This window comes from Allocatelliglobosispora scoriae (assembly GCF_014204945.1).
Taxonomy (GTDB): domain Bacteria; phylum Actinomycetota; class Actinomycetes; order Mycobacteriales; family Micromonosporaceae; genus Allocatelliglobosispora; species Allocatelliglobosispora scoriae.
Genome location: NZ_JACHMN010000003.1, coordinates 2,294,456 through 2,351,680 on the forward strand (window position 1 = coordinate 2,294,456; position 57,225 = coordinate 2,351,680).

55 protein-coding genes (2 of these 55 only partly in view) are annotated in these 57,225 nt (G+C 71.6%); 41 read left to right on the forward strand and 14 right to left on the reverse strand.

Annotation, left to right across the window (positions count from 1 at the left end):
- On the reverse strand, positions 1-304 hold the 5' portion of the coding sequence (locus F4553_RS36485) for an EF-hand domain-containing protein (RefSeq protein ID WP_184845671.1). Its footprint begins 227 nt before the window's first position; 304 of the gene's 531 nt are visible here — the first part of the coding sequence; the start codon lies at positions 302-304; the stop codon falls past the left edge of the window.
- 145 nt (positions 305-449) lie between these two features.
- Between F4553_RS36485 and F4553_RS36490 the strand changes: the two genes are divergently transcribed.
- The 4 genes from F4553_RS36490 (at position 450) to F4553_RS36505 (ending at position 5,444) form a co-directional block, all read left to right on the forward strand.
- Positions 450-2,117, forward strand: a complete 1,668-nt coding sequence (locus F4553_RS36490; protein WP_184845673.1) for a C39 family peptidase — start codon at positions 450-452, stop codon at positions 2,115-2,117.
- Between the two features lie 50 nt (positions 2,118-2,167).
- Positions 2,168-2,905 carry an ATP-binding cassette domain-containing protein gene (locus F4553_RS36495; protein WP_184845675.1) on the forward strand — a complete coding sequence of 246 codons (738 nt, stop codon included), beginning with the start codon at positions 2,168-2,170 and terminating at the stop codon, positions 2,903-2,905.
- On the forward strand, positions 2,902-3,579 hold the full coding sequence (locus F4553_RS36500) for a hypothetical protein (RefSeq protein ID WP_184845677.1): 678 nt from the start codon (positions 2,902-2,904) through the stop codon (positions 3,577-3,579). Before F4553_RS36495 ends, F4553_RS36500 begins: the two co-directional genes overlap by 4 nt.
- 506 nt (positions 3,580-4,085) lie before the next feature.
- Positions 4,086-5,444: a hypothetical protein gene (locus F4553_RS36505; protein WP_184845679.1), complete on the forward strand. Its 1,359-nt coding sequence runs from the start codon at positions 4,086-4,088 to the stop codon at positions 5,442-5,444.
- Positions 5,445-5,630: 186 nt separating this feature from the next.
- Here the strand turns inward: F4553_RS36505 and F4553_RS36510 are convergent, their stop codons facing one another.
- Positions 5,631-6,476: a hypothetical protein gene (locus tag F4553_RS36510; protein WP_184845681.1), complete on the reverse strand. Its 846-nt coding sequence runs from the start codon at positions 6,474-6,476 to the stop codon at positions 5,631-5,633.
- Complete coding sequence (locus tag F4553_RS36515; protein WP_312875527.1) at positions 6,473-6,973, reverse strand: DUF456 domain-containing protein; 501 nt, start codon at positions 6,971-6,973, stop codon at positions 6,473-6,475. The genes F4553_RS36510 and F4553_RS36515 overlap by 4 nt, the downstream gene beginning before the upstream one ends.
- Before the next feature lie 162 nt (positions 6,974-7,135).
- Here F4553_RS36515 and F4553_RS36520 point away from each other — a divergent pair, with 162 nt between their 5' ends.
- Genes F4553_RS36520 through F4553_RS36535 form a run of 4 tightly spaced genes read left to right on the forward strand, consistent with a single transcriptional unit; the run spans position 7,136 to position 10,357 of the window.
- Complete coding sequence (locus tag F4553_RS36520) at positions 7,136-7,978, forward strand: tryptophan 2,3-dioxygenase (RefSeq protein WP_184845683.1); 843 nt, start codon at positions 7,136-7,138, stop codon at positions 7,976-7,978.
- Positions 7,971-9,224: a kynureninase gene (locus tag F4553_RS36525; protein ID WP_184845685.1), complete on the forward strand. Its 1,254-nt coding sequence runs from the start codon at positions 7,971-7,973 to the stop codon at positions 9,222-9,224. Before F4553_RS36520 ends, F4553_RS36525 begins: the two co-directional genes overlap by 8 nt.
- Positions 9,221-10,024, forward strand: coding sequence for an alpha/beta hydrolase family protein (locus tag F4553_RS36530; protein WP_221470622.1), 804 nt, complete (start codon positions 9,221-9,223; stop codon positions 10,022-10,024). Before F4553_RS36525 ends, F4553_RS36530 begins: the two co-directional genes overlap by 4 nt.
- A 30-nt stretch (positions 10,025-10,054) precedes the next feature.
- A complete protein-coding gene (locus tag F4553_RS36535) occupies positions 10,055-10,357 on the forward strand; it encodes a hypothetical protein (protein ID WP_184845687.1) in 303 nt (100 codons plus the stop codon).
- A 4-nt stretch (positions 10,358-10,361) separates the two neighbouring features.
- Here F4553_RS36535 and F4553_RS36540 read toward each other — a convergent pair whose 3' ends face one another.
- Positions 10,362-11,120 carry a helical backbone metal receptor gene (locus tag F4553_RS36540; RefSeq protein WP_184845689.1) on the reverse strand — a complete coding sequence of 253 codons (759 nt, stop codon included), beginning with the start codon at positions 11,118-11,120 and terminating at the stop codon, positions 10,362-10,364.
- Positions 11,121-11,126: 6 nt separating this feature from the next.
- Positions 11,127-11,873, reverse strand: coding sequence for an arginase family protein (locus tag F4553_RS36545; protein WP_184845691.1), 747 nt, complete (start codon positions 11,871-11,873; stop codon positions 11,127-11,129).
- Positions 11,874-12,029: 156 nt separating this feature from the next.
- Between F4553_RS36545 and F4553_RS36550 the strand changes: the two genes are divergently transcribed.
- From F4553_RS36550 to F4553_RS36575, 6 genes are all read left to right on the forward strand, one after another.
- On the forward strand, positions 12,030-12,545 hold the full coding sequence (locus tag F4553_RS36550) for a hypothetical protein (protein ID WP_184845693.1): 516 nt from the start codon (positions 12,030-12,032) through the stop codon (positions 12,543-12,545).
- 158 nt (positions 12,546-12,703) lie between these two features.
- Positions 12,704-14,164, forward strand: a complete 1,461-nt coding sequence (gadC, locus tag F4553_RS36555; RefSeq protein WP_184847389.1) for a glutamate/gamma-aminobutyrate antiporter GadC — start codon at positions 12,704-12,706, stop codon at positions 14,162-14,164.
- A gap of 13 nt (positions 14,165-14,177) precedes the next feature.
- Positions 14,178-14,621: a hypothetical protein gene (locus tag F4553_RS36560; protein WP_184845695.1), complete on the forward strand. Its 444-nt coding sequence runs from the start codon at positions 14,178-14,180 to the stop codon at positions 14,619-14,621.
- A gap of 127 nt (positions 14,622-14,748) precedes the next feature.
- Positions 14,749-16,404 (forward strand): dipeptidase, encoded by a 1,656-nt coding sequence (locus F4553_RS36565; protein WP_184845697.1) that lies wholly within the window; start codon positions 14,749-14,751, stop codon positions 16,402-16,404.
- Positions 16,401-17,519, forward strand: a complete 1,119-nt coding sequence (locus F4553_RS36570) for an aminopeptidase P family protein (protein ID WP_184845699.1) — start codon at positions 16,401-16,403, stop codon at positions 17,517-17,519. The genes F4553_RS36565 and F4553_RS36570 overlap by 4 nt, the downstream gene beginning before the upstream one ends.
- Before the next feature lie 95 nt (positions 17,520-17,614).
- The gene (locus F4553_RS36575; protein WP_312875528.1) at positions 17,615-19,090 is read left to right on the forward strand and encodes an MFS transporter; all 1,476 of its coding nucleotides are present in this window, start codon (positions 17,615-17,617) and stop codon (positions 19,088-19,090) included.
- 747 nt (positions 19,091-19,837) lie between these two features.
- Here F4553_RS36575 and F4553_RS36580 read toward each other — a convergent pair.
- Positions 19,838-20,986: a sensor histidine kinase gene (locus F4553_RS36580; protein WP_184845701.1), complete on the reverse strand. Its 1,149-nt coding sequence runs from the start codon at positions 20,984-20,986 to the stop codon at positions 19,838-19,840.
- Entirely contained in the window at positions 20,983-21,639 is a 657-nt protein-coding gene (locus tag F4553_RS36585; protein WP_184845703.1) for a response regulator transcription factor, read from the reverse strand. The genes F4553_RS36580 and F4553_RS36585 overlap by 4 nt, the downstream gene beginning before the upstream one ends.
- 86 nt (positions 21,640-21,725) lie before the next feature.
- On the opposite strand from F4553_RS36585, the gene F4553_RS36590 reads away from it, so the two are divergent.
- Complete coding sequence (locus F4553_RS36590; RefSeq protein WP_184845705.1) at positions 21,726-23,012, forward strand: alanine racemase; 1,287 nt, start codon at positions 21,726-21,728, stop codon at positions 23,010-23,012.
- A 2-nt stretch (positions 23,013-23,014) separates the two neighbouring features.
- A complete protein-coding gene (locus F4553_RS36595) occupies positions 23,015-24,022 on the forward strand; it encodes a D-alanine--D-alanine ligase family protein (RefSeq protein WP_184845707.1) in 1,008 nt (335 codons plus the stop codon).
- A 37-nt stretch (positions 24,023-24,059) separates the two neighbouring features.
- Here the strand turns inward: F4553_RS36595 and F4553_RS36600 are convergent, their stop codons facing one another.
- Positions 24,060-24,200, reverse strand: coding sequence for a hypothetical protein (locus tag F4553_RS36600; protein ID WP_184845709.1), 141 nt, complete (start codon positions 24,198-24,200; stop codon positions 24,060-24,062).
- A gap of 168 nt (positions 24,201-24,368) precedes the next feature.
- On the opposite strand from F4553_RS36600, the gene F4553_RS36605 reads away from it, so the two are divergent.
- The 10 genes from F4553_RS36605 (at position 24,369) to F4553_RS36650 (ending at position 32,024) form a co-directional block, all read left to right on the forward strand.
- Positions 24,369-24,698 (forward strand): hypothetical protein, encoded by a 330-nt coding sequence (locus F4553_RS36605; protein WP_184845711.1) that lies wholly within the window; start codon positions 24,369-24,371, stop codon positions 24,696-24,698.
- On the forward strand, positions 24,691-25,782 hold the full coding sequence (locus F4553_RS36610; RefSeq protein WP_184845713.1) for a CaiB/BaiF CoA transferase family protein: 1,092 nt from the start codon (positions 24,691-24,693) through the stop codon (positions 25,780-25,782). Before F4553_RS36605 ends, F4553_RS36610 begins: the two co-directional genes overlap by 8 nt.
- 41 nt (positions 25,783-25,823) lie before the next feature.
- Positions 25,824-26,411, forward strand: a complete 588-nt coding sequence (locus F4553_RS36615; RefSeq protein WP_184845715.1) for a TetR/AcrR family transcriptional regulator — start codon at positions 25,824-25,826, stop codon at positions 26,409-26,411.
- Entirely contained in the window at positions 26,408-28,027 is a 1,620-nt protein-coding gene (locus tag F4553_RS36620; RefSeq protein ID WP_184845717.1) for a CocE/NonD family hydrolase, read from the forward strand. The genes F4553_RS36615 and F4553_RS36620 overlap by 4 nt, the downstream gene beginning before the upstream one ends.
- A 300-nt stretch (positions 28,028-28,327) precedes the next feature.
- Complete coding sequence (locus F4553_RS36625) at positions 28,328-28,531, forward strand: cold-shock protein (protein WP_184845719.1); 204 nt, start codon at positions 28,328-28,330, stop codon at positions 28,529-28,531.
- Positions 28,532-28,646: 115 nt separating this feature from the next.
- Positions 28,647-29,267: a hypothetical protein gene (locus F4553_RS36630; RefSeq protein ID WP_184845721.1), complete on the forward strand. Its 621-nt coding sequence runs from the start codon at positions 28,647-28,649 to the stop codon at positions 29,265-29,267.
- Between the two features lie 175 nt (positions 29,268-29,442).
- Positions 29,443-29,823: a hypothetical protein gene (locus F4553_RS36635; protein ID WP_184845723.1), complete on the forward strand. Its 381-nt coding sequence runs from the start codon at positions 29,443-29,445 to the stop codon at positions 29,821-29,823.
- Positions 29,824-30,204: 381 nt separating this feature from the next.
- Complete coding sequence (locus tag F4553_RS36640) at positions 30,205-30,945, forward strand: hypothetical protein (RefSeq protein WP_184845725.1); 741 nt, start codon at positions 30,205-30,207, stop codon at positions 30,943-30,945.
- Between the two features lie 87 nt (positions 30,946-31,032).
- A complete protein-coding gene (locus tag F4553_RS36645; protein ID WP_184845727.1) occupies positions 31,033-31,572 on the forward strand; it encodes an RNA polymerase sigma factor in 540 nt (179 codons plus the stop codon).
- Entirely contained in the window at positions 31,569-32,024 is a 456-nt protein-coding gene (locus tag F4553_RS36650; RefSeq protein WP_184845729.1) for a hypothetical protein, read from the forward strand. The genes F4553_RS36645 and F4553_RS36650 overlap by 4 nt, the downstream gene beginning before the upstream one ends.
- On the opposite strand, the gene F4553_RS36655 is transcribed toward F4553_RS36650, so the two are convergent.
- The gene (locus F4553_RS36655; protein ID WP_184845731.1) at positions 32,005-33,303 is read right to left on the reverse strand and encodes a protein kinase domain-containing protein; all 1,299 of its coding nucleotides are present in this window, start codon (positions 33,301-33,303) and stop codon (positions 32,005-32,007) included. The genes F4553_RS36650 and F4553_RS36655 overlap by 20 nt on opposite strands.
- Positions 33,304-33,463: 160 nt before the next feature.
- On the opposite strand from F4553_RS36655, the gene F4553_RS36660 reads away from it, so the two are divergent.
- Entirely contained in the window at positions 33,464-34,120 is a 657-nt protein-coding gene (locus F4553_RS36660) for a PASTA domain-containing protein (RefSeq protein WP_184845733.1), read from the forward strand.
- A 34-nt stretch (positions 34,121-34,154) separates the two neighbouring features.
- Here F4553_RS36660 and F4553_RS36665 read toward each other — a convergent pair whose 3' ends face one another.
- Positions 34,155-34,931 (reverse strand): hypothetical protein, encoded by a 777-nt coding sequence (locus F4553_RS36665; RefSeq protein ID WP_184845735.1) that lies wholly within the window; start codon positions 34,929-34,931, stop codon positions 34,155-34,157.
- 63 nt (positions 34,932-34,994) lie between these two features.
- Positions 34,995-37,796, reverse strand: coding sequence for an AfsR/SARP family transcriptional regulator (locus F4553_RS36670; protein ID WP_184845737.1), 2,802 nt, complete (start codon positions 37,794-37,796; stop codon positions 34,995-34,997).
- Between the two features lie 234 nt (positions 37,797-38,030).
- Here F4553_RS36670 and F4553_RS36675 point away from each other — a divergent pair, with 234 nt between their 5' ends.
- Positions 38,031-38,591, forward strand: coding sequence for a hypothetical protein (locus tag F4553_RS36675; RefSeq protein WP_184845739.1), 561 nt, complete (start codon positions 38,031-38,033; stop codon positions 38,589-38,591).
- 241 nt (positions 38,592-38,832) lie between these two features.
- Here the strand turns inward: F4553_RS36675 and F4553_RS36680 are convergent, their stop codons facing one another.
- The gene (locus tag F4553_RS36680) at positions 38,833-39,480 is read right to left on the reverse strand and encodes a response regulator (protein WP_184845740.1); all 648 of its coding nucleotides are present in this window, start codon (positions 39,478-39,480) and stop codon (positions 38,833-38,835) included.
- A gap of 129 nt (positions 39,481-39,609) precedes the next feature.
- A complete protein-coding gene (locus tag F4553_RS42690; protein WP_184845742.1) occupies positions 39,610-40,806 on the reverse strand; it encodes a sensor histidine kinase in 1,197 nt (398 codons plus the stop codon).
- A gap of 131 nt (positions 40,807-40,937) precedes the next feature.
- Here F4553_RS42690 and F4553_RS36690 point away from each other — a divergent pair, with 131 nt between their 5' ends.
- The 13 genes from F4553_RS36690 to araA all read left to right on the forward strand — a co-directional run bounded on the left by F4553_RS36690 (position 40,938) and on the right by araA (position 56,695).
- Positions 40,938-41,693, forward strand: coding sequence for an ABC transporter ATP-binding protein (locus F4553_RS36690; protein ID WP_184845744.1), 756 nt, complete (start codon positions 40,938-40,940; stop codon positions 41,691-41,693).
- Positions 41,693-44,143, forward strand: coding sequence for an ABC transporter permease (locus F4553_RS36695; protein ID WP_184845746.1), 2,451 nt, complete (start codon positions 41,693-41,695; stop codon positions 44,141-44,143). Before F4553_RS36690 ends, F4553_RS36695 begins: the two co-directional genes overlap by 1 nt.
- Before the next feature lie 174 nt (positions 44,144-44,317).
- The gene (locus F4553_RS36700) at positions 44,318-44,827 is read left to right on the forward strand and encodes a SigE family RNA polymerase sigma factor (protein ID WP_184845748.1); all 510 of its coding nucleotides are present in this window, start codon (positions 44,318-44,320) and stop codon (positions 44,825-44,827) included.
- Entirely contained in the window at positions 44,824-45,921 is a 1,098-nt protein-coding gene (locus F4553_RS36705; protein WP_184845750.1) for a hypothetical protein, read from the forward strand. Before F4553_RS36700 ends, F4553_RS36705 begins: the two co-directional genes overlap by 4 nt.
- A gap of 151 nt (positions 45,922-46,072) precedes the next feature.
- Positions 46,073-46,720 (forward strand): tetratricopeptide repeat protein, encoded by a 648-nt coding sequence (locus tag F4553_RS36710; protein ID WP_312875529.1) that lies wholly within the window; start codon positions 46,073-46,075, stop codon positions 46,718-46,720.
- 227 nt (positions 46,721-46,947) lie between these two features.
- The gene (locus F4553_RS36715; RefSeq protein WP_312875530.1) at positions 46,948-48,003 is read left to right on the forward strand and encodes a LacI family DNA-binding transcriptional regulator; all 1,056 of its coding nucleotides are present in this window, start codon (positions 46,948-46,950) and stop codon (positions 48,001-48,003) included.
- Between the two features lie 38 nt (positions 48,004-48,041).
- The gene (gene araB, locus F4553_RS36720; RefSeq protein ID WP_184845752.1) at positions 48,042-49,802 is read left to right on the forward strand and encodes a ribulokinase; all 1,761 of its coding nucleotides are present in this window, start codon (positions 48,042-48,044) and stop codon (positions 49,800-49,802) included.
- The gene (locus F4553_RS36725; RefSeq protein ID WP_312875531.1) at positions 49,799-50,473 is read left to right on the forward strand and encodes an L-ribulose-5-phosphate 4-epimerase; all 675 of its coding nucleotides are present in this window, start codon (positions 49,799-49,801) and stop codon (positions 50,471-50,473) included. The genes araB and F4553_RS36725 overlap by 4 nt, the downstream gene beginning before the upstream one ends.
- A gap of 105 nt (positions 50,474-50,578) precedes the next feature.
- Positions 50,579-51,520, forward strand: coding sequence for an ABC transporter substrate-binding protein (locus F4553_RS36730; RefSeq protein WP_184847399.1), 942 nt, complete (start codon positions 50,579-50,581; stop codon positions 51,518-51,520).
- A gap of 64 nt (positions 51,521-51,584) precedes the next feature.
- Positions 51,585-53,105 (forward strand): sugar ABC transporter ATP-binding protein, encoded by a 1,521-nt coding sequence (locus tag F4553_RS36735; RefSeq protein WP_184845754.1) that lies wholly within the window; start codon positions 51,585-51,587, stop codon positions 53,103-53,105.
- Complete coding sequence (locus F4553_RS36740) at positions 53,102-54,169, forward strand: ABC transporter permease (protein ID WP_184845756.1); 1,068 nt, start codon at positions 53,102-53,104, stop codon at positions 54,167-54,169. Before F4553_RS36735 ends, F4553_RS36740 begins: the two co-directional genes overlap by 4 nt.
- Positions 54,166-55,152, forward strand: coding sequence for a galactofuranose ABC transporter, permease protein YjfF (gene yjfF / locus F4553_RS36745; protein ID WP_184845758.1), 987 nt, complete (start codon positions 54,166-54,168; stop codon positions 55,150-55,152). The genes F4553_RS36740 and yjfF overlap by 4 nt, the downstream gene beginning before the upstream one ends.
- Before the next feature lie 34 nt (positions 55,153-55,186).
- On the forward strand, positions 55,187-56,695 hold the full coding sequence (araA, locus tag F4553_RS36750) for an L-arabinose isomerase (RefSeq protein WP_184845760.1): 1,509 nt from the start codon (positions 55,187-55,189) through the stop codon (positions 56,693-56,695).
- A gap of 404 nt (positions 56,696-57,099) precedes the next feature.
- Here the strand turns inward: araA and F4553_RS36755 are convergent, their stop codons facing one another.
- Positions 57,100-57,225 carry the 3' end of a GNAT family N-acetyltransferase gene (locus tag F4553_RS36755; protein ID WP_312875532.1) on the reverse strand. It continues 444 nt past the right edge of the window, so the window shows 126 of its 570 coding nt (coding positions 445-570); its start codon lies off the right edge, out of view — the gene reads right to left on this strand; its stop codon occupies positions 57,100-57,102.

A 57,225-nucleotide genomic window follows, 5' to 3' on the forward strand; every position in this document is an offset into this window, starting at 1 on the left:
GCCGGACGATGGCCGTGAAGCCGAGCGAGTTGTTGAGCATGCGGCGCGACGCCCCGGCGATGAACTCGGTGCGGCTGATCCCGCCGTTGTGGTCCTCGTCGGTCTCCTGGGCGAGTCCGATGAAGAGCCGGTGCGCCCCGTCCAGCAGGTCGGTGGCCTTGGGCGAGTGGGCTGGGACGGCGTAGGTGTCGAGGATGCTCCGCGCCATCGCGGCGACATCGGCGGAGATGATCAGACCGTCCCGGTCGTGGTCGAAGGTGCTGAATCGATCGGACATCTTGGCCTGGTAGTCGTTGAGGCCCATTGCATAACTCCCGGTGAATAGCCCGATACCGGCAAACTCTACATTTGGGGTGACTCGCGCAGACTGAACATAGATGAACTTATATACTGGACATATACCGGGGCCTGGCGCAATGGGAGGAGCAAGCCAACCCGAGGAGGCTGAAATGTCATCCACCAGAGCACCCCTGCTGGCCGTACTGGCCGTGGGCGCCACCATCATGACCGGGCTGCCCGCCGCAGCCGCTCCGGCGGCCCCGGCACCCGTCGAGGCATCGGCGGTACGGACCGCGTCCGGCGGCTACGACATCGTCGTCAACGGCGTCACGCTCGCGGGCGTCGGCGTCAGCGACCCCGCCTACACCGTCTCGGTCACCCCGCACCCCGGCGGGCGCCGAGCCGCCGTCATCACCGACTTCGACGGCACCTCGGGTGCTGAGCTGCGCCTGGTCGGCCTCGACCTCGCCGCACCGAGGACCCTCCACACCGGACGGATCACCTCCGCGGCGTGGTCCGCCTCCGGGAGCCTCGCCCACGTCGCCGACGGGGTGCTGCGCGTGCAGGGGACCGCCACCGCGATCCGGCTGCCCGGAGTGACACCCCGGCTGCTCGGGTGGGCGGGGGAGCGTGCCCTCTACGCCGAAACCCACCCCGGTGCCGCGAACGAGTCCGGCTACGTCCCCAGCGCCGTCCGGGTCGACCTCGCCACCGGCGCGATCACCACCGTGCTCGCCAGCGACCCGGCCCGGTCGATCGTCTACCGGGACCTGCGGCTCGTCACCGTCGACGGGGTCCAGCGGCTCAGCTACGTGCTGGCGCAGCACGTGCACCCGTGCGGCGGCGCGGTCACGGCGATCGGCCTCGCCGACCTCACCGGCACGCAGGTGCTCGCCGTCGGGGCGACCGGCGACTCCTACCGGTCGGCGGTCTTCAGCCCCGACGGGCGCAGTGTCGCCGCCGAGCGGCAGGCCTGCGTCACGCCCGCCGAGAAGGCGTCCGGCCCGGAGACGGCGCTGGCGAGGGTGGGCGGCGTCAACGGCGTACACATCATCGATGTCTCGTCCGGCGCGAGCCGGCGGGTGGTCGCGGGGCTCGCGGTCAACTTCCCGCTGGCCGGGTGGAGCGGGACCAGCGTGCGGCTCGCGTCGACCCGCTTCGGCGACCGGCGCGTCGACGCCTCGGCCGCGACCCCGGCGGACGCGGCGGCACTCGACGCCGCGGTCGCCCCGCGGGCCTCCACCCAGGCGCGGATCAACCCGAACAAGTTCGTCCACCAGCTCTGGGACACCCGCGACGAGTTCAACGGCAACTCCGCCTGCGGCCCGACCAGCGCCGTGATGGACCTCGCCGGTTACCAGCTGCCCAACGAGTGGGGGATCCAGGTCAGCTCGCCGTCGTCGCACTGGTCGCGGTGGGGGCTCTACATCACCAACACCTTCAGCAACGCGGGCACCACCTTCAACCGCACCCAGCCCGACGCCTCCGGGCGCGGTGCCTGGACCGGCGCCTACGGCTGGATGGTGCGCGACTACCGGGTCGGCACCTACTGGAACGAGATGACCGACTTCCTGCAGCGCAACGGGGCCACCGTCCGGACCGGACTCTATGACGCCGCCTGGATCCGGGCCCGGATCAACGAGGGCTACATGGTCGTCACCAGCGGCATGTACGTCTACGGCCAGTACGGGCACATCGCCCTGATCACCGGCTACACCGACGACGGGCGCTTCTACGTCAACGACCCCTACGGCAACGGCACCGACGCCAGCTTCGACGGCCAGAACTCCGTCTACACGCTCGACTACATCCGGCCCAAGAACTACTGGGCCGCGTGAGACCACGGCAGGGGCGGCCGGATGCCGGTCGCCCCTGCCACAATCGCCCGATGCGCCTCGACGACATCTGGCTCCGCTACGCCCGCGGTGCCCCGTGGGTGCTGCAGGGCGTCACCGCCGCGATCGGCCCCGGCGAGACCGTCGTCGTCGCCGGGCGCAACGGTGCCGGGAAATCCACGCTGCTGCAGCTCATCGCCGGTGTCCTGCGCGCCGATCGCGGCCGGGTCACCGAGCGGCCCCGGGTCGTCGGCTGGGTGCCCGAACGCTTCCCGCTGGGGGTGCCGGGCACCGTGGCGGCGTACCTGTCGGCGATGGGTGCGATCCGCGGCCTCGCGGCCCCCGCGCGAGCCGCCGCCGTCGACGGCTGGGTGGAGCGGTTGGGGCTCGGCGCCTTCCGCGACACCCCGCTCGGCGACCTCTCCAAGGGCACCGCGCAGAAGGTCGGCCTGGCTCAGGCCCTGCTCACGCCGCCGGAACTGCTGATCCTCGACGAACCGTGGGAGGGGCTCGACGTCGCCACCCGCGACATCGTCCCCGAGATCGTCCTCGAGGTCGCCGCCGCCGGCGGAGCCGTGCTCATCAGCGACCACCGCGGCGAGACCGCCCGCCTGCCCGGCGCGACACAGTGGACGGTCATCGACGGCCGCGTCACCACGGCCGCGGCCGCAGACCAGCCGCGCTACGTCATCGAGATCGAGGCCGCGGGCGACGAGGTCCCCGCCGTCGTCGCGCGCCTGCGGGCCGACGGGCTCACCATCGCGCGGGTACGCCAGGAGTCCACCCCGTGATCGCCCTGATCCGGATGCGGCTGACCGCCTTCGCCGCCACCGGCCGGATCATCGCGCCCCTGATCGCCGCCCTCATCGCCGTGGGCACCCTGCACGGCGGCGGGCAGACCGGCACCGGCGAGGCCTTCGGCACCACCGCGGTCGTGCTGTTCCCGCTGCTGGCGTGGCAGACGAAGGCACTGCTCGACACCGAACCCGACGTGCAGCGGCGCCTCGTGCTGGTGGCGATCGGCTCGCCGCTGCGCGAGATCTGGGCCGGTGCCGCCGCCGCGCTGATCGCCGGGCTGGGCACGCTGCTGCTCGGTTTCGCGGCACCCTTCGCGCTCAACGCGCTGTCGGCGGAGTCCTTCGCGACCGGGCTCGTCACCGGTGTCTGGGCGATGCTGCTGGTCCTGCCGCCGGCGGTGGCGCTCGGGGCGCTCGCGTCCCGGCCGATCACCCGGTCGGCGGGGATCGGGGTCGCGGTGCTGGTCGGCGGGTCGGTGCTCGCCATCGTGCTCAGCCTGCCGGTCTCCCCGGTGCCGTGGTTGGCGCCGCCGCTGGTCCGGCTGGGCCGCTACGCCGCCGACGCGGCTCCTGATGCCGGCGGGATGGCCCTGTTCACCATGCATGCGGTGCTCTGGACCGGGGTGGTCGGCGGGGTCTACGCGTACCGCCGCCTGAGCCAAGCCTGATCCGCGCTGAGCTTGACCTGTGTCGGGCCTGGCCTGTGCCGGGCCTGGCCTGTGCCGGGCCTGGCCTTCGCCGGGCCGGAGCGAGCCGCTTCCCGGACGCGCCGGGCCGGGCCGGTGTGTACTGCGCGGAGCTTTGCTCTGCTTACACCCACGCACCTGCGCCAAGCCTGACCTGTGCTGAGCTTGACCTTCGCCGAGCCTGGCCTGTGCTGTGCCTGGCCTGTGTCGGGCCGGAGCGAGCCGCTTCCCGGGCGCGCCGGGCCGGGCCGGTGTGAGTGTTCTGCGCGACGCTTTGCTCTGCTTACACCCACGCACCACCGACTAAATCCGGATTTTCCCGGTGATGCGCCGGTGTAAGCAGAGCAAAGCGTCGTCGCAACCACTCCGGCCCGCCCCGGTGTCCACAGTGGGTGCCGCGCGATCCGGACCGTGGGTCGCGGCGGGCGGGACGGGATGGGAGGATCACGGCCTCGAATCAAGGTGGAGCGCAACCGACAGGAGTCGCCGTGGTGGAGGTCCGCAACGAGGCCGCGCAGGACGATGCGCTGCACCGCTTCTTCTCGACCCAGGTCAGGCCGAAGGAACGGCTCGCGGCGGTGCGGAAGCTCGCGACCCAGCTGTGGCACCGGGGCAGGGACGCGGTCGACGGCGACGACGACGGCGCCGCGACGCTGCTGCAGTGGGTCGAGCACCTGCCGATCCGCGACGGTGCCGAGCTGCGCGCGCACTACGGCACCGACACCGAGGCGACGGCCGAGGCGCTCATCCGGGAGTCGGCGTCGCTCGCCGGCTGGCTCTGGACGGCTGCCGCCGTCGTGCCGGCACCGCCGCCGATCGTCCACACCGTCAAGGTCGCGCTGCACTCGCTGGTGGAGATCCGGCTGATCGGCGAGCTCTACTCGCTCTACGACGACCGCGGGACCCACCGCGACACGGCGTGGCTCCACACGATCCTGCACGCCTGGGCGGTCGGGCACCCCGTGGCGACCGGCCGGGTCTCGGTGATGAGCAGCCGCGACATCGCGGTGAAGCTGCGCCACTCCTATGTCGAGCTCGCCAGCGACCAGAGCCGCCTGTCCCGCGTGATCCACCGGGGCCGCGACGGCGCCGAACTCGTACGCCGGCTGGGCCGCCGCTTCCAGCGCCGGCTGCGGCTCGACCCCAGCGCCTGGCCGAAGCCGCCCGCGATCTCGGCGAAGGAGATCGTCACCGCCGCCGCCGTGGACGCCGTCCGCAAGAAGGTGGGCCTGAGCGCCGCCGCCGAGGCGCCGGGGACCCCGAAGGAGTACCTCGCCGAGGCGTGGGCGCAGCACGACCAGGCGCGGGCCGCCGCCGGTGCGGGGTCGGCCCCGTCCGCCCGGCTCGCCACCGCCCTCGACGCGCAGGAGCGGCACCTGCAGTCGTTCTCCGTGCAGCTCAAGGCCCCGCACATCCCGCAGCAGCGCCAGGGCGAACCGCCCGCGCCGACGACGGCGTACGCGCACATCCTGCGGGCCGATGAGGCGATCGACAGGCTGGAGGCGGTCGGCGCGCAGCCCAAGCGGCTCGGCGACTGGCCGTTGCCCGCACGCAACACCCTCGTCTACACGGTCGTCTCGGCGATCCTGGCGCTGCCGATGAGCTGGCTCGCCGCGAAGACCGCCGGTGCCGCCGACAGCCCGGTGGTGACACTGGCGCTGCTCGCTGCTTCGTTCTGCGGGGTGCCCGCGTTCGCCTACGGCATCGGGATGATCGCGATCGGCAAGCTCTTCCGACCGTGGCTCGGCGGGCAGGTGCCGCGTTCGCCGATCCTGGGGGCGTTCGTCAGCATCGTCGTACCCGCGGTGATCACGGCAGTCGTCGCTGCGCTGCTGCACTACCTCTGACGACCGTAGATCTTGTGCGTTTTCCGTCGCTAGAGCGACGGAAAACGCACAAGATCTACGGAAGACCCTGCGGCGCAGCCGCATGTAGGACCAACTCTTCAAGAGTTGCGACGATCTTGCCCGCGCCGCGCCGCCGCTTACCCAAGCGGGCCAAGCGGGCGGACGCGCCGTGCGGGCGGACGCGGGCTACGCGGGCTGGAGGGGCTTGGCGGGAGCGCGCCACAGGCCCCACAGGCACAGCAGCGCGGCCGCCGCGAGAGGCCCGCCGTCGCGGACCAGGCCGTCGAGGTCGAGCAGCAGCCAGCACAGCGCCAGGTGCAGCGCCAGCACCGCCACCGTCAGCAGCCCCAGCGCCCAGCGGGCCCACCGGTGCCCCCGCAGCAGGAAGATCGCGATCAGCACCATGAGGTTGCTCATGGTGAGCGCCGCGATGAACCACACGATCACCAGCGGCAGCGCACCGACCTCGCCGGAGAAGACGTTCCCGAGCGCGATCACGCTCGCCACGATCATCAGCGGGGCGTAGGTGAACGACGCCACCCGGGCCGTGAGCAGCCACCCCGGGATGGGCGGGCGGGTCGACTTCGCGGGCAGCCACTCGATGCCCTGCTTCGTGACGGTGATCCGGTTGGGTGGGCGGACCAGGTGCTCCTGCAGCGTCGCCGAGCGGTAGAGCAGCACGACTACGGTGAGGCAGAGGACCGTGACCAGCGCGAACCCTGCTATGCCCGGCAGCGCCGGGTAACCGGTGCGGGGCACGACGAGCCGGGCGACACCGAAGATGGTCGTGACGGCGAGGATCAGCCCCAGGGGTGCGGCGCTGCGTCGGCCCTTGCGTACGTGGTAGATGAGGATGAGGAAGCCGAGCGAGCGCAGCAGCGCCCACCCGGTCCGCACGAAGAGCGCCCAGCCGCCGCCGGGGGTCACCCACCAGTTGAGCGCCTCCACCGCCGCGGTCGCGATCGAGGTGGCGATCAGCAGGGCGGTGAGGAGGCGTACCGCCGGGGGTGTGGGTCGGCCCGGGACGGTCATGTCGCGAGCAGCCCGCCGACCCAGACCGCGGCGATCGCCAGGGCGGCCCCGAGCTCGATGAGCATCGAGACACCGGCGGCCTTGAGCGCGTGCTTCGTCGAGGTCCAGGAGGACTTGCCGTCACGCAGGCGCAGCAGTTCGGCGAGCCAGATGCCGAGGACGAAGCCGAGGATCAGGCCGACCACGGGCACCACGAAGAACCCGACGATGCCGACGACCCCGCCGATGAACAGGGAGAGGTTGGGAACGCCGTTCTGCTTGAGCTTCCGTCCGGGCCACAGGTATTTCGCGACCTCGCCGACGATCGCGATCAGCGTGGCGATGCCGAGGATCGCCCACCGGCCCCAGCCGGAGTCGGTGAAGATCGCCCAGACGAGCACGCCGATCCAGCAGAAGAGCAGGCCGGGCAGCGCCGGGACGATCACACCGAAGACGCCGATGACGATCAGCAACCCGGCCAGCGCCGTCATGGTCGTGCTCAGATCACCCAGGTCCACGCTCAATCTCTTTCCCTCGACGATCGCCGCCAAACGTCGGCACGGCTGGCGCGGAGTCTAATCCGGGTCAGATCACACCCGCGGGCCCCCGAACGGGCGGATGATCGACACGTGATGTGATGGGTCCAGGTTCAGAGCCGAACCACCCTGAGGAGTCGAGCCATGAGCAGCGATTTCGCCCACCCAGGCGAGGCAGAGGGGCTACCCGCCCTGGATTTTGCCGCGACGACGCCCTACGAGGACTACGTCCACGCGACGGTCCTGAGCAACCTGCAGGAGCCGCTCTCCGACGATCCGGGGGAGATGGCCTTCCTCGTCACCACCCAGGTGATGGAGCTGTGGTTCATCCTGCTGGTGCACGAGTGGAAGGTCGCCCGCGACGCGCTCGCCGCCGACGACCTGACCACGGCGATGGCCGCCATGGCCCGCAGCACCGTCTCCCACCAGGCGCTCAACGATTCCTGGAAGCCGATCGCCAACCTCACGCCGGTGCAGTTCAACGCCTATCGCACGGCGCTCGGCGAGGCGTCGGGGTTCCAGTCGGCCAATTACCGCCGGGTCGAGTTCCTCCTCGGCGACAAATCGGCGTCGCTGCTGCAGCCGCACCGGGGAGCGCCCGCGGCGCACGCCCAGCTCGTGGCGGAGATCGCCGAGCCCAGCCTCTATGACGAGGTGCTGCGCTACCTGAGCCGCCGGGGCTACGACGTCCCGGCCGAGGTGCTCGCGCGCGACCTGAGCGCGCGCTACGAGGCGAGCGCGGGGGTCGAGCAGGTCTGGCGCGAGATCTACGCGGGTCCCCAGGACGACCAGTTGGTACGCCTGGGCGAGGCGCTCACCGACATCGGCGAGCTGGTGTGGCGCTGGCGCAGTGATCACCTCCTCGCCACCCGGCGAGCGATGGGCGCGAAACCCGGCAGTGGCGGCTCGCCGGGCGTGGCGTGGTTGGAGAAGCGGGCGGCCCGGTCGGTCTTCCCCGAGCTGTGGACGGCGCGTAGCTATGTCTGATCTGTCTGACCTCACCACCGAAGCGGCGAGCCGCGACGCCGCCGACCCCCTGGCCCACCTGCGGGACCGGTTCGACCTGGACCCGGACGTCGTCTACCTCGACGGCAACTCCCTCGGCGCCCTCCCGCGCGGTGTCGCCGAGCGGGTCGCCGAGGTGATCACCAAGGAGTGGGGCCGGGACCTGATCCGCTCCTGGTTCGGCAACGGCTGGTGGACCGCGCCCGAGCGGGTCGGCGACAAGATCGCCCCGATCATCGGTGCCGCGCCCGGCCAGGTCGTCGTCGGCGACTCGACCAGCGTCAACCTCTTCAAGGCGCTCGTCGGGGCGGCCCGGCTGGCGCTGCCGGACGACGGGCCGCCGCCGGGAGGCGCCGAGGCGAGCACGGGCGGCGGGGCGTCGAACGCCCGGACCGAGCTGCTCGTCGACGACGAGACCTTCCCGACCGACGGCTACATCGCCTCGTCGGCGGCGGAGCTGACCGGCCTGGTCCTGCGCCGGGTGCCCGCTGCCGGGCTCGCGGCGGCGATCGGACCGCAGACGGCGGTCGTCCTGGCGAACCAGGTGGATTACCGCAGTGGCACGCTGCTCGACCTCGCCGAGCTGGCCCGGGCGGCCCGGGCGGCGGGCGCGGTCGTCGTGGCGGACCTCTGCCACAGCGCGGGCGCGCTGCCCGTCGGGGTCGACGCGCTCGGGATCGAGCTCGCCGTGGGCTGCTCCTACAAGTATCTCAACGGCGGGCCGGGCGCACCCGCCTACCTGTATGTGCGGGCTGACCTGCAGTCGCGCTTCCGGCAGCCGCTCTCGGGCTGGCACGGGCACGTCGAGCCGTTCGCGATGCGGACCGAGTTCGAGCGGGCGGGCGGCATCGTCGCCGGCCGGGTCGGCACGCCGGAGATCCTCTCGCTGGTCGCGCTCGACACGGCGCTCGACGCCTGGGCCGGGGTGGAGATCGAGGCGGTCCGGGCCAAGTCGATCGCGCTCACCGACTTCTTCCTGCGCTGCGTGGACGAGCTGGTCCCGGCCGGTGCCGTGGCCTGCGTGACGCCGGTCGAGGGGGCCCGGCGGGGCAGCCAGATCGCGCTCGCCTGCGCCGACGCGGAGCGGGTGATGGCCGAGCTGACCGAGCGCGGCATCATCGGCGACTTCCGCCCGCCGGACCTGCTGCGCTTCGGGTTCGCCCCGCTCTACCTGCGCTACGCCGACGCGCTGCGCGCGGCGACCGTGCTCGCCGAGGTGCTGGGGTGATCGTGCAGTCGGAGGAGGACGCCGCGTTCGCCCACGCTCCCGTGCCGCCGCAGGAGACGGTTCGCTACGGCCCGCATCAGGACCAGGTCGTGGACCTCTACCACGCCGGTGACTCGGGTGCCCCGATCGCGATCCTGCTGCACGGCGGCTTCTGGAAGCAGGAGTACGACCGCAGCCACCTCACCCCCTTCGCCGCCCACCTCGCCGACCGGGGCGTCACGGCGGCGCTCGCGGAATACCGCAGGGTCGGCGTCGACGGTGCCGGCGGCTGGCCGAGGACCTTCGACGACGTCGCGGCGGCCGTCGACACGGTCGTCGACCTCGCCGGGGACCGCCCCGTCGTCCTCTTCGGACACTCGGCGGGCGGGCACCTCGCCCTGTGGTCCGCGGCCCGGCACCAGCTCCCCGCCGACGCGCCCGGGCACCGGTCGGGTCCGCTGCCGCTGCGGCGCGTGGTCGCGCTGGCCCCGGTCGCGGATCTCGTCTCCCACCTGCGCCGGGTGCCCTCGCACGCGACGATCGTGGGCCTGCTCGGCGGGGTGCAGGACGGCGCGGCGAACCTCGCTTACGCCGACCCGCTGACGCTGCTGCGCGAGCACGGCTCGACGGGCCTCCCGACGGTCCTGTTGCACGGTGCCCTCGACCGGGAGGTGCCGCCGGAGCAGTCCGAGGTCTATGCCGCGGCCGACGACACGGTGCGGCTGCGGATCCTGCCCGGGATCGGCCACTACGCCCCGATCGACCCCGACACCGCGGCCTGCGAGCTGCTGGTGGCGGAGTTGCGCCAAACGGAGGTGTGATGCCGCAGGCCGATCGCGTAGCTTCATGCCGTGGCTGTCAATCCTGGTAAGGCTGTGCTCGGTCTCCTGCTGGGCCTCGGCGGGCACGCGCTCGCCTTCGCGGGCGGGTTCGTCGCGGCCCGGCTGACGACACCGTCACCCGGTGGCGGCTTCGAGGACCTCGCCAACGTCGTCGGCACCTTCATCCTGATCGAGGTGCTGCTGGTCTTCGCCGCTCTGGGAGTCGGCATCGGGCTGATGCGCCGGGGCCGGGTGGATCTGGGCGGCGGCATCATCGGCGGCTGGCTACTCGGCCTGGCGGCCCTCCTGGTCCTGGTGCAGGTCAACTCCTGACCCCTCACCGCGGTCGGGCGGCGCCGAGCTGATCGGTGAGCACGGTCCGGGCTTCGGCGAGGCTGGGGCCTCCCCAGGTGAGGTGGCGGCCGGAGACGAGCGCGCAGTCGATCCCGGGGAACGCCTCCGGCCCGTCGGCGGCGGTGAAGGCGTAGGGCTCGTCGGGCAGCACCACCAGCTCCGGGGCGAGCGCCAGGATCTCGTCGAGGGACGGCCGCGGATAGCGGTCGGTCCCGTCGAGGAGGTTGCGACAGCCGAGCCGCCGCAGCAGGTCGCCGGCGAAGGTGTCGCCGCCCAGCACCACCCAGGGCCGCCGCCAGACCGGCACCACCACGGTGATCTCCGGTGCCGGCGGCGGCTCCGCCCACGCGTCGCGTGCCCGGGCGAGCCACGGCGGCCGGTCCAGCCCGAGCGCGGTGAGCATCCGGTCCAGCGAGTCCAGGGCCGACGGCAGGTCCCGCGGGTAGGTCACCCAGACCGGCACCCCGGCCGCCTCGATCGCCTCGACGTCCTCGCGGCGGTTCTCCTCCATGTTGGCGAGGACCAGGTCCGGTCCCAGGTCGAGCAGCGCCCCCACGTCGGGGTATTTCGTGCCGCCGACCCGGGGCAGGCCGAGCTCGGCGGGGTGGGTGCAGTAGTCGGTGGCACCGGCGAGCAGCCCCGGCGCGGTCACGGCGACCGCCTCGGTGAGCGACGGGACCAGCGAGACCACCCGCCGCGCGGCGCGGGGCACCGCCACGTCACGGCCGAGGTCGTCGAGCATCGCCCGCTACGCCCCGAGCAGGTCGTCGGTGAAGGGACGCAGGATCTCGGCGCTGCGGTGGCCGGGGTACCAGGTGCAGGCGATGCCGACCGCCACGACCCGGCCCGTCGCCACGATCGCCGCCGCGGCACCCATCACCTCGGCGAGGCTCGGCCCGCCGGGCACCGGGAAGCGCAGCCCGGGCACATCGTCGGGGCTCGCCACGTCGAGGTCGAGGTGCAGGTAGATCGGGCCGTCGGGCAGCACTCCGGCCGCGATCTCGCTGACGGGCCGCACGGTGATCGCCGAGGACTCCAGGTACGCCGCCTCCGGCGGGTCGAGGTCGCGGGCGTCGACGAGCAGCACGTCGGTCTCGGGGACCGGGCGCAGGCCCAGACCGGTCGCGATGAGCTCGGGGCGGTAGCCGGTGAGGACCCGCAGCGGCATCCCGCCGATGTAGCCCGACGCGGTGGTCTCGACGGTCTGCACGTCGCCGTGCGCGTCGAACCAGACGATCGCGGGGGCGATCCCGGCGCGCTGGAGCCCGGCCACCACCCCGAGCGACGTGGTGCAGTCGCCGGAGTAGACCTCCGGGCGCCCGCCGCCCGCGACGATCGTGCCGACCGTCTCGGCGACGTGGTCATAGAGGACGGTCAGACGCTCCCAGATGGAGCCGTCCGGCAGCTCCGCGGTGACCACGGTGGAGGGTGCCGACGGGATGTCGAGCCCGGCCAGGTGCTCGTCGAGGTGGTAGGGGACAAGGATCCGATTCACCGTTCGACCGTATCCGTACAGCGCACGCGGCGGATCGATCGGGGTGGCGCGCCGGAGCGATACCTGTCGGATATCAGCCACAAAAATGTGCATATCGTGCAAATTTGCCATTCGTTGGGCTCTGCGTCAGGAACCGACCGTCCACGAGGGGATATCATGCCGCGTTTTCGATCATCCGCATTCGTCGCGGGGCTCTGCTCGGCGCTCGCGGTGCTCGTCGGCGGCCTGCTCGTCGGTGCGACCACGGGACGGGAACCGGCGCTGGCGAGGGCGGCCGAGCGGGGCGGCCCCGGCTACGGCTCCTCCTCCGGCCCGTCGCCGACGCCGTCGCGCACTCGGTCGCGTACCCCCTCGCCCGGATCTTCGATCCTGTCGCCGAGCGCGAGCGTGACCGCGTCGGTGACACCGCGCGGCACGGCCTCGCCGCTGCGCAAGTCCTCCGCGAGCGTCTCGACCAGCCCGCTCGCCGAGTTCCCGCCACCGCCACCGCCGAGGGTGAGCGGGTCGCCGGGGGAGGGGCTGGCGGATTCGGCGACGCCGAGCCCGGGCCCGGGCCTGCCCGCGACCGGGCGGCCGATCGCCGGGCTCGCCGTCACGGGCGGACTGATCGCGCTGGTCGGAGCGGGTCTGCTGATCGGTGCCCGACGGCTGCGCCGCCGAGCCGACCGCTGACCCGTCCCGTTGCGGCACGGCGTGGCCAGATCGCGATGCCACGCCGTGCTGCACAGCGTGGACTGAGGGGAAAGTGAGCATTTAGGAATATCACGGCATTTTGTCCGTTAGGTTGGCCGCAAGGGAGCCGATCTCACGGAGGTGCTCAGGTGAGCGCAATGGATGTCCCCGCCGACGGCGTCGGGAAACCCGCCGTCGCGGCGCAGGTCAGAGCACCGGCGTTGAACTACATCTCGTGGATCGCACTCGCGATGATGACGACGAGCTCCGTGGCGAGCCTGCGGGCAGCGCCATCGATGGCCGTCTACGGCCTAGCGTGCGTCTTCCTCTACCTGCTGCCCGCGCTCGTCTTCCTGCTGCCGACCTCGCTCGTCTCGGCGGAGCTGGCGTCGGGCTGGAAGGGCGGCGTCTACAACTGGGTCAGCCAGGGCCTCTCGCCGAAGATGGGGTTCCTCGCCGTCTGGTGCCAGTTCGCCATGACGATCTTCTATTATCCCAGCCTGCTGGCGTACGTCGCGAGCACGCTCGCCTATGTCTTCAACCCCAAGCTCGCCTCCAGTGGACTGTGGACGGCCCTGGTCATCATGGTCTGCTTCTGGACCGGCGTCTGGGTGTCGTCGCAGGGCACCAAGTCGGTCGCGGGGCTCGCCAGTGCCGGGTTGATCATCGGTACGCTCGTCCCCGGCGCCATCCTGCTGGTTCTCGGCGCGATCTTCCTCGGCCAGGGCAACACCTCGGCCGCGCCGATGGACGCCGCCCACCTCCTGCCGGCGTGGACCGGCATCGCCAGCCTGGTGCTGATCGTCAACAACTTCCTGTCCTATTCGGGCATGGAGATGAACGCCGTGCACGTGTCGTCGCTGAAGAACCCGGCCAAGGAGTTCCCGAGGGCGATGTTCCTGGCGATGGGGCTGGTGCTGGCGATCTTCATCCTGCCCGCGCTGGTGATCTCCTGGGTCGTGCCGTCGCAGGAGATCAGCCTCACCTCCGGCGTCATGCAGGCCTTCGACGCGGTCTTCAGCCAGTTCAACCTGAACTGGATGACCCCGATCCTCGGCATCATGCTCGTCGTGGCATCGCTCGGCGGCATGCTCACCTGGCTCGCCGGACCGTCGAAGGGACTGCTGCTCGTCTCCCGGGAGAACGGCTACCTGCCGCCCTTCCTGCAGAAGCTCAACAAGCACGGCATCCAGCAGAACATCCTCGTCGCGCAGGGCGCCGTCACCACGGTCATCGCGCTGCTCTACGCCTTCATCCCCGACGTCTCCAGCGCCTACTGGATCCTGTCGGTCATCACCACGCAGGTCTACCTCATCGTCTACCTGCTGATGTTCGTCTCGGCGGTGAAGCTGCGGCGGACCAAGCCCGACCACCCGCGCGGCTTCCGGGCACCGGCCCTGGTGCTGCTCTGCGTCGTCGGCTTCGTCGCCTCGATCGCGGCGCTGCTGATCGGATTCGTGCCGTCGTCTCAGTTCGGCGGGGGCAGCACCATCACCTATGTCGCGATCGTCGGCGGCGGGCTGCTCATCGTGGGCCTGCTGATCCCGTTCCTCTTCTACACGATGCGCAAGCCGTCCTGGAAGACCGCGGATCCCGCGACCACGCAAGCGATCGAGTGAGAGGGGCAGGCACATGTCGTCGACATTCTCCGATCCGCGCAAGCAGCGCATGGTGGCGTACGTGCTGCTCGGCGCCGTGACCCTGATCGCGATCGTCTCCGGGCTGGTGATCTTCAACGGGGCGAAGGCGACCAAGCAGGCCAACACCAAGGCGAGCGAGCTCGCGACCGAGCTGACGGCGGCCGGGCTGCCCGCGCCGGACCAGCAGCAGATCGCCCGGGCACTCGGCAGCGACGGCGGCGCCGCCTGCAGCGATCCGAGCAACTCGCTGAAGCGGGCGATGCTCTACGCCGGCATCACGAACGGCGCCGCGGGACCCGGGCAGCGCCCGGTCATCGGCGACTCGAAGATCGTCCAGGGGCAGCGCCTGATCATCAAGGTCTACTGCCCGGACCAGCTCGCCGACTTCGACAAGCTCGTCGCCGACCTCGATTTCGACGACGTGATCAACGACTGAATAACACCAACTCTTCAAGAGTTGCGGGGATCTTGGGCGCGGTTCGGCGCGGGGTTTGCGCACGGGTTGGCGCACGGTTTTAGGAGCAACTCTTGAAGAGTTGCGGGGATCTTGGGGGAGCAGCGGGATGAGTACGGGGTTGCGGGAGCGGGTGGCCGGGCTGATGCCGGGCGTCAAGGGCGAGCTGGCGGAGCTGGTGGCGATCACCTCGGTCGCCGACCCGAGGCAGTTCCCGGCGGCGGAGTGCGATCGGGCCGCCCAGTGGGTCCTCGACCGGTTCGCCGAGGTCGGCTTCACCGGGCTGCGGCTCGAGCCCACCGCCGACGGGAGCAAGGCCGTCTACGGCGAGCGGCCGGGACCGGCGGGCGCGCCGACGGTGCTGCTCTACGCCCACTACGACGTGCAGCCGCCGCTGGACGACGAGGCGTGGCGGACCCCGCCGTTCGAGCTCACCGAGGTCGACGGCCGGTGGTACGGCCGGGGCACCGCCGACTGCAAGGGCAACATCCTGATGCACCTCACGGCGTTGCGGGCGCTCGGCGATGACGTACCCGTCGGGCTGAAGCTCATCGTCGAGGGCTCGGAGGAGCAGGGCACCGGCGGCCTGGAGGACTTCGTCCCCAAGCACAGGGAGCTGCTCCAGGCCGATGCGATCCTCGTCTGCGACACCGGCAACGCCGCCGTCGGCGAACCCGCCGTCACGTCCAGCCTGCGCGGCCTCGCCAACGTGATCGTCACCGTCGAGGCACTCAGCTCGGAGATGCACTCCGGCATGTTCGGCGGCGCCGCACCCGACGCGCTCGCCGCCCTGATCCACATGCTCGCCACCCTGCGCGACGCCAAGGGCAACACCACGATCGACGGCCTGGACGGCACCGGGGTCTGGGAGGGCACCGAATACCCGCCCGACCGCTTCCGCAGCGACGCCAACGTGCTCGACGGCGTCGACCTGCTCGGCGACGGCCGGGTCTCGGACATGCTCTGGGCCCGCCCCGCCGCGACCGTGCTCGGCATCGACTGCCCGCCGGTCGTCGGCTCGGCCGCCGCGATCCAGCCGCACGCCAAGGCCCGGATCAACCTGCGGGTGCCGCCCGGCATGGACCCCGTCACGGCGCAGGACGCCCTGATCGCGCACCTGGAGGCCGCGGCGCCGTGGCACGTCAAGGTCACGGTGGAGCGTGAGTCGTCCGGCTCGCCGTTCGAGGCCCGCACCGGCGGCCCCGCCTACGCCGCACTCGACGAAGCGATGACCGAGGCCTACGGCAAGGGGTTCACGACGCTGGGGCAGGGCGGTTCGATTCCACTGTGCAACGTCTTCGCCGACGCCTACCCTGAGGCGGAGATCATCCTCATGGGAGTGGAGGAGCCGTTGACCCTCATGCACGCGCCCAACGAGAGCGTCGCGCCGAGCGAGATCGAGCACATGGCGCTCGCCGAGGCCCTCTTCCTGCAAAAATACGCCGAGGGCCGCAGGAGCTTCGCGGAGCGCGCCGCGGCGCCTGGACTGAGGAGCGCAGCGACGAGGGAAGGCGGCGCGCAGGGGCGCGCGGAGCGGAGCGACCCGGGGACTGAGAGCTTCGCGGAGCGCGCCGCGGTGCCTGGACTGAGGAGCGCAGCGACGAGGGAAGGCGGCGCGCAGGGGCGCGCGGAGCGGAGCGACCCGGGGACTGAGAGCTTCGCGGAGCGCGCCGCGGTGCCTGGACTGAGGAGCGCAGCGACGAGGGAAGGCGGCGCGCAGGGGCGCGCGGAGCGAAGCGACCCAGGAACAGGAACAGCAGCATGAGCCCGCGACCCTTCACCGCCGAGGACTACGTCGTCCGGATGGGGCGGGCCACCGAGCAGGCCGCCGAGGCCGGGCTCTCCGGGCTGCTCATCACGCCCGGTCCCGACCTGACCTACCTCTGCGGCTACCAGCCCACCGCCGTCACCGAGCGGCTGACGATGCTGGTGCTCGCCTCCGGGCGTACCCCCGCGATGATCGTGCCCAAGCTGGAGCGGCCGGAAGCCGAGGCCGCGAGCGGGACCACCGTGGAGCTCGTCGACTGGACCGACGGCCAGGACCCCTACGCGGTGACCGCGCCGCTGCTGGCGCCCGGCGGGCGCTACGGCATCTCCGACGGCGCGTGGGCGATGCACCTGCTCGGGCTGCAGCAGACCCTGCCGCAGACCCGCTACGCCGCGCTCACCCAGGCCCTGCCGATGCTGCGCGCGGTCAAGGACGACGACGAGCTGGAGCGGCTCGCCGCGGCCGGTGCGGCGGCCGACGCCGCCTACGGCGACATCCTGGGCGTGCGCTTCGCGGGCCGCCGCGAGACCGAGGTGGCGGCAGACCTTTCAAGACTTCTCCTGGGGTACGGGCACAGCCAGGTCGACTTCACCGTGGTCGGTTCCGGCCCCAACGGTGCGAATCCGCACCACGAGGCGGGCGAGCGGGTGATCGCCGAGGGTGACACGGTCGTGCTCGACTTCGGTGGCCTCAAGGACGGCTACGGCTCGGACACCACCCGCACCGTCTATGTCGGCGACACCCCGCCGGATGAGGTACGCAAGGTCCACGACCTGGTCCGCGCCGCGCAGCAGGCGGCGTTCGAGGCGGTCCGGCCGGGCGTGCAGTGCCAGGAGATCGACAGGGTGGCCCGGCAGGTGATCACCGACGGCGGGTACGGCGACTACTTCATCCACCGCGTCGGCCACGGGATCGGGCTCACCACGCACGAGCCGCCCTACATGGTCGCGGGGGAGACCCACACCATCGTGCCCGGGATGTGCTTCTCGATCGAGCCCGGCATCTATCTGCCGGGGCGCTTCGGCGTGCGGATCGAGGACATCGTCACCTGCACCGCCGACGGCGGCAAGCGCTTCAACAACACGCCGCACGAGCTGAAGACCGTCCACTGAAGTCTCCCCATTATGGGACAAATCCCCTAGTTGGAGAATCGCCGCACCCCTCGGTGAAGAATCAAAAGTCCTGGTCACAAGCCGAGGGGGACATCGTGGAGACAGCACTGCAGCCGGTGGAGGCCTATCCCCGGCGCTGGCTCGCGCTGGCGGTCATCGCGATCGCGCAGCTCATGGTCATTCTCGATGCGACCATCGTCAACATCGCCCTGCCGCAGGCCCAGGCCGAACTCGGCATCAGCGACCCGGACCGGCAGTGGGTCATCACGGCGTACACGTTGACCTTCGGCGGCTTCCTGCTGCTCGGCGGCCGGATCGCCGACTACTGGGGCCGCAAGCGCGCCTTCATCTGGGGCTCCGTCGGCTTCGCCGCCGCCTCCGCGCTCGGCGGTCTCGCCAACACCGGCGGCACGCTCTTCGCCGCCCGCGCGCTGCAGGGCCTCTTCGGCGCGCTGCTCATGCCGGCCAGCCTCGCCCTGCTCACCGTCGTCTTCACCGAGGTACGCGAGCGCGCCAAGGCCTTCGCCGTCTACGGCGCCATCGCCGGTGGCGGTGCCGCGATCGGTCTGTTCCTCGGCGGTGTCCTCACCGAGTACGCCAACTGGCGCTGGTGCCTGCTCGTCAACATCCCGATCGCGGCGATCGCCGTCGCCATGGCGATCCCGTGGGTGCCCGAGAGCAAGGCGAAGGGCAACACCAGGCTCGACGTCCCCGGCGCCGTCGTGGTCACCCTGGGCCTGGTATCGCTCGTCTACGGCTTCACCAAGGCGGCCACCGACGGCTGGAGCGCGGGCACCACCCTCGGCTTCATCGCCGCCGGCGTGGTCCTGCTGATCCTCTTCGTCGTCCTGCAGACCCGGGTCAGCAACCCGCTGCTGCCGATGCGGATCCTGCTCGACCGCAACCGGGGCGGTGCCTACATCGCGAGCCTGCTCACCGGTGTCGGCCTCTTCGGCGCGTTCCTCTTCCTCACCTTCTATTTCCAGCAGACCCTGGGATACAGCCCGCTCAAGGCAGGTCTCGCCTCGATGCCGGTGACCCTCGGCGTCTTCATCTCGGCCGGTGCCGCCAGCCAGCTCGTGCCGAAGATCGGGCCGAAACCGCTGATGGTGACCGGTGCGCTGCTCGCCACGGCGGCGATGCTGCTGCTCACCCAGATCGCCATCGACAGTACGTTCTGGCTGCACATCTTCCCGGCGGAGCTGCTGCTGGGCCTCGGTCTCGGCTCCATCTTCGTACCGCTGTCGAACCTGGCGCTGATCGGTGTCGGCACCCACGATGCCGGTGCGGCGAGCGCGACCCTCAACGCGACCCAGCAGATCGGTGGCTCACTCGGTACCGCACTGCTGAACACCTTCGCCACCACGGCCGCTGCCGCCTATGTCGCCGACCACATGTCGCCCACGGCGAATCCGAGGATGGTCGCGGGGGAGGCGGCGGTGCACGGTTACACGGTGGCGTTCTTCTGGGCGGCGGTGTTCCTGGCGATCGCGGCGGTGGTCATCATGGTGATGGTCAAGGCGCGTAGGGAGGACCTCCCCGACCAGTCCGCTCCAGCCCACGTGGGCTAGCGGTAGCGGGCGGCGGGCTAGCGGCGGCGGGCCTGGGGCCCCGGCTGCGGCTGCGGCTGCGGCTGCGGCTGCGGCTGCGGCAAGATCGTCGCAACTCTTGAAGAGTTGGTGTTATTCCGCGGCGGCGTGTGCATGATCGCGCTGTTTCCGGGAAGTTGGCCCCTCCGCGAGCGGGGGAAGGGATTGTTTCCCGGAAACAGCGCGATCAATCGTGCGTGGGCGCGTGGGCGCGTGGGCGCGTGGGCGCGTGGGATCGCGCAGAGCGCTTGGGATCGCGTAGAGCGAGGTGCGCTGACCAGCTAGTTTACCCTGGGCGCGCAGGGAGGATGTCCAGGTACCAGTGGGCGTCGGGCGCCTAGGTTGCTGGGGTGCCGGGTCCCCCTGGGTGCCGGGGTGCTGGGGTGCCGGGTGCCGGGTGCTTGCCGCTGGCTGCCGCCGCCTGCCGCCGCCTGTCAGCGTTTTGCAGCAAAGCGTGGTCTCGCAGCTCGGAATAGCCACGTTTTGCAGCAAAGCGTGACGAGTATCTGCCGACGGCGCGCACGTCAACTGCACCCCTCGAAGATCGGGTCAACCCAGCCGCTCTAGGCACATCATGATCGCGCAAAAACCCGGAACCAAGCCCCTCCCCGCCTGCCGGAGGGGCCAACTTCCGGGAAACAGCGCGATCATGCATCGCGGCACCGCGCAATAACACCAACTCTTCAAGAGTTGCGACGATCTTGCCGCAGCCGCAGCCCCGCGCGGGGATTACCAGCGGATGGGGAGAGTCACCCGCACTGAGAGGCCGCCGCCTGGGTTCGGGGCGGCCACCGCGTCGCCGGAGTGGGCCTGGGCCACCGCGCGTACGATCGACAGCCCGAGGCCGTGGCCGCGAGCGGAACCTACCCGGTCGACCAGTCGGCGGAACGGCTCGAAGAGCACCGGCACCTCGTGCGCCCCGATCTCCGCCCCGGTGTTCGTCACCGTGATCTCCACGAAGCGCGGCCCGGTGAAGGTGGTCACGCCGACCCGCCCGGACGGCACGTTGTAGCGGACGGCGTTGTCGACGAGGTTGCGGATGAGCTGCTCCAGCAGGATCGCGTCGCCGGTCGTCGCCGCCGGACGCAGGTCGGCCGTGACCGTGATCGCGTGCTCGGCGGCGAGCGCGGCCGTCCCGCGCAGCGCCGATGCCGCGAGCTCCGCGACGTCGACCGGACGCCGTTCGGTGACCTGGTCGTCAGCGCGGGCCAGGGTGAGCAGCGCGTCGATGAGGCGTTCGTGGCGCTGGTTGACGGCGAGGAGGTTCTCGCCGAGGTTGCGTACCTCGACCGGGCTGCCGGGGCGGTTCATCGCCACTTCGACGAGGGTCCGGTTCAGCGCGATCGGGGTCTTCAGCTCGTGGGCGGCGTTGGCGATGAACCGCCCCTGCCCGGCGAAGGCCTCGTCGAGCCGGTCGAGCATGCTGTCGAACGAGTCGGCGAGGCTCTTGACCTCGCCCGGCGGCATGTCGAGGGCGATGCGCCGGTGCAGCGTACGCCCGGCGATCCGCTGTGCGGTCAACGTGATCCGGCTCAGCGGGCGCAGCAGACGTCCGGCGAGGAACCAGCCGGACGCGGTGGCGACGATCCAGACCACGAGGACGGTCATGCCGCCCTTGGCGATCAGGTTGAGCTGCATCGAGTCGATGATCTGCTGCTGGGTGACCTCGTCGCGGGGGAGTTGGTCGAGGACCGCCTCCTTGTCGCCGAAACCCGGAGAGGAGTATTTCTCCTGGTAGACCAGGTTCAGGCTGTACTCCATGCTGTTGCGGACCAGGATCATGCTGCCCGCGAGCACCGCGGCCGCGGCGAGCCCGAAGATCACGCTGAACGCGACGGTGAGCCGGATCCGCAGGTTCCCGCGCAGGCTGTGGTTCATGCGAGGCGGTACCCCACGCCGGTGATCGTCTCGATGAGCTGCGGCTCGCCGAGCTTGCGGCGCAGCCCGCTGATCGTGACGCGGACGATCGTGGTGAACGGGTCCATGTTCTCGTCCCAGACCTTCTCCAGCAGCGTCTCGGCGCTGACGACGGCACCCTCGGCGCGCAGCAGCTCCTCCAGCACGGCGAACTCCTTCTTCGACAACCCGACATAGCGGTCATCGCGGTAGGTCTCGCGGTGGTGCGGATCGAGGCGTACCCCCGAGCGGGTGAGGACCGGCGGCGTCGCCGGGCGCGACCTGCGCCCCAGCGCGCGGACCCGGGCCACCAGCTCGGCGAAGGCGAACGGCTTCGCCAGGTAGTCGTCGGCACCGAGGGTGAGCCCGGCCACCCGCTCGGCGACGGTGGTGGAGACGGTGAGCATCAGCACCCGCACGTCGGAGCCGGAGGCGACGACCTCGCGGCACACGTCGTCGCCGTGGACCCCGGGCAGGTCCCGGTCGAGCACGAGCACGTCGTAGTCGTTGACCGCAAGCCGCTCCAGCGCCGCCGCCCCGTCATAGGCGACGTCGACCGCGAACGTCTCCTGCCGCAGCCCCTCGGCGATGGCGTCGGCCATCAGCTCCTCGTCCTCGACCACCAGAATGCGCACGGGGCAAGTATGCACAGGTCGTGTGAGTTCTCCGTGAGCGTTCGCGCTCTCGATCACCTCACACCCGCCCTGGTGGAGTAACCCCGATGAGCACAGATCTGGCCGAGGCGGTCGTGGACCTCGCGGCCGTCCGGGGCAATCTCGCGACGATCGCGGCGGGTACGCCCGCCCGCATCCTGGCCGTCGTGAAGGCCGACGGCTTCGGCCACGGTGCCGTGCCGATCGCCCGGGCCGCGCTCGCCGCTGGCGCGGCCTGGCTCGGGGTGACCTCCGCCACGGAGGCCCTGGCCCTGCGTGCCGACGGGATCACCGCGCCGATTCTGAGCTGGCTGCACCGCCCCGACGCCGACGTCACCGCGCTGATCCTGGCGGACGTCGACATCTCGGTCTCCACCGTCGCCCACCTGCGCCGGGTCGCCGCCGACGCGGCCCGCTGCGGCCGGGTCGCCCATGTGCACCTCAAGGCCGACACGGGCCTGCACCGCAACGGCGCCACCAGCGACGACTGGCCGGAACTGCTCGCCTGGACCCGCAAGCACGAGCACGAGGGCACCCTCCGCTGCCGCGCGATCTGGTCCCACCTCGCCACCGCCGACCAGCCCCCCAAGACCACCCCAACTCTTGAAGACTTGGTGCTAAACGCCCCCGCCCCCACCGGCTCCGGGCCCATCGCCGCCGCACCCGGCTTCTCCGCATCCGACCCCGCCGCACCCAAGATCGACGCAACTCTTGAAGAGTTGTTGCTAAACGCGGCCGCGCCGGGCGATGCGGGCGCGCCGGGCAGCGCGGGCGTTGCTCGGCAGAGGGCGGCGTTCGTCGCCGCGGTGGCGGAGGCCCGGGCCGCCGGGCTGACGCCGGAGCTGGCGCACCTCGCCAACTCGGCGGCCGCGATGACCGCCCCGGACACCCACTTCGACCTGGTCCGGATCGGCATCGGGCTCTACGGCATCGAGCCGGTTCCCGGTCGCGTCACCGGGCTGCGTCCGGCGCTGACCGTGCGTACCAGCGTGATCAACATCAAGCGCGTGCCTGCCGGGTCGGGTGTCTCCTATGGGCCCGACCACGTCACGACCCGCCCGACCAGCCTGGCGCTGCTGCCGATCGGGTACGCCGACGGCCTGCCCCGCGCGGCCGAGGGCCGGGCGCAGGTCGTGATCGCCGGGCGCCGCTGCCCGATCGTCGGGCGCATCGCCATGGACCAGTGCGTCGTCGACGTCGGCGACCTGCCGGTCGGCCTCGGCGACACCGCGATCGTCCTCGGCACCGGCGGGCCGTCCGCCACCGAGTGGGCCGCCTGGGCCGGCACCAATCCGCACGAGATCCTGACGGGCATCGGCCCCCGGGTGACCCGCACCTATCTGCACGGGGAGTGAGCATGACGATTCGACTGGCGGTCATCTACGGCGGCCGCAGCGGCGAGCACGACGTGTCGCTGGCGTCCGCGACGAGCATCCTGACCCACCTGGACCGCTCCGTCTACGACGTGACCGAGGTGCTGATCACCCGGGGCGGTGAGTGGGTCGTCGGCGGCGAGCCGCTGGGCATGGGGAGCGCGCTGCGCCGCCTCGCCGAGCAGGACGTGGTCTTCCCGGCGCTGCACGGGCCCTACGGCGAGGACGGCACGATCCAGTCGGTGCTGGAGCTGATCGGGGTGCCCTACGTGGGCAGCGGGGTGCTGGCGAGCGCGGCCGGGATGGACAAGGAGTTCACGAAGAAGCTGCTCGTCGCGGCCGGTCTGCGGGTCGCGGCCGGTGTCGTGCTGCGCGGACCGCAGTCGACGGTGGCTCCCGCCGACCGGGAACTGCTGGGCCTGCCGGTCTTCGTCAAACCCGCCCGGGCGGGCTCCAGCCTCGGTGTCTCCAGAGTGGACGACTGGGCCGCGCTGCCCGATGCGCTGGCGTTGGCCCGCCGCAGTGACGGCAAGGTGCTGGTGGAGGCGGCGGTCCGCGGCCGGGAGGTCGACGTGGCGGTGCTGGAGCACCCGGACGGCCGGGTGACGGCCGGTCCGCCGCTGGAGATCCGGGTCTCGGGGCCGGATTTCTTCGACTACGACGCGAAGTACGCCGGGGGCGCGGTCTTCGACATCCCGGCCCGGCTCGATCCGGCCGTGACGGAGCTGCTGCGGGAGCGGGCGGTCCGGGCCTTCGGCGCGCTGGAATGCCGCGGGCTGCTGCGGGTCGACTTCTTCCTGCCGGCGGACGGTTCGGAGCCGGTCGTCAACGAGGTCAACACCTTCCCCGGCTTCACCGCCGCGTCGCAGTTCCCCCGGATGTGGGCGGAGGCGGGCCTGCCCTTCCCGCGCCTGCTGGACACGCTGATCGCGACTGCTCTGCCGACCCGGCAGGTGACGAGCGGAACCTACGCGACCGCACTCCGGTCCTAGCGCTGATAGTGCGGAGGCGGAGGGTGCCGACGGGCCGTCAGGGCGTGCCGGCCTTGTCGCTGAGGTCGACGACGAGGAGGTAGGCGGCGAAGACGCCGATGCAGCAGACCAGCAGGATCACCGCGCCGATGCCGAAGAAGAGTGCCACCTGGCGACGCGATGATCCATTTTCATCCATGAACTGGACTCTACGGTGGCCGTCAACGGCGGGCGGCGAAGGCGAGGGGCGTCATGCCGCGCCCCTCCCGTTCGCCACCGGCGTCCGCGCATCCTGCATCGTGCGCGGAAGGCCAGGTGAACGCATGTCCGCTTCCGAGATGTCAGTCCGTGTCGGTACGGTGACGCGGTGGGTCCTGACGTCCTGATGATGCACTTTCCGCCCGAGCTGGCCATGGATCGGCCACCGCCGGGCTGGCGACCGCGCCCGATCGGCACCGGTGCCGAGATCCGGGCGACCTTCGCGCGCACGCTGCCGGGCTGCCACTACCGCGACGGCGAGCTGCACTACTCGGGGGACGGCTTCACCATCAGCGCCTTCGTCGACGAGTTCGACGACCAGCCGGTTCTCGGCCTCACGATCGTGATCACCCGCGACGGCGGCGACCCGCTGCCGACCACCCTGGCGCTGACGGCCGCCCTGGACGCGGGCGCGACGATGAGCACGGCCCGTGGCTGACGGTCCGCTCGCCGGACTGATCGTCGCCGATTTCTCGCGGGTCCTCGCCGGTCCGCTCGCCGCGATGACGCTCGGCGATCTCGGCGCCGACGTGGTCAAGGTGGAGCGGCCGGGCACCGGTGACGACACCCGGTCCTGGGCGCCGCCGACGACGCCGGACGGCCGCTCCACCTACTTCCTCGCGGTCAACCGCAACAAGCGCGGCGTCGCGATCGACCTGGCGACCGAGGCCGGCCGGGCCCAGGCCCGCGAGCTGGCGCTGGGCGCGGACATCCTGGTGGAGAACTTCCCGCCCGGCACGATGGAGCGATTCGGGCTCGGCTACGACGATCTCCGCGACGCCCATCCCGGCCTGATCTACGCGAGCGTGACCGGCTTCGGCCGGGGCGCCGGGGCCGAGCTGCCGGGATACGACTTCCTCATCCAGGCGGTCGGCGGGCTGATGTCGATCACCGGCGATCCCGGCGGCGAGCCGATGAAGGTCGGTGTCGCGCTCGTCGACGTGCTCGCCGGGCAGCAGCTCACCAGCGGCATCCTCGCCGCCCTCCACGCCCGGACCCGCACCGGCCGCGGCCAGCGGGTCGACGTCAACCTCCTGTCGAGCCTGCTCGCGGGCCTCGTCAACCAGGCCTCGGCCTACCTCAACGCCGAGGTCGTGCCCGGGCGCCTCGGCAACGCCCATCCGAGCATCGCGCCCTATCAGACGCTGCGGTGCGCCGACCGGCCGCTCGCGCTCGCCGTCGGCAACGACGCCCAGTTCCACCGGCTCGCGGCCGTCGTCGGCCTCCCGGTGGGGGAGCGCTTCGCGACCAACCCCAGCCGGGTACGCCACCGCGAAGCCCTCGCCACCGCACTGGAGGAGCGTCTGGGCACCCGCCCGGCCGCCGAGTGGGTCGGGCTGCTGACCGGGGCGGGTGTCCCGTGCGGCCTCGTCGGCACCGTGGCGGAGGGGTTCGCGCTCGCCGAGGCGCTCGGGCTGGATCCGGTCGTCCGGCAGGAGGGAGCGGCCTCGGTGGCGAGCCCGATCGTCCTCTCCGAGACCCCGGTGACCTATCGCCTGCCGCCGCCGGAGCTGCCGGGGTGACGACTGGCGATTGATGTGTACGGTACGGTACCGTACACATCATGGTGACCCGGGGGACCGCACGCGAACAGGCCATCCTCACCGCGACGATCGAGCTGCTGCACTCCGGCGGCTACGCGGCGCTGACGATGGACGCCGTCGCGGCCACGGCACGGGCGAGCAAGACGACGATCTACCGGCGCTGGCGGGGCAAGCCCGACCTGGTCCGCGCCGCCGTCGAGGCCTACCGCGACGAGCACAGCCCGCCCCTGATCGACACCGGCACCCTGCGCGGCGATCTGCTCGCCCTGCTCAGCCGCGCCCGTGACAAGACGCAGGGCGAGTTCATGGCGCTCATGGGCGACCTGATGCAGGCGATGCGCCACGACCCCGAGCTGCGGGCCGCCCTGTGGGCCCGGCTCGTCGACGAACCGGGGCCCTTCGCCGTGATCGTGCCCCGCGCGGTCGCCCGGGGCGAGGCGGCCGCCCACGCCACCGGCGAGCTCGCCCACGAGGTCGCCGAGGCGCTCATCCTCCGGCAGGTCGCCCTCGGCGAGGAGTGGCGGGGCGAGGAGTTCCTGGTCCACGTCGTCGACGACATCCTGCTGCCGCTGCTCACCCACCCCCGCCCGACTGGAGACCCCCGATGACGGTGATGAGCACGCTGATGGCCCGGCAGTTCGGGCTGCCCCCGGCCGAGACGACCGACGTGCGGGTCCAGCGCGACCTCCGCGTACCCATGCCTGATGGTGTCGACCTGCTCGCGGACCGCTATTCTCCGCGCGGCCGCGACCGGGCGCCGCTCGTGCTGGCGCGCTCGCCCTATGGGCGGCGCGGCGTCTGGGGGATGCTCTTCGGCCGGCTCCTCGCCGAGCGCGGCTTCCAGGCGGTGGTGCAGAGCTGCCGGGGGACCTTCGGCTCGGGCGGCACCTTCGACCCCTTCGGCGACGAGCGCGCCGACGGTCTCGCCACCGTCGCCTGGCTGCGCGGGCAGGACTTCTATCCGGGGTCCTTCGCCACCGCCGGACCGAGCTACCTCGGCTTCACCCAGTGGGCGATCGCCGGGGTCGCCGGTGCCGAGCACCGTGGGATGGCGACGCAGGTCACCACGGCCGCGCTGCACCACATGATCTACGCGGGCGGCTCGATGTCGTGGGCCACGATGACGGCCTGGATGCAGGACATGGAGCGGCAGCAGGGGAGCTTCTCGCTGCTGCGGCGGATCGGGGGCAGGAAGCGGCTGGGCCGGGCGCTGCGGACCCTGCCGCTCACCGAGGCGGACCGGGTCGCTTCGGGCCACCGGGTGGAGTATTTCCAGCAGTGGCTGGCGCACCCGGGCATCGACGACGCCTACTGGCAGCCGCGGCAGTTCGCCGACGGGGTCGCCGCGGTCGACACCCCGGTGAGCATGGTCGGCGGCTGGCACGACTTCATGCTGCCCTGGCAGCTGCGCGACTACGCGGCGATGCGCGACGCGGGCAACCCGCCGCAGCTCACGATCGGGCCGTGGCAGCACGCCGACGAGCACTCGATCCGGGGCTGGATGGCCGACCTGTTCCCCTTCCTCGGCGCCGTGCTGACCGGCTCCGAACGGCGGGCCGCCCCGGTGCGGATCTTCGTCACCGGCGCCGAGGAGTGGCGTGAGGACGCGCAGTGGCCCCCGGCCGGGGCATCGGCGCTGTGGTACCTGCACCCCGGTGGGCTGCTCGCCACGGCGCCGCCGGTCGAGAGCGAGCCGGATCGGCACCCCTACGACCCGGCCGACCCCACCCCGTCGGTGGGCGGGCCGGTGGAGCCGGCGGCGCGCCCGCGCGTGGACAACCGCGAGCTGGAGGCGAGGGCCGACGTGCTCGTCTACACCAGTGAGCTGCTCGGCGAGCCCCTGGAGGTGATCGGCGTGCCGTCGGTGGAGCTCTTCGTGACGTCGACCGCCGCGGATGTCGACGTCTTCGCCCGGATCTGTGACGTGGCGCCCGACGGTACGTCGATCAATATCAGCGACGCGCTGTGCCGGGTCCGGCCGGGCCACGAGGGTCCGGTCGGTTTCGAGCTCTGGCCGGTGGCGCACCGGTTCGCGGCGGGCCACCGGCTGCGCCTGCAGGTGTCGGGCGGGGCGTTCCCGCGTTACCCGAGAAACCTTCCCGGAACCACCGGATCGGGTGAATCCTCCGGTTTCGCTGCCTCGGAACGCCAGATTCACCATGATCCGGCCCGGCCGTCCGTGCTTCGCCTGCCGATCCCGGATGGTGGCTCTGAGCTGGGGTGATGCTCGCCGGCTGGGCGTGGGCGCCCCGATCGCCGACGCCTCGGGTGCCCCGCGACACACGGGGGAGATCAGATAGGACGGGACAAGCCGGAGGGGGCGTGTTAGGCTAGCTCCGATGCACGTTTGGTTCCCAGATAACTTTGTAAGCGCCTTGTGGGATAATAGCCCAGGGCGCTGTTTGGTTTGGCCGAGTCTTCTCGGATCAGGGCAATCATCACGGCGACGCGGCTCAATTGGCCGCGGGGTTTCCCTTTCAGCCCGATAAAGAGCGGGCAGAAGTAATCCGTCAAGGAGAAGAAAATGGCCATCGGTACTGTCAAGTGGTTCAACGCGGAAAAGGGTTTCGGCTTCATCACGCCCGACGGCGGCGGCAACGACGTGTTCGCGCACTTCTCGGCGATCGCGACGAGCGGCTACCGCTCCCTCGAGGAGAACCAGCGGGTGGAGTTCGAGATCACCCAGGGCCAGAAAGGCCCGCAGGCGGAGAACATCCGTCCGCTCTGACCGCTCGGACCACTTCCTGAGCTGTAGCACCTAAGAACGGCCCGCGGATATCGCGGGCCGTTCTGCTGTGTGTCGGTCCTCTTGATACTCGGTCGAACCGGGCATACTGGCCGTTGTGAATATCCGTCGCATCGGAGCAGCGGCGTTGTCGCTCGGGGCGCTGCTGACGGTCGCCGTCACCAGCCTCGCCTTTCTGGACAATCACGGATACGTCTACCTGAAGTGGTTCGCCCACCCGTTCCTGGGCCTCGCCGTCGGGGTGGTCCTGCTCGCGCTCGCGGCCCGGGTCGCCTTCGAGCGGGGCATGCTGGTCCTCGGTGTCCAGTGGGTCGCCGCCGTGGTGGCGTCCCTCGCCCTCATCATGGGCGCCCGCTTCGCCAAGCTGGAGCAGCCCTTCGCCGCGACCCGCGGCCCCGTCGTCGCCTCCTCGGACCGCTTCCAGGTCGTGCAGTACAACGCGCCGACCCTCTTCGCCACCGACAGCGTCACCCTGCGACTGCGCAGCCGGGCCGGGATCGCCAGCCGCGAGGGCGCCGTCGACCTCGCCTGTTTCGCCGTCCCCGCACCGGGTGTCGCGTCGGCGTCGCTCTTCGAGAAGGCCGAGCTCAGCGGCCCGGACCGGCTGGAGGTGACGTCGCGGGACGGCAAGACCTGGATCATCACCTTCGATGCGGTGACGCTGGCGCCGTCGGCCAGATTGGACCGGTGCAGCGGCGCGCTGCCGCGGCGTCCATAGACTTGCAGAAATTTGTTTGATTATTGCGCATCGATGTCGTGTTCACTACGATCGCGATGCGCCCGACATCATCCACAGTCGATGCCGAGCGCCATTCGCCTGCTGCCGCCCCGATCGGGTGAGGGTGGGCGGACCTGGTCTTTCCCCACGGGATCATCGAATGGCGGATCATCGAATGAAGCTCAGAGTCCTCGTCGCAACCGTCGCGGCCCTCGCCGCGACCGTGCTCAGCCCGGCCTCGGCCCAGGCCGGTGGCGCGTCGACGCAGTCCTGCTACGGCTACAACTACGCGTTCACGATCAACAGCACGGTGATCCACGTCGTGGCGAACCCGGCGTGTCCGGGGATGGGCACCGCGTGGATGGTGCTGCAGCGGGCCAACGGCAACGGCGGCTGGGACTACCTCGACGACAGCAACGTGCAGTACCCGGAGACGATCGGCACGATCCACTACCTCTGCAACGGTACGGCGCTGAACACCTTCCAGGTCGGACCGCTCTTCACCGCCGGCGTCCCGGGATACACGTTCTACCAGTTCACCGACTACTGCGGCTGACGCACCTCCGCGCCGGCACGTTTGCGCCGGCACGTGGTGCGCCGGCACGTTGTGCAGCGAAGCGTGGCCATATCGCGGAGCGAGGCCACGCTTTGCTGCACGACGTGACCCGGCAAGATCGGCGCAACTCTTGAAGAGTTGGTGCTATCGGGGGGGCGCTCGCCCTCGCGCTTTCGCGGGCTTGATCGCGCTGTTTCCCGGAAACAAGGCGGTCGCGCGCACCCTGAGGGGCTTGTTTCCCGGAAACAGCGCGATCAAGCGGCGGGCGCCCGGCGCGCGAGGCGGGCCCGAGCGGGAGCGCGGGTACGGGTGGGGGCGAACAAATGTGTGGGACGGCGGGACTAACGGGGTGGAAGGTTTCGTCGACAGAGGAGTCCCGTCATGTCCACCCGTTCGTTCCGCACCACGCTCGCCGCCCTGGCCCTGGTCGCCACGGCGGCATGCGCACCTGATCAGAGTCCCCCCGACACCGCCGTAAGGCCAACGGTGGTGTCACCGGTCGACGCAGTGCCGATCACGGTCGCGGTGCCGTCGGCCGCGTCCCCCGCCACGCCGAAGCGCACGCCGAAGCCGTCGTCCGGTACCTGTCTGGGCGCTGTCGTCCACACTGTCGACGCGAGTGCGGACGCACCGCCGTGGCGGCCGGTCTGCATCGCCGTCGGCGGGGTCGTACGCGTCGAGTGGCTCGGCCCGGGCGAACTCACGGTCACCCCCGCCTCCCGTGCCTCCTGCGCCTACGCCGGGGGTGTCCACATGTGCCGCCTGATCGGCACCGGCCCGGCGAGATTCGGCACGGCCACCCGCCGGCTCGATGTCACCGTCGCCGCAGCGGCGTCCCCGCCGAAGCCGTCACCCGCCTGCGACCAGCCGGGAACGATCCGCACCCTGGACGCCGGTGACGGCGGCCCGCCGTGGCCCGCGGTCTGCATGCGGATCGGCTCGAAGCTGCGCGTGGAGCACCTCGGCCCGTGGGGGTTCGAGGCGGCCCCGGCCGGGATCATGTCCTGCTGGTACGAGGCGGCCGTCCGGGAGTGCACCTTCACCCGGCCGGGAACCGTCACGATCACGATCAGCCGGCCCGATGTCGAGCCCCGCCGGCTCATCATCGTCGCCATCAGCTGACCGGTCTGGACGGAGAAGAGGCCCGCCGCGAAAGGTGGCACCGACGCCGCACCCGGGTGAGGCGCATGCTCGAGGGATGGAGACACGGTGAGCACGGAGATCGACGACCTCGCCAGGGCCGCCGCCGGTGGTGACGCGGCGGCCCTGGACGACCTGCTGGTGCTGGTGCGCCCCGACGTGCTGCGGCTCTGCGCCCGGTTCCTGCCGCATCGGGAGGACGCCGAGGAGGCCTGCCAGGACACCCTGCTCGCCCTCGCCCGGGGGATCGGCGGCTTCGAGGGCCGCTCGTCGGTGCGGACCTGGCTGCACCGGCTCGCCGCGAATCGGGCCCGCTCGACATACCAGGCGCTGCGGCGGCGGGCCGATCGGGAGGCCGCGGTGCTGACGTTGCCGGACCGGGCGGACCCACGGCGTACCAGTGTGGTGGCCGGAACGAGGCTGGACCTGCTCGACGCGCTGGACCGGCTCGGGCCTGAGCTCGCCGAGGCGGTCGCGCTGCGCGACGTGCTCGGGCTGAGCTACCGTGAGATCGCCGCGCTGCAGGAGGTGCCGGAGGGGACGGTCAAGTCGCGGATCCACGACGCGCGGCGGCGGCTGCGCGAACGGCTCGACGGAGGTCTGCCGTGATCGGGTCGCGGGTGCTCGCCGTGCTGCTGGTGCTCGCGGTCGCCGGGTGCGGCTCCGACCTGGTGTCGCCGCTGCCCGTGGCGGCGCCCGGCCCGTCACCCTCCACTGTGGTGACACCCGGCCCGGCACCGTCGCCGAGCCCGTCGCGGCCCACGCCCACCAGGGCCAGACCGTCCCCGTCGGCGCGGTCGGCCTGCTGGGGCGCGATCCAGCATGACCTGGACCTGCGGACGACCGAGCTGGCGCTGGTGCGCTCGATGTGCTTCGCGGTCGGCGGGATCCTGCGGGTGCAGGGCATCGGCCCCGGCGAGCTGACGGTGGAGCCGGAGCGGCTCGTCTCCAGCAACTACGAGGCGGGGGTCGTCGACATCCGCTTCGTGCGGCCGGGCACGGTCACCGTGACGATTCCGCAGCAGGGCCGGCTGTATCCGATCACGGTGGTGGTCCGGTGATCCGGACTCCGGTGAGCAGCGCCTCGACGAAGCCCGGCCCCGCGTCGGTCGGCGGTGTGACCTGCACGTAGACGAGGCCCGAGCCGTCCGGAGCCTCCCCGGCGGCCTCGACGATCACCGGATGGCCGGTCGGGCACGACGTGTACCGGGCCACGGTCCACTCGATCTCCGCCAGGCGGCTGGTCCAGACCGGGTCGGCGACGCACCCGGGGTGCTGCCGCCGGGCGACGAAACCGGCCGGGTCGAGGTGCCGCCCGAGGACCACCCCCACGAAGGCACCCGGCCCGCCCTCGGGGGAGCGCCAGCGTCCCGCCGCGGGGGAGACGACCAGCGCCGGAGCGAGGGCGCCGTCGGGATCCGCCCAGCGGGCTCCGGTGCCGCGCCAGCCGTCCGGCAGCAGCACCGTGATCCGGCCCGACGGGTCGGCCGCGTAGCCCCGGTCCGTGCCGTCGGCCGCGCAGGCCCAGATCGCGGCCGCCGCCAGCGCCGCGCCGCCCGCTCGCGTCCACCGTCGCCGGGCCGCCGAGGGCACGGCGGTCGCCCGGTCCAGCGCCGCCGCGAACGCCGCGGCGTCCGGGTGGCGGTCGGCGGGGCGCCGCGAGGTCGCGGTCCGCAGCACGTCGAACACCGTGGCGGGTACGCCGGACCGCGCCCCCGCGGACAGCAGCCGCAGCCCGAGCCGTCCGAGACCGTAGACGTCGGTCCGGGTGTCCACGATGGAGAGCGGATCGTCCTGTTCCGGGGCCATGTAGCCGGGCGTACCGGCGCGGGCGGTCAGCCCCGATGCCGCCGCGAGAGCCTTGGCCAGGCCGAGATCGGCGATGACCACCTGCTCGGCTCCGCCCGGTCCGCTGCGGAAGAGCACGTTGCCGGGGGTGAGGTCGCGGTGCACGATGCCGTGCTCGTGCAGGACGGCGACCCCGGCGGCGATCTCCCGCAGCAGTCGCAGCCCCGGACCGGCGCGCATCGGCCCGGTGCCGAGCCGGTCCCGCAGGCTGCCGCCGTCGGCCCACGCCATCACCAGGTAGGGCCGCCCGTCGGGCAGCTCGTCGAGCGCGTGGACGCGGATGATCCGGTCGTGGTCGAGGTGCCACAGCAGCCGGGCCTCGTCGAGGAAGCGCTCGCGTACCCGCAGGTCGTGGCTCCAGTTCTCGGCGAGCACCTTGATCGCCACCCGCGCACCGAGGACGGGGTCGTGCCCCAGCCAGACCGTGGCGAAGGAGCCGGTGCCGAGCAGCCGCTCGATGCGGTAGGGCCCGACATGCGAGGGGAGGCTCACCGGTCCAGCATAGATGCCCCTCCATGAAATCACCCTAGGATGCTCTAGCGGTTGTGCTCCCTGCCACGCTTTGCAGCAGAGCGTGGTCATTTCCCGGTCCGAGGCCACGCTTTGCAGCAAAACGTGACGGGGGTGGCGGCCTGGTCAGTACGGTCGACGCATGAGGTGGATGGCGGTGGCGGTGGTGGCCGCGAGCAGCCTGGCGACGGGCTTTGCGGTGGGCGTACCCCCGCAGGAGCGGGCGGCGGCCGACTGCCTGGCGGTGTCGCAGGCCTTTCTCGGCAAGCTCGGGATCGCCGAGGCCGGCGCGGTGCGCGCGGAGACCGCGCCCACCGCGGCCGGGGTGGGGCGGTCCGGCACGGTGTGGTTCGTCGCGACCCGCTCCGGCGCGAGCTGGGTGACCGAGATCGACCCGACGGGTACGGGCACCGAAGGCCTGATCCTGCCCCTCAACGACCGTGCCCGCGCCACATCGGACCTGGGTACCGACGCGATCGCCGGTTCGGCGGCCTTCAACGGGCTCACCGAGTCGAGCCAGGGCGCCGTCGACGCGCGGACCTGCGCGGGCACCGCGACACCGACCGCCGCCCCGCCGAGCGCGGCCCGGCTGACCATGCCGGACGTGGTCGGGACGAACGCCGCGGCGGCCGAGGACCAGCTGCGCCGGTTGGGCTTCAAGCGGATCCGGTTCGGGTCGAGCGAGTCCCGTTACGGCGCGGTGATCGTCCCGGCCAACTGGACCGTCACGGCGCAGTCGTTGCAGCCCGGCCACCTCGCCGCCGCCGATGAGCTGATCGTGCTGACCTGCCGGAAGTGACCGGGCCGCCCCGGCCGCTTCCGACAGCGGAGAATCAGGCGGACGTGACGCCCTGGATCGCCTCCGGCTTGCCCAGCGAGCTCACCTTGACCTTGAAGATCCAGCCGCCGCCGGTGTTGGGGTAGATCTTGACGTAGGAATAGCCGTCGATCGTGTCGATGACCGCGTCGGTGTTGTAGTTGTCCGGCTTGGTGCGCGACCTGAAGAAGTCGACGACGTTGTTGCTGGCGAGCCGGTTCATCCGCTGGAGGTTGCCCTCCTGCCACGCGTAGAGGAAACCGCCGACGTAGCCGCTGGCGTCGATGCTCGGCTGCGTCCGGTAGAGCATCGCCTCGGTCGCCGCGGTGGGGTGGCCGAGCTGGTTGTTGTCGAGCTTGATCTGCGTCTCGTCGCCGTGGGCGTTGCGGAAGATGCAGATCGTGAAGCCGGTGTCCGGCGCCGGTTTGCAGCTGATGTAGGTCCAGGAGCTGTTGGGGTAGCCGCCGTCCCTGATCTGCTGCACCGTGGACTGGGTGGCGAGCTGGTCGATCCGGGTGTCGTTCTTGGACCCCCAGGCGGCGAGCAGGGCCTGCGCATAGCCCTTGGCGCTGCTCGGGTAGGTCGGCGCGCCGGATCCGCCGCTGGGGCTCGCGCTCGCCTGCGCCGAGGCGCTCGCGTCGGGAGCGGCGCTCGGCGACTCACCGCCGAGCTGGGTCTCGACCGTCGGGGAAGCGCTGGGTGACTGCTGCTTCTTGGCGCAGCCGGTGAGTGCGGTGGTCGCCAGCAGCAGTCCGATGAGGACAGAAGCGGAGGCGGAGCGCGGTGCCGTCATGGCGGCCAGGATAGACCGGACGGCCGCCGGTGAGTGTCGCCCACTTGCCACCGGTGGAAACACTCACGCCCTGCCCAGCTTGCGGCGGAGCTCGCCCGCCTCGCCGTCGGTGACGCCCAGGTCGTCGAAGATCTTGAGGGCGTCACGCCAGGACTCGACGGCCTCCCGCCGCTCGCCCGCCGACTCGTGGGCGTCGCCGAGGCGGACCAGGGTTTTCGCCTCGCCACTGCGGTCGCCGTCCTCGCGCCGCAGGTCGATGGCGCGCTGGAAGCACCGGGCGGCGTCGGCGTGCTCGCCGAGCTGGTGATGGGCGAAACCGATGCTGTCCCAGGCGTGGCTCTGGCCGTAGCGGTCGCCGATCTCCTCGTGGAGGGCGAGCGCCTGGCGGCAGTGGTCCAGCGCGGCGCGGTGGTCGCCGAGCTGGGTGTGGCACCAGCCGATGCCGTTGAGTGCGTTGGCCTGGCCGACCCGGTGTCCGGCGGCGCGGAACCACTGCAGGGCCTGGGTGTCGTGTGCCAGCGCCTGGGCGTAGTCGCCGCGCTGCTCGTAGAGCCAGGCCCGGCTGAAGTGCGCCCGGGCCCGCCCGGCGTCGTCGCCGAGCCGGGCGAAGATGTCGAAGGCGTGCTGGACGTGCTGGTGCGCCTCGTCGTAGCGCGAGTAGCGGGCGTTGGCGACGGCGAGGCAGTGGTGTGCCCGGGCCTGCCCCGGCAGGTCGCCGCTGATCGTGGCGCTCGCCAGGGCGGTGTGGTGGATCGCGACCATGTCGTTCCAGTGGCCCTGCCGGTCGAGGAAGTCGGCGATGGTCCAGGCGAGCTGGGAGACGTGGTCGTGCAGGCCGGCCGCGGCGGCCTGGTCGATCGCGGCGAGCACGGTCTCCATCTCCCGGCTGAACCAGCCCTTCGCGGCGATGTCGTCGGCGATCGTCTCCGGGGCGACCCAGGTGACCCCGCGTAGGTCGTCGGGGATGTCGATCGGGTTGCGGTGCGGGTTGAGCAGGACCGTCGCGCGGTGGCCGGTGAGGACGTAGTGGCCGAGCAGCCGCAGCAGCGCCTCGCGACGTTCGGTGGCCCGGTCGTGGGCGCCGGTCAGCTCGGCGGCGTAGGCGCGCAGCAGGTCGTGCTGGGTGAAGCGTCCCGGCGCGTGCTCGATGACGAGGTGGGCGCGGGTCAGCTCGGCAAGCAGCGGTCGGATCGCGGCGGAGGTCGTCTCGGTGAGGCTGGCGGCGGCGGCAGCGGAGATGTCCGGCCCGGTGTGCAGGCCCAGCAGGCGGAAGAGCCTGGCGGCGGGCGCGGTGAGGGTGCGGTAGGACCAGGAGAGCACGACGCGGATGTCGGTCGCCGGATCGCTGCCCGCGAGGGCGTCGAGTCCGCCGGGCGATTCGCGCAGCTCCGCGGCGAGCGCGGCGAGGGCGAAGCCGGTGTTGACGGTCGCGCGGGCGGCGATGATGCCCAGTGCCAGGGGCAGCCGGGCGCAGCGCTGGATGATCTCGTCGGTGGCGTCCGGTTCGGCGGCGACCCGGTCCGGGCCGAGCAGGCGGACGAGCAGCCGTCGGGCATCGTCGTGGCTCAGCACGTCGAGGGTGATCGGGCGGGCTCCCTCGGTCGTGATCAGCCCGGTGAGCTGCTGCCGGCTCGTCACCAGCACCATGCAGCCGGGCGCGCCGGGCAGCAGCGGCCGGACCTGGTCGGCGTCGCGGGCGTTGTCGAGCAGCATCAGCACCCGGCGACCGGCGAGCAGGCTGCGCAGCAGCGCGGACTGGGTCTCCACCCCCGGCGGGACCCGCTGCGGTGCGACGCCGAGGGCGTCGAGGAACCCGCGCATCGCTTCGGCCGTCGTCATCACGGCGCCGGTCGGGTCGAAACCCCGCAGGTTGACGTAGAGCTGGCCGTCGGGGAAACGCTGCCGCTGCCGGTGGGCCCAGTGGACGGCGAGCGTGGTCTTGCCGACCCCGGCGGTGCCGGAGAGGGTGGCGATCGCCATCGTCGCCGGGCTGCCGCCGTCGCCGCCGGCGAGCGCGTCGAGCTGCGCGATCTCGTGGTCGCGGCCGGTGAAGCCGCGCAGGTCCAGCGGAAGCTGCGCGGGCACGGCGGCGGCCGGTGCCGCGGGCGTCCTGGCCGGCGCCTCGACCTCCCCGCGCAGCAGCGCCCGGTGCAGGCTGCTCACCTCGTCGCCCGGCTCGACGCCGAGCCCGGTCACGAGCCGGGTCCGCAGCTCGGTGTAGCACTCCAGCGCCTCGGCGTGCCGGCCCGCGGCGTGCAGGGCGCGCATCAGCGCAGCCACGGGCGGTTCGGCGAGCGGGTTGTCGGCGACGAGGTCGGTGAGCATGTCCACACCGGACTGGGGCTCGCCGAGGCGGAGTTCGATCGCGGCGTACCGCAGCACGGCGTCGCTGCGCTGCTGGGTCCAGCCCTCGCGGACCCGGTCGGCCCAGTCGCCCGTGATGTCGGCGAGCGGGTTGCCCCGCCACAGGCGCAGGGCCCGCCGCAGCAGGGCGGCCCGCTGCTCGTCGTCGAGTTGCGGGGCCCGGGCCTGGGCGAGCAGGCTGCGGAACAGGTGCGTGTCGACCCGGTCGAGGTCGGTCTCCAGGACGTAGCCGCGGGAGCGGTGCAGCAGGGCGACCTCCCCGCCGCCGAGCTCGTCGCAGATCGTGCGCAGGTGCGAGATGTAGACGTAGAGCGCGTGCCGGGCCCGCTGCGGCGGTGCCGGTCCCCAGACCCGGTCGATGAGGGTGTCGAGCAGCACCGGGCGGCCGGCGTCGACGGCGAGCGCGGCGAGGACCGTGCGCTGGCGGGGAGGTCCGATGTCGATCAGGGTGTCGTCGTCGGTCCGGACTTCGACCGGCCCCAGCAGTTTGAACCGCACCATGCTCCCACCCGCACCGCTGCCTGCGGATTAAGAAATCGACAGGCTTTTGCGCCACCATCCGCGACAAGACTTCCCGGTAGAAGCTCACCCGTCAATGCCATCCGGGTGAGACGGTGGCCCGTGTGGAGTCAACGGGGGCGGGTCCACCATCGGCGATCCCGGCGGCGGCGTACACCCGCCGCCGGGCGTCGCCTCCGACTTCCCGTGCCGACCCTGAGTCGGGATGATGGCCTCATGAGGCGGGACGCGCACGTGTCGGACGAGAGCGGCATGGATCGGCCGGCACCGGAGCCGCCGCTGCACGACATCGTCGGCGCACACCCCACGCGGCGGCCCGGCGGGCTCGTGCTGCAGGTGGCCGCAGGCCTCGTGGCCCTGATCGTGCTCGCCCTGGGCGGCATCGCCGTCACCGCCCTCGCCTCCGATGACGAGCCGTCGGCCGACGCGTTCGCGGGGCACTGGCACAGCCCGCAGTGGGGCGAGCATTACGTGGTGGTCCGGGGCGGCACGATGAAGGTCGTCTACGACCATGCCGGTGGCGAAGCGGTCGGCGTGATCGATGGCGACACCTTCACGGGCTGGTGGTCCGAGGTGCCCGACCGCGAACCACCGGCCCACGCGGGTGAGGTCAGGTTCACCCTGACCGGCAGCGGCGGTGGGCGGGCACTCAGCGGGGAGTGGCGCTTCGGCGACGACGGCGAGTGGCACGACGACTGGACCGCGACCTGGGTCGACGGCGAGATCTCGGCGGACGCCGTCGTCAAGCTGGCCGGGGCCGGTGCGCTCACCCCGTGATGCCCGCCGGGTGTCGCCGCCGGTCGCGCTTCCACCACGCGACGGGTACGCCGCGAACAGCACGCCTGTCGGCCTGTTGCGGTTGACAGGGATTTCGAACCGGATGTCGACGGGTCAGGGACATGTCCCGGCGTGAACACACTCACATGGAGATTTCGCCGGCGGCTTCTTCCTCACGCCCGAGTCGGTCGCAGCGGTGGTGAGGCCGTCCGCCCGACCTCGCCGCTGACGAGGGTCGGAGTCAGGCGAGCCCGGCCTCGTGGACCAGGATCGCCGCCTGCACCCGGTTGCTCAGCTCCAGCTTCGCCAGCGCCCGGCTGACGTGCGCCTTCACCGTCGCCTCCGCCATCTCCAGCTCCCGCCCGATCTCGGCGTTGGACAGCCCCCGCCCCACGGCGCAGACCACCTCCAGCTCCCGCTCGGTCAGCGCCGCCAGCCGAGCCCGAGCACCCAGCCCCGGCGCGGGCGACTGCACGGCGAAAGCGCTGATCAGGCGCCGGGTCACGGTCGGGGAGAGCATCGCGTTCCCGGCGGCCACCACCCGCACCGCCTCGGCGAGGTCCCGCGGCGGCGTGTCCTTCAGCAGGAACCCCACCGCACCGGCCCGCAGCGCGGCGTGCACATATTCATCGATGTCGAACGTGGTCAGCATGATGATCTTCGGTGCGCCCGGATGGCGGGCCAGCTCCGAGGTGGCGCTGAGACCGTCGCGCTGCGGCATGCGTACATCCATGAGAATGACATCGGGCCGCAGCCGCGCCGCGGCCTGGACCGCCTCGTCGCCGTCGCGCGCCTCGCCCACGACGGCGAGGTCGCCCGCCGCCTCCAGGATCATCCGCAGCCCGGACCGCACCAGCGCCTCGTCGTCGACGAGCAGCACCCGGATCACGAACCGCCCCCCGTCATGTTGTGCAGCAAACCGTGGCCTCGCCCCGCCAAATAGCCACGCTGTGCTGCAAAACGTGGCGCAGGCCGGGCGAAACGCACCGTGGGCAGGGAGAGCGTGTCGGGAGAGCGGTCATGCGGGACCACCGGCGGGGAGCGTCGCCGTCAGGGTGAAGCCGCCGTCCAGGCGGGGGCGGGCCTCGATGCGGCCGCTGATCAGGGCGACCCGCTCGCGCAGGCCGATCAGACCGAGCCCGCTGCCGGGCAGGCGCTCCACCGGGGCGGGCGACGGGCCGTTCTCCACCGTCACCTCGACGGCGTCGGGCAGGTAGCGCAGGGTGACCGCGGCGTTGGCACCGCCGGTGTGCTTGACGACGTTGGTGAGCGCCTCCTGGACCACCCGGTAGGCGGTGCGCTGCACGGTCAGCGGCAGGGCCGGCGCCTCGCCGTGCTCGGTGTGGGTGACCGGCTGCCCGGCGGCCCGGACCTGGGCGACGAGCGCGGGCAGGTCGGAGAGGTCCGGCTGCGGGCGCAGCACCGCGTCGCCCTCGGGGGCGCGCAGCACGCCGAGCACCTGCCGCAGGTCGGCGAGCGCCTCCCGCCCGGTGGTGCGGATCAGCGCCGCCTCCTGGGCGAGCCGCTCGTCGGGCGCGCTCACCTCCAGGGCGCCTGCGTGCAGCACCATCAGCGAGACCCGGTGCGCGACCACGTCGTGCATCTCCCGCGCGATCCTGGCCCGCTCCTCGGCGCGGGCCCGATCGGCGCGGGCGGCCTGCTCGGCCTCGAGCCGCGCGGCCCGCTCGTGCAGCCCCGCGATGACCTGCCGCCGCGCGCCGACCCACAGGCCCAGCGCGTAGGGCATGCCGACCATCGCGGCGGCGCCGATCAACCCGATCACCACGCCGCCCCCGGCGTCGTCGGTGGAGATGTCGAAGCCCAACGCGGTGGGTACGACGACCAGCGCCCCCGCCACCGTCAGGTAGATCAGCGCCGGTGTCCGCCGTTTGATGGTGACCCCGGCGTAGTAGGAGGCGACGACGAGCATCGGATAGGCCGTGAAGGCGATCCAGGTGACGGCGGTGACCGCGATGACCTGCCACGGCCAACGGCGGGCGAATCCGGCGGAGAGCCCGCAGGCGACGCCGACCAGCCCGACGACGATCATGTCGGCGCCGCCGGGGCCGACACCGTAGGCGATGACCGTGACCGGCGGCACACCCGGCGAGAGGCAGGTGAAGAGCCCGGCGGTGATGCCCAGCGCCCAGGGCGCGAGCCAGCGGACGAACCGGGCGACCCGGTTCACCATCACCATGCCCAGCTGCTCCGCCACACGTCGAGGGTAATGCCCGGCCCCGACATCCCGCCTGCGCCGAAAGTCGTCGGGGCCTGCTACTTAGGTCGGGGGTGACGATCGACTCCTGCCGGATCTCAGCGGTCGCGATCCGGGCGAGGGTCCTTCGCATGACGATTTCCAGCGCGGCCGTCCGGGCCGCCGAGTTGACCAAGGTCTACGGGGATGGCGACGCCCGGGTGGTGGCGCTCGCCGGGGTGGACGTGGAGTTCGCCCGGGGCGAGCTGACCGCCATCATGGGGCCGTCCGGTTCCGGCAAGTCGACCCTGATGCACTGTGTGGCGGGGTTGGACAAGCCGACCGGCGGCCGGGCCTGGGTGGGCGATGTCGAGCTGACCGGCCTCGGCGACGACGACCTGACGATCCTGCGCCGGGACCGGATCGGCTTCGTCTTCCAGGCCTTCAACCTGCTGCCCACGCTCACGGCCTGGGAGAACATCACCCTCCCGCTCGACCTGGCCGGGAAGGCCGTGGACCGGTTCTTCGCCGACACGATCATCGGCGCGGTGGGCCTCGCCGACCGGCTGGGGCACCGGCCGAGCCAGCTCTCCGGCGGCCAGCAGCAGCGGGTCGCCTGCGCGCGGGCGCTCATCTCCAAGCCCGACGTGGTCTTCGCCGACGAGCCGACCGGGGCCCTGGACTCGCGCAGCTCCGCCGAGCTGCTCGCCTTCCTGCGGCGCAGCGTCGACGAGCTGGGCCAGACCGTGGTGATGGTCACCCACGACCCGACAGCGGCGTCGTACGCGGACCGGGTGCTCTTCCTCGCCGACGGCAGGCTCGTCGACGAACTGCGCTCGCCCAGCGCCGACCGGGTGCTGGACCGGATGAAGTCCCTGGAGACGGCGACCGCCGGGGTGGGTGCCTGATGCTGCGTGCAGTGCTGCGAGACATGCGGGCCCACCCGGGCCGGGTGGCGATGACGCTGGTCGCGATCGTGCTCGGGGTGGCGTTCGTGGTGGCGACGTGGATCGTCTCCGACTCGGCGGCGGCGACCGTCGGCGAGGGCAACTCCCGGGGCGACCTCGCCGTGCAGGTGACGGCGAAGGAGCACGGCGAAGGGCTGAAGCCGGCCGAGCTCGACCGGCTCGCCGCGCTGCCGGGGGTGGCCCGGGCGAGCGGAGTGGTGGTCGGCAGCACCGGCCTGGTCCAGTCCAACGGGAAGCTCGGCGACACCTACTTCCCGGAGCAGGGCGGCACGAGCTGGGACGGCAGCGAGCGGTTCACGCTCGTCACCGGCCGGGGACCGACGGCTGCGGGAGAGGTGGCGCTGGAGGAGGAGGCGGCGCAGAACGCCAAGCTCGGCACCGGTGACACCGCTCGGCTGCTGCGGGCCGACGGCAGCTCCGCGACGGCCACGGTGGTCGGGGTCTTCACCTACCGCAGGACCGCCGACGACTACACCCCGGCGGTCGCCTACGACCCGGCCACGGCGCTGCGCGAACTCGGCGGCGACTACGCCTGGATCGAACTCTTCGGCGCCGACCCGTCGGCGATCGCCGCCGCCGCCACGAACCCGGCGCTCGCGGTGCGCACCGGGGCCGAACTCGCGGCGCAGCGGCAGGGGGAGGCCGACAGCGAGGCGAAGGTGGTGCGGATGTTCCTGCTCGCCTTCGCCGGAGTGGCGGTGCTCGCCGGGATGTTCGTCATCGCCAACACGTTCACGATGCTCGTCGCGCAGCGCACCCGGCAGTTCGCGCTGCTGCGGGCCGTCGGTGCCCGGCGCCGGCAGGTACGCCGGGCCGTGCTCGCCGAAGCCGCCGTGCTGGGCCTCGTCGGCGCCACGATCGGCGCCGCGACCGGCCTGGGCCTCGCCTGGGTGGCGATGCGGCTGCTGCGGACGACGGGCGAGACGGTGATCTTCGCCGTCTCCCCGTTCGCGATCATCGTCGGCTACCTCGTCGGGGTGGTGGTGACCGTGGTCGCCGCGTACGGATCGGCTCGTCGGGGATCCGCCGTCGCCCCGATCGCGGCACTCGGCACCGATGCGGCGCTGCCGCGCCGGTCGCTGGTGGTGCGGACGGTCGCCGGCGCGGTGATCCTCGCCGGCGGGGTGGCGGCGGTGGCGGCGACATCGGGCCCGGAGCTCACCGACCCGAAACGGTTCGTCGGGATGAGCGGGGCGCTCGCGTCGTGGGCCGCGATCCTGCTGCTGGCGCCGCTGCTCGCCTCCGCCGTCCTGGTCCCGCTGTCCCGGCTGATCAGCCGACGGGGTTCGGCCGTGGCACGGCTCGCCGTACGCAACGCGATCCGGGATCCCCGGCGGACGGCGGCGACGGCATCGGCCCTGATGATCGGGCTGGCGCTGGTGACGGCGTTCGCCACGGTGGGTGCCTCGCTGACCACCTTCATCAACGGGGCCATCCGCGACGAGGTGCCGTCGAGCACGCTGATCGTGCAGTCGGCGCAGGGGTTCCTGAGCCTGCCGCCGAGCGTGGTCGGGCAGGTCGCCGCGGTGTCCGGTGTGGAGAGTCACGCCGCACCGGCACAGAGCTACGGCGAGATCGTGGCGCACGGTCGGCGTACCCCCGTGAATGTCACCGCCGTGGAGCGCGGCGCGCTGGGCCGGACCCTGACCCCCGAGATCGTCGCGGGGACCGCGGACCTCGCGGGCGGCGTGCTGCTGTCGGAGGACGACGCGAAGGAGCTCGGGATCGGGCTCGGCGACGAGGTCACCGTGGGGGACAAGGACCGCAGACCGGTGACCGCGAAGGTGACCGGGATCTATGCCCACAGCCAGTTCCTCGGCGGGGTCGTCATCGACAAGGCGGCCTATCCGGCGGCGGAGGGCGACTACATCGCGGCGGCGTTCGTGGCGGGCGCGGACCGGGCGGTGCTGGACAAGGCGTTCGCGGACCGGCCGGACGTGGTCGTGATCGACCGGGAGGAGCTGCTGCGGCAGTTCACCGAGCCGCTGGACCTGGCGCTCGGCATCGTCTACGCACTGCTCGGAGCCGCCGTGCTCATCGCGGTCTTCGGCGTCGTCAACACGCTGGCGCTGTCGGTGCTGGAGCGGACCAGGGAGATCGGCGTCTTCCGCGCGGTCGGCGCGACGAGGCGGTTGGTGCGGCGGTCGGTGCGGCTGGAGAGCATCGTCATCGCCGGGTACGGCGGCCTGCTGGGCGTGGGTGTCGGCGTGCTGCTCGGGGGAGTGATGCAGCACGTCATCATCGGTACGTCGATCTTCGGCATGACCGTGCCGCTGCCGGTGGTGGCGGGCGCCCTCGCCGGAATGGTCGTGGTGGGAGTCCTGGCGGCCCTGTGGCCCGCCCGCCGGGCAGCCCGCACCGACGTCCTCTCAGCGATCGCCACGGCGTGACGCGGTAACCCCCTAAATTCGCGTTGATCAAGGGAAGACTCGCCGCATTTCGGACACCCGGGATGGTGAGTCTTCCCTTGATCAACGCGAATTTATGGGGGTGGCGTGCAATGAGTTCGGGATTGGGGGGCGTCGTGAGGGGTGACGGGGATTGAACGGGTGGGAGGGGGCTGGGTGGAACGGGGCGACTTCGACGAGTTCGTGGTGCAGCGCTCGCAGCGGCTGCTGCGGACGGCCTACCTGCTGACCAGGGACTGGGCCGCGGCCGAGGACCTGCTGCAGGCGGCGCTGGTGAAGCTCTGGTTCGCCTGGAAACGGGTGGACCGCGATCCGGAGGCATACGCCCGGCGGATCATCGTGACGAGCTACATCTCGCTGCGGCGCAGGCTGTGGACGAGGGAGATCGTTCGGGGCGAGCTGCCCGAGCGGGCGGTGCCCGACGAGATGCACCGCCACGCCGAGCGGGACGCGCTGTGGCAGGCTCTGCGCCGCCTCGGCCCACGGCAGCGGGCGATCATCGTGCTCCGCTACTACGAGGACCTCTCCGACGCCCGGATCGCCGAGATGCTGGGCGTCGCCGTCACCACCGTCCGCAGCCAGGCCAGCCGAGCGCTCGCCGTGCTGCGGAAGGAGTCCGAACTGGATAACGCGCGAGAGCGCACGCTGAGCGGGGGCAGGAAATGAGCTATCCGACCATGGAGGACGATCTGCGGGAACTCCTCGCAGCGCAGGGCGGCACCGGACCGGCCGACACGGGGCGGCTCGGCACGGTGCGGCGGCGCGTCGCGCGACGCAGACGTGCCCGTTTCGCCACGGCGGGGCTGGCGGTGCTGGTGGTCGCGGTGGGCGTACCCCTCGGAGTGGTGTTGGCGGCGCGACCGGAGCGAGCCGCACCGGCGGCCGTCGCCGCGCCGACCGCGGCGGAGTTGCCGACCTATTCGACAGGTTTCCGCAAGCTGACCGAGCGGCGGGTGGACATCGCCACCACGACCTCGTTCGAGCTGACCTTCACCCCGCGGAGCTGGGCGTTCTCCCTCGCCGCCAACTGCCGGTCCACGGCGGTGGCGAGCCTGTCGGTCCGGGTGAAGGGCGCTGCGGCCGGGTCGACCGGTCCGGTCGGCCTCGGCTGCGGCCCCGGGACGGGCAACACGCTGGACCTGTCGCCACAGCGGACCGTCACGCCCGACGACCGGCGCGACGGCTGGCGCCACCACGGTGTCGCCCGGATCGACCGGCCGGTGACACTGATCGCCACCATCGGTCTCGGATCCGGCGAGACCACGGCACCACCGGGGCGCCTGCACGGCGGCGCGGTGCTCGCGGTCTACGAGGAGGTTCCGTTCGAGCAGTATCCGCTGCCCGCGCGCCCGGCCGTGCTGCCCGACCTCGACACGCTGACGCGTGGCCCGGACGGCATGGTCCACCCCGACAGGACGGTGGATCCCGGGCCGCCGTCGCAGCCGATCGGCACGCTCGACTCGCGGACGCTCAGCGGCCCGAACGGGACCTTCGCGCTCCAGGTGCCGCTGCCGTCGCGGCTGCGGTGCGTCGCCGACAGCGTCGCGCCGGGGGAGCTGCGGTTCGCGGTCGCGGGCCGACCGGGTCTCACCTCGACGTTCTGGGAGTGGCGGGGGACCTCCCTCGACGCCGTCGGCTCGGACGACCCAGCCGTGTTCGGACTGCACGCAGGCGACCCGGTGACCATCACGGTGACAGCCCTCCACTTCACCGACCCCGCGTGGCGCCTCCGTTGCTTCACCGTCGACGGTAACGGCTGACAATTTCGCGTTGATCAAGGGAAGACTCGCCGCATGTCGGACACCCCGGATGGTGAGTCTTCCCTTGATCAACGCGAATTTTGCGGGCCGGTCACCGGGCGGGCGGCTGTCGTAGGATGCGTTGGCGGTCGGGGCAACGGGGAGATGCGGGGTGAGTGTGGACGAGCGGCTTCTGCGGGCTCGGGAGCATTACGAGCTGGCCGTTTTCGGCGGGGACCGCGGCATGCTCGCTCGGGCCGACCATGAGTTGGACGGGGTTGAGGCCGACCTCGCGCTGGCCCGGGGGCGCATCCTGCACGCCCGTTTCCTGGAGCACCGCGACCTGGAGGACCCGCGCGAGCTGGCACTCTTCGAGCGCGCCGCGCACCTCTACCACCACCTCGACGACGTGCGCGGCGAGGCCGAGGCCCACTTCTGGATCGGCTGCGTGCACCAGGTCGTCCGGCAGGACGACGAGGCCGCGGTCCCGGCGCTGCGCCGCTCGCGCGAGCTCGCCGCACAGGCGGGCGACAAGCTCACCCTGTCGTACGCGTTGCGCCACCTCGGCTACGCCGAACACCGGGCCGGCCGGCTGCCCGAGGCGAGGGCGCTCCTGGAGGAGTCGACCGAGCTGCGCCGGGAGCTCGGGTTCAGCGCGGGTGTCGCGGCGAACCTGGTCGGCCTCGCCTACGTCGCGACCGCACAGGACCGCCGCGACGACGCGTCGGCGCTGCTGGACGAGGCCGAGGCGCTCGCCGCATCCAGTGGGGCGCACGGCATCCAGCCGATGATCACCGAGGCTCGCTCGACCCGCTCTTAGGAGCAACTCTTCAAGAGTCGGTCCTCAGGGCGGGCGCGCCGCGGCACGGTTTGCAGCAAAGCGTGGCGATCTCGCGAGCCGAGGCCACGCTTTGCCGCAAACCGTGACCGCCGTGGCGGCCGACCTTGGCCCGCAACACAAATGTGATGTGCCGGAAGTCTTGACGACACCTATGTGAGCGTTAACACTGTAGCCCGCAACCCTGAGGCGGAAGGCAGGTCGACGCGGTGCCCCGACGAGAGAACGACCCCGGCACGGAGGCGGCCCGTCCGGCGCGCGCCTCGGTGATGATGGACGTCGCCCGTCTCGCCGGTGTCTCGCACCAGACCGTCTCCCGGGTCCTCAACGAGCACGGCAACGTCCGCGAGGAGACCCGCGACCGGGTGCTGGCGGCGATGCGCGAGCTCAACTACCAGCCCAACTCCGCGGCTCGCACGCTCGTCACCCGGCGCTCCAACACCCTCGGCATCGTCACGGTCGACAGCACGCTCTTCGGCCCCGCCTCCATGATGTACGGGATCGAGCAGGCCGCCCGAGCCGCGGGCTACTTCGTCAGCATCGCCAGTGTCAGCTCCGTCAACCGGGCCTCGGTCGCCGAAGCCGTCAAGCGGCTGCGGGAGCAGGCGGTCGACGGCATCATCGCGATCATCCGGCAGGATGACGGTGTGACGGCGTTCGCGGCGGTCTCCGAGGGGATCGTGGCGGTCGCGGTCGGCGCGGGCGAGGGCGGTGGCGTACCCATGGTGGGTGTCGACAACGTCGCGGGCGCCCGGCTCGCCACCGAGCACCTGCTGAGCCTCGGCCACCGCACCGTCTGGCACCTCGCCGGACCGGTCGGCCAGCCCGAGGCCTGGGACCGGCGGGCGGGGTGGCGTTCGGCGCTGACCGTCGCCGGTGCCCCGGTGCCGGAGGTCCTCGTCGGCGACTGGAGCGCGCGGTCGGGCTACCACCTCGGCCAGCGCCTCGCGGCCGACCCCGAGGTGACCGCGGTCTTCTGCGGCAACGACCAGATGGCATTGGGTCTGCTCCGGGCATTCTCCGAGGCCGGCCGCCGGGTGCCCGACGAGGTGGGTGTGGTCGGTTTCGACGACATCCCCGAGGCGCCCTTCATGATTCCCCCGCTGACCACGGTGAAGCAGGACTTCGCCGAGGTCGGCCGACGCAGCATGCAGCTCTTCGTGGAACTCGCCGCGGGGGAGCACCCCCACGGTCCCGACCGGATCCTGCTCACCCCCGAGCTGATCGTCCGCACCAGCAGCACAGCCACCGCCGACAACCGGTAGCACCGCGTACCCCAGCGGTCCGAATGGAGACGTCACTCATGAATGTTAACGCTAACATAGATCAACTTTATGTCGTTGGCGTCGACTTCGGCACCCTGTCCGGGCGCGCCCTCGTCGTGCGCGTCAGCGACGGCGCGGAGGTGGGCACGGCGGTCCACGCGTACGGCCACGGGGTGATGGAGAGTGTTCTGCCCGCCAGCGGCGCTGCGCTGCCGCCCGACTGGGCGCTGCAGGACCCCGACGACTACCGCGAGGTGCTGCGCCGCGCCGTGCCCGCCGCGGTCGCCGCGAGCGGGGTGGACCCGGCGCGGGTCGTCGGCATCGCGATCGACTTCACCGCGTGCACCGTCCTGCCGACCCGCGCCGACGGCACCCCGCTCTGCGAGCTGCCGGAGCTGCGCGACCGGCCGCACGCCTACGTCAAGCTCTGGAAGCACCACGCCGCCCAGTCCCACGCCGACCGGATCAACGCGCTGGCCCACGAGCGCGGCGAGCCGTGGATCGGCCGTTACGGCGGCAAGATCTCCTCCGAATGGGAGTACGCCAAAGCGCTGCAGCTCCTGGAGGAGGACCCCGAGGTCTACGCCCTCGCCGACCGCTGGATCGAGGCGGCCGACTGGATCGTCTGGGAGCTCTGCGGCACCGAGACCCGCAACGCGTGCACCGCCGGTTACAAGGGCATCTTCCAGGACGGCGAGCACCCGTCGGCGGAGTACCTCGCGGCGCTCAACCCCGGCTTCCCGAGCATCGTCGCCAAGCTGGACCACCCGCTCTCGGCGCTGGGGCAGCGGGCCGGCGGCCTCACCGCGCGAGCCGCCGCCTGGACCGGGCTCCCCGAGGGGATCGCGGTCGCCGTGGCCAATGTGGACGCTCACGTGACCGCGGCGGCGGCACAGGCCCTCGACCCCGGCAAACTCGTCGCGATCATGGGTACGTCGACCTGCCACGTCCTCAACGGCGACCGGCTCGCCGAGGTGCCCGGGATGTGCGGCGTCGTCGACGGCGGGATCTCGCCCGGCGCCTGGGGTTACGAGGCCGGGCAGAGCGGCGTCGGTGACATCTTCGGCTGGTACGTCGACCACGCGGCCCCGGCCGGGTTCGCCTCGCACGAACTGCTCACCGAACTCGCAGCCGCGCAGCCCGTCGGCGCGCACGGGCTGATCGCCCTGGACTGGTGGAGCGGCAACCGGTCGCTGCTCGTCAACCACGAGCTGACCGGGCTCATCGTCGGACTGACGCTCGCGACCCGGCCGCCGGACGTCTACCGCGCGCTGCTGGAGTCGACGGCGTACGGCACCCGCATGATCATCGAAGCCTTCGAGGCGGCCGGGGTGCCGGTGACCGAGGTGATCGTCGCGGGCGGGCTGCTCACCAACGACCTGCTGATGCAGATCTACGCCGACGTCACCGGCCGGCCGCTGCGGCTGATCGGCTCGGCGCAGGGCCCGGCGCTCGGCTCGGCGATCCACGCCGCCGTCGCCGCCGGGTGCTACCCGGAGATCGGCAGCGCGTCGGCGGCGATGGGCAGCCTGCGCGAGGAGGGCTACCAGCCGGACCCCGACCGGGCCCGGGCATACGACGCCCTCTACGCCGAATACCGCACCCTGCACGACCACCTGGGCCGGGGCGGCAACGACGTGATGCTGCGCCTGCGCGCGATCCGCAACGCCGCCCTGGAGAACAGCGCCCGCCCGGAGGGCAGCCCCGCTCCGGAGGGCAGCGACCACCGGGAGAGCGCCACCGTTCCGGCGGGCGGCGCCGCCGCGGGTGGCGACGAGGCTGTGGCGGTGGCCGCGTGACCGCCGTGGCCCGCCTCCGGGAGACCGTCGCCGACCTGCACGCCGAGCTCGTCCGCTATGGACTCGTCGTCTGGACGGCCGGCAACGTCTCCGCTCGCGTGCCCGGCACCGAGCTGATGGTGATCAAGCCGTCCGGGGTCTCCTACGACGACCTCCGCGCCGACGCGATGATCGTCTGCGACCTGGACGGCGTGGTCGTCGAGGGCGACCTCGCCCCGTCGAGCGACACCGCCGCCCACGCCTACGTCTATCGCCACCGGCCCGACGTCGGCGGGGTCGTGCACACCCACAGCACCTACGCCACCGCCTGGGCGGCCCGCGGCGAGCCGATCCCGTGCGTCCTCACCGCGCAGGCCGACGAGTTCGGCGGTGAGATCCCGGTCGGGCCGTTCGCGCTGATCGGCGGCGACGACATCGGCCGGGGGATCGTCGCGACCCTGGCCGGGCACCGGTCCCCGGCGGTGCTCATGCGCAACCACGGCGTCTTCACGATCGGCTCCGACGCCCGCGCCGCCGTGAAGGCCGCGGTCATGTGCGAGGACGTGGCCCGCACGGTCCACCTGGCCCGGCTGCTCGGCGAGCCGGTGCCGATGACCGACGAGCACGTCGGCGCGCTGCACGACCGCTATCAGAACGTCTACGGCCAGCCCGGGACCCCCGGGCAGCCGTAGCGCACATCGCACCACCCGCTCCAGCAAGCACGTGCAGTGAGACGACTCGATGACAGGAGTGCCACAGTGCTCAGGAAGAAGATACTGGCCGTAGGGGCCGCAGCGATGCTCGCCATGGGCCTCGCCGCCTGCGGCAACAGCGACACCGGTGACAAGGCCGCCGACGACGGCAAGATCGTCCTCGGCTTCTCGCAGGTCGGCGCGGAGAGCGGCTGGCGTACGGCGAACACCATCTCGATCAAGGAGTCGGCGACGAAGGCCGGGATCGAGCTGAAGTTCGACGACGCGCAGCAGAAGCAGGAGAACCAGATCAAGGCGATCCGCAACTTCATCCAGCAGAAGGTCGACGTCATCGCCTTCTCGCCGGTGGTGGAGTCGGGCTGGGACACCGTGCTCAAGGAGGCGAAGGACGCCAAGATCCCGGTGATCCTCACCGACCGCGCGGTCGACTCGCAGGACACCTCGCTCTACAAGACCTTCATCGGCTCGGACTTCGTCAAGGAGGGCAAGCTCGCGGGCGAGTGGCTCGTCAAGGAGACGGCCGCCGCGACCGGTCCGGTGAACATCGTCGAGCTGCAGGGTACGACGGGTTCGGCGCCGGCCAACGACCGCAAGAAGGGCTTCGCCGACGCGATCGCCGGTTCCCCGAACCTGAAGGTCATCGCCTCGCAGACGGGTGACTTCACCCGGGCCGGCGGCAAGGCCGTCATGGAGCAGTTCCTCAAGGCCAACCCGAAGATCGACGTGCTCTTCGCGCACAACGACGACATGGGCCTCGGTGCCCTTGAGGCGATCACCGCCGCGGGCAAGGTGCCCGGCAAGGACATCAAGATCATCACGATCGACGCGGTCAAGGACGGCATGCAGGCCCTCGCCGACGGCAAGTTCAACTTCATCGCCGAGTGCAGCCCGCTGCTCGGCCCGCAGCTGATGGACCTGGTGAAGAGGGTCAAGGCAGGCGAGACGATCCCGACCCGGATCCTCACCGAGGAGGGCACCTTCACGCCGGAGCAGGCCAAGGCCGCTCTGCCCACCCGCGCCTACTGATGAAGCCGGTGCCGCCCCGGCCCAGTTGGGGCGGCACCACCCCTCGACCATGAAAGCAGGTGCCATGCCGCAGCCGGTTCTCACGATGGCCGGGATCAGCAAGGCCTTCCCGGGCGTGCAGGCGCTGGCCGGCGTCGACTTCCGGCTCTTCCCCGGCGAGGTCCACTCGCTGATGGGGGAGAACGGCGCGGGCAAGTCGACGCTGATCAAGGTGCTCACCGGGGTCTACCAGCCCGACGCGGGCGGCATCGAACTGGGCGGCGAACCCGTCCGCTTCGGCAGCCCGCTGCAGGCGCAGCAGGCCGGTGTCAGCACCGTCTACCAGGAGATCAACCTCTGCACCAACCTCTCCGTCGCGGAGAACATCTTCATCGGCCGCCAGCCCCGCTCCCTGGGCATGATCCGCTGGGGCGAGATGAACAGGCGGGCCCGGGAGCTGCTGCGACGGCTCGACCTCGATCTCGACGTCACCGCGCCGCTGGGCTCCTTCTCCCTCGCCGTGCAGCAGCTCGTCGCCATCGCCCGCGCCATCGACATCTCCGCGCGGGTGCTCATCCTCGACGAGCCCACCTCCAGCCTCGACCGGGGCGAGGTCGAGCAGCTCTTCCGCATCATGCGCCAGCTCCAGGGCGAGGGCATCGCGATCCTGTTCGTCACCCACTTCCTGGACCAGGTCTACGAGATCTCCGACCGGATCACGGTGCTGCGCAACGGCCGCCTCGTCGGCGAATTCGCCACCCGCGACCTGCCGCAGCTCGCCCTCATCGAGAAGATGATCGGCGGCGAGCTCGCCGTGCTGGAACGCCTGGAGGAGCAGCCCAAACCGGCACTCGACGCGATCGAGAGCAGCCGGCCGTTGATCGAGGCCGTCGAGGTGGGGCGCAAGGGCTCCATCGAGCCCTTCACCCTCACCATCCACCGGGGCGAGGTCGTCGGGCTCGCCGGGCTCCTCGGCTCCGGGCGGACCGAGCTCGCCCGGCTGCTCTTCGGTGCCGACCGCGCCGACCACGGCCAGATCCGCATCGACGGCGATCCGGTCGCGGTCCGCACCCCCGTCACCGCGATGGCGCACAGGATCGCCTTCTGCTCCGAGAACCGCCGCACCGAGGGGCTCGTCGCCGAGCTGACCGTGCGGGAGAACATCATCCTCGCCCTGCAGGCCGCGCAGGGCTGGGCGAAGCCGATCCCCCGGCGCAAGCAGGACGAGCTGGTCGCGCGCTACATCACGGCGCTCAACATCCGCCCCGCCGACCCGGACCTGCCCGTCGCCAACCTCAGCGGCGGCAACCAGCAGAAGGTCCTGCTCGCCCGCTGGCTCATCACCGAACCCCGGCTGCTCATCCTCGACGAACCCACCCGAGGCATCGACGTCGGTGCCAAGGCCGAGATCCAGCGGCTCGTCGTCGAGCTCGCCGGCGGCGGCATGGCGGTGCTCTTCATCTCCGCGGAGCTGGAAGAGGTGCTGCGGCTCAGCCACAAGATCGGGGTGCTGCGGGACCGGCGGCTCGTGGCGCAGCTCGCCAACGACGACGACATGAACGCCGACCGCATCATGCGGGCCATCGCGAGCGGAGCACAGCAATGAGCGAACTCACCACCAGGCTGGCCGTGCTGGCCCGGCACCGGCTCTTCTGGCCGGCCGCCGTGCTCGTGGCGCTGCTCGCCGCCAACGTGGCCTACCGGCCCAGCTTCCTCTCGATCGAGCTGCGCGACGACCACCTCTACGGCAGCGTCATCGACATCGTCCGGCTCAGCGCACCGCTGATCCTCGTGGCGCTCGGCATGACGCTCGTCATCGCCACCGGCGGCATCGACCTGTCGGTCGGCTCCGTCGTGGCGATCAGCGGCGCGGTCGCGTGCCTGTGGATCAGCGAGCTCGACGACCAGAACAGCGTCGGCGGCGTACTCGTCGCATTGGGGTTGGCACTCGCCCTTGCCCTGGTGCTCGGTGCCTGGAACGGGTTCCTCGTCGCCGGGCTCGGCATCCAGCCGATCATCGCCACGCTGATCCTGATGGTCGCCGGTCGCGGGCTGTCGCAGCTCATCACCCAGGGGCAGATCATCACCATCAACAGCGCGCCCTACAAGCTGATCGGGGCGGGCTACTGGCTCACCCTGCCGTTCTCGATCCTGATCGTCGCGGTGGTCGCGGCGCTGGCGGTGCTCATCACCCGGCGTACCGCGCTGGGGTTGATCGTGGAGGCCGTGGGCGGCAACGCGGAGGCGAGCCGGCTGGCCGGGATCCGCTCGCGCCGCTTCACCTTCATGGTCTACGTGGTCTGCGGGCTCTGCGCGGGGATCGCCGGATTCATGATGACCTCCAACGTCTCCAGCGCCGACGGCAACAACGCCGGGCTGTGGGTGGAGCTCGACGCGATCCTCGCGGTCGTCATCGGCGGCACGTCGCTGTCGGGCGGCCGGTTCTCCATCGGCGGCACGATCCTCGGCGCCCTGGTGATCCAGACGCTCACCACCACCGTCTACGCCATGAACATCACGCCGCAGACGTCGCTGCTCTTCAAGGCCATCGTCGTCATCGCGGTCTGCCTGATCCAGGCCCCGGCCTTCCGGGCCGCGGTCACCCGGTGGCGACGAACACCCACACCGGCCGCTGCGCCCGCGCCGGCCGCGACGGAGGTGCGGGCATGACCACCACCACCGCGACCATCGCGCGCGGCGCGGCCGTGAAGCGCTACCTGCCGGTCCTCGCCACGGGCTTCCTGCTTCTGGTCATGTACGCCGTGGGCGTCTCCCAGTACCGCGCCTTCTCCAACGTCCAGGTCGTCTTCAACGTCTTCATCGACAACGGGTTCCTCCTGGTCGTGGCGGTCGGCATGACCTTCGTCATCCTCACCGGCGGCATCGACCTCTCGGTCGGCTCGGTGGTGGCGATGACCGCGATGGTCTCGGCGTGGCTGCTCGGCGAGCACTCCCTGCACCCGGCGCTCGTCATCGTGATCGCCCTGCTGATCGGGCCGACCCTCGGCTTCGTGATGGGCTGCATCATCCAGTTCTTCGAGATCCAGCCGTTCATCGTCACCCTCGCCGGGATGTTCTTCGCCCGGGGCATGTGCACCTTCATCAGCTCGTCGTCGGTCCCGATCACCGACCCGTTCTGGACGTCGGCGGCGCAGGCGCGGATCCGGTTCGGCGAGGACAACTTCATCTCGCCCAGCGTGATCATCGCCCTCGCCGTCGTCGCCATCGCCTGGTACGTCCTCGCCTACACGGGCCTGGGCCGCAACGTCTACGCCATCGGCGGCAACCAGCAGTCCGCGGCGCTGATGGGCCTGCCGGTGGCGCGGACGAAGATCGCGGTCTACACGATCAGCGGCCTCTGCTCCGCCGTCGGCGGCCTGCTGCTCAGCTTCTACACGCTCTCGGGCGCGCCGCTGATCGGCGTCGGGATGGAGCTCGACGCGATCGCCGCCGTCGTCATCGGCGGCACCCTGCTCTCCGGCGGTTCCGGATACGTCCTCGGCACTGTCCTGGGCGTCCTGGTGCTCGGGGTCATCCAGACCTTGATCACCTTCGACGGAACCCTCAGCTCCTGGTGGACCAAGATCGTCATCGGTGGGCTGCTCTTCGCCTTCATCCTCCTGCAGCGCCTCATCGGCACCCGCCGGTCGTAGTCGTCCCCTCGTACCCATCGGAAGGCTCAACCCTATGATCTCCAACGCCGATCCAGCCGAGATCTGGCTGCTCACCGGCTCGCAGGGCATGTACGGCCAGCGCACCCTCGACCAGGTCGCCGAGCAGTCCCAGCGGATCGCCGAACTGCTCGACGCCAGCCCCGCCATCCCGGCCCGCGTCGTGTGGCAGCCCGTGCTCACCTCCAGCTCCGAGATCCTCGCCATCTGCCAGCGGGCCGGTGCCGCTCCGCGGACGATCGGCGTGATCGCCTGGATGCACACGTTCTCGCCCGCGAAGATGTGGATCGCCGGGCTCGACGCGCTGCGCCGGCCGCTGCTGCACCTGCACACGCAGGCCAACATGGAGCTGCCGTGGGGCGAGATCGACATGGACTTCATGAATCTCAACCAGGCCGCGCACGGAGACCGGGAGTTCGGCTACATCCAGACCCGGCTCGGCGTGGCCCGCACGACGGTCGCCGGTCACGTCGACGACCCCCGGGTGACCACTCGGATCGGCTCGTGGGCGCGGGCCGCGCTCGGCTTCCACGAGATGCGCTCGCTGCGCCTGGCCCGCTTCGGCGACAACATGCGCGATGTCGCGGTCACCGAGGGGGACAAGGTCGAGGCGCAGCTCCACTTCGGAGTCTCGGTCAACACCTACGGCGTCAACGACCTGGTCGAGGCCGTCGACGCCGTCAGCTCATCGGCGGTCGACGAGCTCGTCGAGGAGTACGCCGACTCGTACTCCCTGGCTGCGTCGCTGCGTGCCGGGGCCGACCAGCACGAGTCGCTGCGCTACGCGGCCCGGATCGAGGCCGGGCTGCGCACGTTCCTGGCTGCGGGCGGGTTCCGGGCGTTCACCACCAACTTCGAGGACCTGGGCGGGCTGCGGCAGCTGCCGGGGCTGGCGGTGCAGCGGTTGATGGCCGACGGATACGGGTTCGGCGGCGAGGGGGACTGGAAGACATCGGTGCTGGTGCGGACGCTGAAGGCGATGTCCGCCGGCCGGCCCGGGGGAACGTCCTTCATGGAGGACTACACCTATGACCTGACGCCCGGGGAGGAGCGGATCCTGGGGGCGCACATGCTGGAGGTGTGCCCCAGCATCGCGGCCGGCGTCCCCAGCTGCGAGATTCATCCGCTCGGCATCGGCGGCCGGGAGGACCCGGTGCGGCTCGTCTTCGACGCTGCTCCCGGGCCCGCGGTGGTGCTGGGGCTCGCGGACATGGGGGAGCGGTTCCGGCTGGTCGCCAACGAGATCGACGTGGTGCCGCCGTCGGCGCCGCTGCCGAAGCTGCCGGTGGCCCGGGCCGTGTGGAAGCCCCGGCCGGACCTGCCCACCTCCGCCTCGGCGTGGCTGACGGCCGGTGGGCCGCACCACACCGTGCTGTCGCAGGCCGTCGGGGTGGACGAGCTGCACGACCTGGCGGAGATGACGCGGACCGAGCTGCTGGTGATCGACGCCGCCACCTCCGGGCGGCAGTTCGCCAACGAGATGCGGTGGAACCAGGCGTACTACCGGCTGGCCCGGGGTTTCTGATCTTCACTGTTCTGCCCTAGACCCCCCGGCAGGGGCCCATGGTCGGCGCGGCTTTCCAGAGCCGCGCCGACCATGTGGGGATAACGTGCTTTTGGCGGGGCCCGAACGTGCAAAACCCTGACGGCGAACAATCTGGCTTAGTGGCACGGAGCCGACCTGATCTTGTTCCGATGTGATGTCAGGCGGGACGGTGCGGGAATGTAGCCTGCTTTCGTTGTGGCCGGTATCAGCCTTGTCTGCATCAGCGTCGGCTTTGTGCGGTGTTGAATTCCCGCGACCGATTCAGCGCGAGCGGCAGCCTATGAGGCCTTAACTGTGCCCGTGATGGCTACTTCAGCCTCCTAGAACGAAGGCGACTGTAGGAATGGTCTTACCCTGTCCCCGCGATCGTCGGTCCATGGTCGTCAATTGGCCGTTCCATGCGTGCGGAGATCGAGCACCATGGCTTCAAAGACCGGCGAATCCTCGAAGGGCTTCAACCTGCCCAGAAGCCGCCAGCCCCAAGCGGAGTATGCGGACTGCGCTGGAAT

Bases quoted from the DNA above. Each gene is read 5' to 3' on its own strand.
- gadC (WP_184847389.1), top strand. From the start codon at position 12,704: ATGGATGTCCCCGCCGACGGCGTCGGGAAACCCGCCGTCGCGGCGCAG.
- F4553_RS36670 (WP_184845737.1), bottom strand. From the start codon at position 37,796: ATGGTGCGGTTCAAACTGCTGGGGCCGGTCGAAGTCCGGACCGACGAC.
- F4553_RS36740 (WP_184845756.1), top strand. From the start codon at position 53,102: ATGAGCGAACTCACCACCAGGCTGGCCGTGCTGGCCCGGCACCGGCTC.
- F4553_RS36510 (WP_184845681.1), bottom strand. From the start codon at position 6,476: ATGACCGTCCCGGGCCGACCCACACCCCCGGCGGTACGCCTCCTCACC.
- F4553_RS36690 (WP_184845744.1), top strand. From the start codon at position 40,938: ATGACGATTTCCAGCGCGGCCGTCCGGGCCGCCGAGTTGACCAAGGTC.
- F4553_RS36695 (WP_184845746.1), top strand. From the start codon at position 41,693: ATGCTGCGTGCAGTGCTGCGAGACATGCGGGCCCACCCGGGCCGGGTG.
- F4553_RS36635 (WP_184845723.1), top strand. From the start codon at position 29,443: ATGAAGCTCAGAGTCCTCGTCGCAACCGTCGCGGCCCTCGCCGCGACC.
- yjfF (WP_184845758.1), top strand. From the start codon at position 54,166: ATGACCACCACCACCGCGACCATCGCGCGCGGCGCGGCCGTGAAGCGC.
- F4553_RS36580 (WP_184845701.1), bottom strand. From the start codon at position 20,986: ATGAACCACAGCCTGCGCGGGAACCTGCGGATCCGGCTCACCGTCGCG.
- araB (WP_184845752.1), top strand. From the start codon at position 48,042: ATGAATGTTAACGCTAACATAGATCAACTTTATGTCGTTGGCGTCGAC.
- F4553_RS36565 (WP_184845697.1), top strand. From the start codon at position 14,749: ATGAGTACGGGGTTGCGGGAGCGGGTGGCCGGGCTGATGCCGGGCGTC.
- F4553_RS36660 (WP_184845733.1), top strand. From the start codon at position 33,464: ATGAGGTGGATGGCGGTGGCGGTGGTGGCCGCGAGCAGCCTGGCGACG.
- F4553_RS36730 (WP_184847399.1), top strand. From the start codon at position 50,579: ATGCTCGCCATGGGCCTCGCCGCCTGCGGCAACAGCGACACCGGTGAC.
- F4553_RS36595 (WP_184845707.1), top strand. From the start codon at position 23,015: ATGACGATTCGACTGGCGGTCATCTACGGCGGCCGCAGCGGCGAGCAC.
- F4553_RS36640 (WP_184845725.1), top strand. From the start codon at position 30,205: ATGTCCACCCGTTCGTTCCGCACCACGCTCGCCGCCCTGGCCCTGGTC.
- F4553_RS36590 (WP_184845705.1), top strand. From the start codon at position 21,726: ATGAGCACAGATCTGGCCGAGGCGGTCGTGGACCTCGCGGCCGTCCGG.
- F4553_RS36705 (WP_184845750.1), top strand. From the start codon at position 44,824: ATGAGCTATCCGACCATGGAGGACGATCTGCGGGAACTCCTCGCAGCG.
- F4553_RS36665 (WP_184845735.1), bottom strand. From the start codon at position 34,931: ATGACGGCACCGCGCTCCGCCTCCGCTTCTGTCCTCATCGGACTGCTG.
- F4553_RS36520 (WP_184845683.1), top strand. From the start codon at position 7,136: ATGAGCAGCGATTTCGCCCACCCAGGCGAGGCAGAGGGGCTACCCGCC.
- F4553_RS36675 (WP_184845739.1), top strand. From the start codon at position 38,031: ATGAGGCGGGACGCGCACGTGTCGGACGAGAGCGGCATGGATCGGCCG.
- F4553_RS36495 (WP_184845675.1), top strand. From the start codon at position 2,168: ATGCGCCTCGACGACATCTGGCTCCGCTACGCCCGCGGTGCCCCGTGG.
- F4553_RS36620 (WP_184845717.1), top strand. From the start codon at position 26,408: ATGACGGTGATGAGCACGCTGATGGCCCGGCAGTTCGGGCTGCCCCCG.
- F4553_RS36550 (WP_184845693.1), top strand. From the start codon at position 12,030: ATGCCGCGTTTTCGATCATCCGCATTCGTCGCGGGGCTCTGCTCGGCG.
- F4553_RS36625 (WP_184845719.1), top strand. From the start codon at position 28,328: ATGGCCATCGGTACTGTCAAGTGGTTCAACGCGGAAAAGGGTTTCGGC.
- F4553_RS36560 (WP_184845695.1), top strand. From the start codon at position 14,178: ATGTCGTCGACATTCTCCGATCCGCGCAAGCAGCGCATGGTGGCGTAC.
- F4553_RS36540 (WP_184845689.1), bottom strand. From the start codon at position 11,120: ATGCTCGACGACCTCGGCCGTGACGTGGCGGTGCCCCGCGCCGCGCGG.
- F4553_RS36570 (WP_184845699.1), top strand. From the start codon at position 16,401: ATGAGCCCGCGACCCTTCACCGCCGAGGACTACGTCGTCCGGATGGGG.
- F4553_RS36615 (WP_184845715.1), top strand. From the start codon at position 25,824: ATGGTGACCCGGGGGACCGCACGCGAACAGGCCATCCTCACCGCGACG.
- F4553_RS36600 (WP_184845709.1), bottom strand. From the start codon at position 24,200: ATGGATGAAAATGGATCATCGCGTCGCCAGGTGGCACTCTTCTTCGGC.
- araA (WP_184845760.1), top strand. From the start codon at position 55,187: ATGATCTCCAACGCCGATCCAGCCGAGATCTGGCTGCTCACCGGCTCG.
- F4553_RS36735 (WP_184845754.1), top strand. From the start codon at position 51,585: ATGCCGCAGCCGGTTCTCACGATGGCCGGGATCAGCAAGGCCTTCCCG.
- F4553_RS36525 (WP_184845685.1), top strand. From the start codon at position 7,971: ATGTCTGATCTGTCTGACCTCACCACCGAAGCGGCGAGCCGCGACGCC.
- F4553_RS36490 (WP_184845673.1), top strand. From the start codon at position 450: ATGTCATCCACCAGAGCACCCCTGCTGGCCGTACTGGCCGTGGGCGCC.